Origin of the sequence: Stutzerimonas sp. S1, from assembly GCF_025966695.1 — a bacterium.
Classification (GTDB): domain Bacteria; phylum Pseudomonadota; class Gammaproteobacteria; order Pseudomonadales; family Pseudomonadaceae; genus Stutzerimonas.
The window spans coordinates 287443-345113 of record NZ_JAOEIY010000002.1 but is presented as its reverse complement, the minus strand read 5'-3'; the positions used below and the strand labels follow the sequence as shown (position 1 = coordinate 345113).

At 60.7% G+C, this 57671-nt stretch carries 54 protein-coding genes (2 of these 54 only partly in view); 31 read left to right on the top strand and 23 right to left on the bottom strand.

Annotated elements, in window-relative coordinates; genetic code table 11:
• The 5 genes from N8H22_RS05545 to N8H22_RS05525 all read right to left on the bottom strand — a co-directional run.
• On the bottom strand, nt 1-92 hold the 5' portion of the coding sequence (locus N8H22_RS05545; RefSeq protein ID WP_264589616.1) for a chemotaxis protein CheA. It extends 1849 nt beyond the left edge of the window; only the first 92 of its 1941 coding nucleotides appear in the window; it begins with the start codon at nt 90-92; its stop codon lies off the left edge, out of view.
• Nucleotides 93-101: 9 nt separating this feature from the next.
• Complete coding sequence (locus N8H22_RS05540) at nt 102-377, bottom strand: STAS domain-containing protein (RefSeq protein ID WP_264589615.1); 276 nt, start codon at nt 375-377, stop codon at nt 102-104.
• Between the two features lie 3 nt (nt 378-380).
• Nucleotides 381-746, bottom strand: a complete 366-nt coding sequence (locus N8H22_RS05535) for a response regulator (RefSeq protein ID WP_264589614.1) — start codon at nt 744-746, stop codon at nt 381-383.
• A gap of 12 nt (nt 747-758) precedes the next feature.
• Nucleotides 759-1874, bottom strand: a complete 1116-nt coding sequence (locus N8H22_RS05530; RefSeq protein ID WP_264589613.1) for a methyl-accepting chemotaxis protein — start codon at nt 1872-1874, stop codon at nt 759-761.
• 111 nt (nt 1875-1985) lie between these two features.
• Nucleotides 1986-2591 carry a response regulator gene (locus N8H22_RS05525; RefSeq protein WP_264589612.1) on the bottom strand — a complete coding sequence of 202 codons (606 nt, stop codon included), beginning with the start codon at nt 2589-2591 and terminating at the stop codon, nt 1986-1988.
• 491 nt (nt 2592-3082) lie between these two features.
• Between N8H22_RS05525 and N8H22_RS05520 the strand changes: the two genes are divergently transcribed.
• On the top strand, nt 3083-4672 hold the full coding sequence (locus N8H22_RS05520; RefSeq protein WP_264589611.1) for an ABC-F family ATPase: 1590 nt from the start codon (nt 3083-3085) through the stop codon (nt 4670-4672).
• Nucleotides 4673-4738: 66 nt separating this feature from the next.
• Here N8H22_RS05520 and N8H22_RS05515 read toward each other — a convergent pair whose 3' ends face one another.
• Nucleotides 4739-5569 carry an undecaprenyl-diphosphate phosphatase gene (locus N8H22_RS05515; protein WP_264589610.1) on the bottom strand — a complete coding sequence of 277 codons (831 nt, stop codon included), beginning with the start codon at nt 5567-5569 and terminating at the stop codon, nt 4739-4741.
• 272 nt (nt 5570-5841) lie between these two features.
• On the opposite strand from N8H22_RS05515, the gene N8H22_RS05510 reads away from it, so the two are divergent.
• From N8H22_RS05510 to N8H22_RS05475, 8 genes are all read left to right on the top strand, one after another.
• Nucleotides 5842-7476, top strand: a complete 1635-nt coding sequence (locus tag N8H22_RS05510) for a methyl-accepting chemotaxis protein (protein ID WP_264589609.1) — start codon at nt 5842-5844, stop codon at nt 7474-7476.
• Between the two features lie 353 nt (nt 7477-7829).
• Nucleotides 7830-8099, top strand: coding sequence for a hypothetical protein (locus tag N8H22_RS05505; protein ID WP_264589608.1), 270 nt, complete (start codon nt 7830-7832; stop codon nt 8097-8099).
• Nucleotides 8100-8266: 167 nt separating this feature from the next.
• Complete coding sequence (locus N8H22_RS05500) at nt 8267-8554, top strand: hypothetical protein (RefSeq protein ID WP_264589607.1); 288 nt, start codon at nt 8267-8269, stop codon at nt 8552-8554.
• 44 nt (nt 8555-8598) lie between these two features.
• Complete coding sequence (locus N8H22_RS05495; protein WP_264589606.1) at nt 8599-9291, top strand: DUF421 domain-containing protein; 693 nt, start codon at nt 8599-8601, stop codon at nt 9289-9291.
• Between the two features lie 100 nt (nt 9292-9391).
• Complete coding sequence (locus N8H22_RS05490) at nt 9392-9556, top strand: hypothetical protein (RefSeq protein WP_264589605.1); 165 nt, start codon at nt 9392-9394, stop codon at nt 9554-9556.
• A 45-nt stretch (nt 9557-9601) separates the two neighbouring features.
• Nucleotides 9602-10717, top strand: coding sequence for a DNA topoisomerase IB (locus N8H22_RS05485; protein ID WP_264589604.1), 1116 nt, complete (start codon nt 9602-9604; stop codon nt 10715-10717).
• Nucleotides 10718-10792: 75 nt separating this feature from the next.
• A complete protein-coding gene (locus tag N8H22_RS05480) occupies nt 10793-11785 on the top strand; it encodes a helix-turn-helix domain-containing protein (protein WP_264589603.1) in 993 nt (330 codons plus the stop codon).
• A 121-nt stretch (nt 11786-11906) separates the two neighbouring features.
• Nucleotides 11907-13082, top strand: coding sequence for an MFS transporter (locus N8H22_RS05475; RefSeq protein ID WP_264589837.1), 1176 nt, complete (start codon nt 11907-11909; stop codon nt 13080-13082).
• Here the strand turns inward: N8H22_RS05475 and N8H22_RS05470 are convergent.
• The 4 genes from N8H22_RS05470 to N8H22_RS05455 form a co-directional block, all read right to left on the bottom strand.
• On the bottom strand, nt 13079-14050 hold the full coding sequence (locus N8H22_RS05470; RefSeq protein ID WP_264589602.1) for a diguanylate cyclase: 972 nt from the start codon (nt 14048-14050) through the stop codon (nt 13079-13081). The two genes, N8H22_RS05475 and N8H22_RS05470, sit on opposite strands and share 4 nt — an antisense overlap.
• Before the next feature lie 2 nt (nt 14051-14052).
• Nucleotides 14053-15036, bottom strand: a complete 984-nt coding sequence (locus N8H22_RS05465; RefSeq protein WP_264589601.1) for a response regulator — start codon at nt 15034-15036, stop codon at nt 14053-14055.
• 150 nt (nt 15037-15186) lie between these two features.
• Nucleotides 15187-15771 carry a Fe-S biogenesis protein NfuA gene (gene nfuA / locus N8H22_RS05460; protein ID WP_264589600.1) on the bottom strand — a complete coding sequence of 195 codons (585 nt, stop codon included), beginning with the start codon at nt 15769-15771 and terminating at the stop codon, nt 15187-15189.
• A 110-nt stretch (nt 15772-15881) separates the two neighbouring features.
• Nucleotides 15882-18158, bottom strand: a complete 2277-nt coding sequence (locus N8H22_RS05455) for a fatty acid cis/trans isomerase (protein WP_264589599.1) — start codon at nt 18156-18158, stop codon at nt 15882-15884.
• Between the two features lie 162 nt (nt 18159-18320).
• Here N8H22_RS05455 and metH point away from each other — a divergent pair, with 162 nt between their 5' ends.
• Together metH and N8H22_RS05445 are read left to right on the top strand one after the other, a co-directional pair.
• On the top strand, nt 18321-22013 hold the full coding sequence (gene metH / locus N8H22_RS05450; protein ID WP_264589598.1) for a methionine synthase: 3693 nt from the start codon (nt 18321-18323) through the stop codon (nt 22011-22013).
• A 54-nt stretch (nt 22014-22067) separates the two neighbouring features.
• Entirely contained in the window at nt 22068-22394 is a 327-nt protein-coding gene (locus N8H22_RS05445; protein WP_264589597.1) for a DUF5629 family protein, read from the top strand.
• A gap of 313 nt (nt 22395-22707) precedes the next feature.
• On the opposite strand, the gene N8H22_RS05440 is transcribed toward N8H22_RS05445, so the two are convergent.
• Together N8H22_RS05440 and N8H22_RS05435 are read right to left on the bottom strand one after the other, a co-directional pair.
• On the bottom strand, nt 22708-23619 hold the full coding sequence (locus tag N8H22_RS05440) for a DMT family transporter (RefSeq protein ID WP_264589836.1): 912 nt from the start codon (nt 23617-23619) through the stop codon (nt 22708-22710).
• Between the two features lie 211 nt (nt 23620-23830).
• Entirely contained in the window at nt 23831-24127 is a 297-nt protein-coding gene (locus N8H22_RS05435) for a DUF1883 domain-containing protein (RefSeq protein WP_264589596.1), read from the bottom strand.
• Between the two features lie 116 nt (nt 24128-24243).
• Here N8H22_RS05435 and N8H22_RS05430 point away from each other — a divergent pair, with 116 nt between their 5' ends.
• From N8H22_RS05430 to N8H22_RS05395, 8 genes are all read left to right on the top strand, one after another.
• On the top strand, nt 24244-25392 hold the full coding sequence (locus N8H22_RS05430) for an MFS transporter (protein WP_264589595.1): 1149 nt from the start codon (nt 24244-24246) through the stop codon (nt 25390-25392).
• 43 nt (nt 25393-25435) lie between these two features.
• On the top strand, nt 25436-26470 hold the full coding sequence (locus N8H22_RS05425) for an RNA methyltransferase (protein WP_264589594.1): 1035 nt from the start codon (nt 25436-25438) through the stop codon (nt 26468-26470).
• Nucleotides 26471-26583: 113 nt separating this feature from the next.
• Nucleotides 26584-27894 carry a leucine-rich repeat-containing protein kinase family protein gene (locus tag N8H22_RS05420; protein WP_264589593.1) on the top strand — a complete coding sequence of 437 codons (1311 nt, stop codon included), beginning with the start codon at nt 26584-26586 and terminating at the stop codon, nt 27892-27894.
• Nucleotides 27895-27966: 72 nt separating this feature from the next.
• Nucleotides 27967-28422: a 3-phosphoshikimate 1-carboxyvinyltransferase gene (locus N8H22_RS05415; RefSeq protein WP_264589592.1), complete on the top strand. Its 456-nt coding sequence runs from the start codon at nt 27967-27969 to the stop codon at nt 28420-28422.
• A gap of 121 nt (nt 28423-28543) precedes the next feature.
• Complete coding sequence (locus N8H22_RS05410) at nt 28544-29077, top strand: Hsp20/alpha crystallin family protein (protein ID WP_264589591.1); 534 nt, start codon at nt 28544-28546, stop codon at nt 29075-29077.
• Nucleotides 29078-29206: 129 nt separating this feature from the next.
• A complete protein-coding gene (locus tag N8H22_RS05405; protein WP_264589590.1) occupies nt 29207-29425 on the top strand; it encodes a DUF2970 domain-containing protein in 219 nt (72 codons plus the stop codon).
• A 359-nt stretch (nt 29426-29784) separates the two neighbouring features.
• Nucleotides 29785-31443 (top strand): nitrite/sulfite reductase, encoded by a 1659-nt coding sequence (locus tag N8H22_RS05400; RefSeq protein ID WP_264589589.1) that lies wholly within the window; start codon nt 29785-29787, stop codon nt 31441-31443.
• Nucleotides 31427-31927, top strand: a complete 501-nt coding sequence (locus N8H22_RS05395; RefSeq protein WP_264589588.1) for a DUF934 domain-containing protein — start codon at nt 31427-31429, stop codon at nt 31925-31927. The genes N8H22_RS05400 and N8H22_RS05395 overlap by 17 nt, the downstream gene beginning before the upstream one ends.
• Nucleotides 31928-32185: 258 nt before the next feature.
• Here the strand turns inward: N8H22_RS05395 and N8H22_RS05390 are convergent, their stop codons facing one another.
• The gene (locus N8H22_RS05390) at nt 32186-33178 is read right to left on the bottom strand and encodes a YhdH/YhfP family quinone oxidoreductase (protein ID WP_264589587.1); all 993 of its coding nucleotides are present in this window, start codon (nt 33176-33178) and stop codon (nt 32186-32188) included.
• 9 nt (nt 33179-33187) lie between these two features.
• Entirely contained in the window at nt 33188-34210 is a 1023-nt protein-coding gene (gene sohB, locus N8H22_RS05385) for a protease SohB (RefSeq protein ID WP_264589835.1), read from the bottom strand.
• Nucleotides 34211-34396: 186 nt separating this feature from the next.
• Between sohB and N8H22_RS05380 the strand changes: the two genes are divergently transcribed.
• From N8H22_RS05380 to N8H22_RS05365, 4 genes are all read left to right on the top strand, one after another.
• Nucleotides 34397-35107: a histidine phosphatase family protein gene (locus N8H22_RS05380; RefSeq protein WP_264589586.1), complete on the top strand. Its 711-nt coding sequence runs from the start codon at nt 34397-34399 to the stop codon at nt 35105-35107.
• Between the two features lie 61 nt (nt 35108-35168).
• Nucleotides 35169-35483 (top strand): SCP2 sterol-binding domain-containing protein, encoded by a 315-nt coding sequence (locus tag N8H22_RS05375; protein ID WP_264589585.1) that lies wholly within the window; start codon nt 35169-35171, stop codon nt 35481-35483.
• A gap of 205 nt (nt 35484-35688) precedes the next feature.
• Nucleotides 35689-36756 (top strand): phosphotransferase family protein, encoded by a 1068-nt coding sequence (locus tag N8H22_RS05370; RefSeq protein ID WP_264589584.1) that lies wholly within the window; start codon nt 35689-35691, stop codon nt 36754-36756.
• 56 nt (nt 36757-36812) lie between these two features.
• Nucleotides 36813-37580, top strand: coding sequence for an SDR family oxidoreductase (locus tag N8H22_RS05365; RefSeq protein WP_264589583.1), 768 nt, complete (start codon nt 36813-36815; stop codon nt 37578-37580).
• Nucleotides 37581-37642: 62 nt separating this feature from the next.
• On the opposite strand, the gene N8H22_RS05360 is transcribed toward N8H22_RS05365, so the two are convergent.
• A complete protein-coding gene (locus tag N8H22_RS05360) occupies nt 37643-38293 on the bottom strand; it encodes a hypothetical protein (RefSeq protein WP_264589582.1) in 651 nt (216 codons plus the stop codon).
• A 239-nt stretch (nt 38294-38532) separates the two neighbouring features.
• Between N8H22_RS05360 and N8H22_RS05355 the strand changes: the two genes are divergently transcribed.
• Nucleotides 38533-39321, top strand: a complete 789-nt coding sequence (locus tag N8H22_RS05355) for a TSUP family transporter (protein WP_264589581.1) — start codon at nt 38533-38535, stop codon at nt 39319-39321.
• On the opposite strand, the gene nudC is transcribed toward N8H22_RS05355, so the two are convergent.
• The 7 genes from nudC to N8H22_RS05320 all read right to left on the bottom strand — a co-directional run bounded on the left by nudC (nt 39289) and on the right by N8H22_RS05320 (nt 47149).
• Complete coding sequence (gene nudC, locus N8H22_RS05350) at nt 39289-40122, bottom strand: NAD(+) diphosphatase (RefSeq protein ID WP_264589580.1); 834 nt, start codon at nt 40120-40122, stop codon at nt 39289-39291. The genes N8H22_RS05355 and nudC overlap by 33 nt on opposite strands.
• A complete protein-coding gene (locus N8H22_RS05345; RefSeq protein ID WP_264589579.1) occupies nt 40122-41804 on the bottom strand; it encodes a ferrous iron transporter B in 1683 nt (560 codons plus the stop codon). Before N8H22_RS05345 ends, nudC begins: the two co-directional genes overlap by 1 nt.
• A gap of 37 nt (nt 41805-41841) precedes the next feature.
• Entirely contained in the window at nt 41842-42654 is an 813-nt protein-coding gene (locus tag N8H22_RS05340; RefSeq protein ID WP_264589578.1) for a crotonase/enoyl-CoA hydratase family protein, read from the bottom strand.
• Between the two features lie 204 nt (nt 42655-42858).
• Nucleotides 42859-45111 carry an Orn/Lys/Arg decarboxylase N-terminal domain-containing protein gene (locus N8H22_RS05335; RefSeq protein WP_264589577.1) on the bottom strand — a complete coding sequence of 751 codons (2253 nt, stop codon included), beginning with the start codon at nt 45109-45111 and terminating at the stop codon, nt 42859-42861.
• A gap of 66 nt (nt 45112-45177) precedes the next feature.
• On the bottom strand, nt 45178-45906 hold the full coding sequence (gene dnaQ / locus N8H22_RS05330) for a DNA polymerase III subunit epsilon (RefSeq protein ID WP_264589576.1): 729 nt from the start codon (nt 45904-45906) through the stop codon (nt 45178-45180).
• A gap of 14 nt (nt 45907-45920) precedes the next feature.
• Nucleotides 45921-46376, bottom strand: coding sequence for a ribonuclease HI (gene rnhA, locus N8H22_RS05325; RefSeq protein ID WP_264589575.1), 456 nt, complete (start codon nt 46374-46376; stop codon nt 45921-45923).
• A gap of 62 nt (nt 46377-46438) precedes the next feature.
• On the bottom strand, nt 46439-47149 hold the full coding sequence (locus N8H22_RS05320; RefSeq protein ID WP_264589834.1) for a class I SAM-dependent methyltransferase: 711 nt from the start codon (nt 47147-47149) through the stop codon (nt 46439-46441).
• A 155-nt stretch (nt 47150-47304) separates the two neighbouring features.
• On the opposite strand from N8H22_RS05320, the gene gloB reads away from it, so the two are divergent.
• Nucleotides 47305-48084 (top strand): hydroxyacylglutathione hydrolase, encoded by a 780-nt coding sequence (gloB, locus tag N8H22_RS05315; protein WP_264589574.1) that lies wholly within the window; start codon nt 47305-47307, stop codon nt 48082-48084.
• A gap of 100 nt (nt 48085-48184) precedes the next feature.
• Nucleotides 48185-49732 carry a LysM peptidoglycan-binding domain-containing protein gene (locus N8H22_RS05310; RefSeq protein WP_264589573.1) on the top strand — a complete coding sequence of 516 codons (1548 nt, stop codon included), beginning with the start codon at nt 48185-48187 and terminating at the stop codon, nt 49730-49732.
• An 11-nt stretch (nt 49733-49743) separates the two neighbouring features.
• Here the strand turns inward: N8H22_RS05310 and N8H22_RS05305 are convergent, their stop codons facing one another.
• Complete coding sequence (locus tag N8H22_RS05305; protein ID WP_264589572.1) at nt 49744-51189, bottom strand: HDOD domain-containing protein; 1446 nt, start codon at nt 51187-51189, stop codon at nt 49744-49746.
• A gap of 142 nt (nt 51190-51331) precedes the next feature.
• Here N8H22_RS05305 and N8H22_RS05300 point away from each other — a divergent pair, with 142 nt between their 5' ends.
• The 5 genes in view from N8H22_RS05300 to N8H22_RS05280 are tightly spaced (at most 2 nt apart) and all read left to right on the top strand, a layout consistent with a single transcriptional unit that may run on beyond the window.
• Complete coding sequence (locus N8H22_RS05300; protein ID WP_264589833.1) at nt 51332-53158, top strand: extracellular solute-binding protein; 1827 nt, start codon at nt 51332-51334, stop codon at nt 53156-53158.
• Nucleotides 53155-55038, top strand: a complete 1884-nt coding sequence (locus N8H22_RS05295) for an extracellular solute-binding protein (protein WP_264589571.1) — start codon at nt 53155-53157, stop codon at nt 55036-55038. The genes N8H22_RS05300 and N8H22_RS05295 overlap by 4 nt, the downstream gene beginning before the upstream one ends.
• Nucleotides 55039-55040: 2 nt before the next feature.
• Complete coding sequence (locus N8H22_RS05290) at nt 55041-56114, top strand: microcin C ABC transporter permease YejB (protein WP_264589570.1); 1074 nt, start codon at nt 55041-55043, stop codon at nt 56112-56114.
• A gap of 1 nt (nt 56115) precedes the next feature.
• Nucleotides 56116-57135 carry an ABC transporter permease gene (locus tag N8H22_RS05285; RefSeq protein WP_264589569.1) on the top strand — a complete coding sequence of 340 codons (1020 nt, stop codon included), beginning with the start codon at nt 56116-56118 and terminating at the stop codon, nt 57133-57135.
• Between the two features lies 1 nt (nt 57136).
• On the top strand, nt 57137-57671 hold the 5' portion of the coding sequence (locus tag N8H22_RS05280; protein WP_264589568.1) for an ABC transporter ATP-binding protein. The gene runs 1112 nt beyond the window's last position; the window shows 535 of its 1647 coding nt (coding positions 1-535); the start codon lies at nt 57137-57139; its stop codon lies off the right edge, out of view.

The following is a 57671-nucleotide window of genomic DNA, read 5'->3' as shown; positions in this document are numbered from 1 at the left end:
TGCGTCTCGATGGCGAGCAACGCCTGCTCCATCTCGGCCAGCAGCTCGCGTGCTTCGTCCAGCAGCACGCTGCGAACGGCTTGCATATCCATGAGACTTCCTCAGTTATCCAGCAGCGACGTGAGTCGTACCCGGGCGAACAGTTGTTCGACGGCCGGGCTAGGTGCGGTCAGCGGAACGGATGGCAGCTGGCGACGGAGCGCCAGCAGCAGCTGCAGGCCCGCGCAATCGATTTCGCAGATGCCTTCCAGACTGACGGCAGATGGCGCCCCTTGCTCGATCTCAGCAAGCAGCAGCGCCTTCAATTCGGCAGCGCGTTCGATGGTGAAGGCACCACCCAGGCGCAGCAGCGGGGCCTGGTTGTCCGTTGCGATCATGCGTCAGATCACCAGCTTGGAAACGGCGTCGAGCAATACCGGGGGCTGGAACGGCTTGGTGATCCACGCCCGCACGCCGGCTGCCTTGCCCTGCTGCTTCTTGTCGTCGCTGCCTTCGGTGGTGAGCATGATGACCGGGGTGAACTTGTAGGCCGGCAGCTGCTTGGCCGCCTTGACGAAGCTGATACCGTCCATGTTGGGCATGTTCACATCGGACACGATGAGGTTGTATTTGCGGCCGTCCAGCTTGCTCAGCGCATCCTTGCCGTCCTGCGCCTCTACCACGGTGTAGCCGCCGCCGCGCAGGGTCAGACTGACCATCTGACGCATGCTTGCCGAGTCGTCGATCACCAGAATCGTTTTGCTCATGCTCGTTTCAACTCAAAAGAAAGTGATGGAGGAAGAAGAAGCGTTGGTAGCTTCGGCGCTGCGCCCCTCGTGCAACGCGCGCTGCTCCAACGTGGTGTAGGTGCTGCCAAGGCGTTCGAGCCACTCGCGCGCCTCCGGCAGCTCGCCGTTACCGGCATGCCGGGCCGCAAGCGCCTGTTCGAGACGCTGCATGTCGTCGCCGACATGCCCCATGATCTGGTCGACGCGATCCTGAAACTGCAGGTGCACCACCAGCTGGTTAAGCTCGCTTTCCAGTACCGTGCGCTCCTGCTGCAGCTGCTCGAGCGAGCCCTGCAATATCGCGGCGGTGTCGTTGAAGTCATGCACGATGTGCTCGACCAGCTGCTGCGACTCCTGCACGACGCCCTGCTCGCGCGCGGCGAACGAAGCCGAAAGGTCTTGCGCCTTCTCGATGACAGCGGTGACGGTCGCCACCGTCTCGCGGATCAGCTTGCCGGTCTCGCCAGACTCACTGGAAAGCTTGCGCACCTCGTCCGCAACCACGGAGAACCCGCGCCCTGCTTCGCCCGCCCGCGCGGCCTCGATGGCGGCATTCAGTGCGAGCAGGTTGGTCTGATCGGCAATCTTTCCCACCTGATCTGCCATGCGGCTGAGCTCATGGGTATGGCTGGCGATGCTGTCGATTTCGGCCAGCAGCAACGCGCGGTACTGCTGGGTCTGCAGCAATGCGTCGGTGATCTGGTGCAGGCCAAGCTCGGCCTTCTGTATGGTTTCGATGGCACGGCCACTCTGGCCGCTTTGCGGCGCGTCTGTGACCAGACGCTGACTCAACTCGGCAAAGCCCGATGACAGGCCGTTGATCGCCTCGCCAACCTGGCCACGCGCCAGCAACAGATGGCGCCCCCACAGCGGAAGCACGCCGGCGACGAGGGACTGCAGCTGTTCGTCCGTTTCGGCCTGCGGCCCGAGCGCTTCGGTTTGAGGTGACAGGGATTGATGAGCCTGATCGCGACGGCCGATGGCTGCACCCAGCAGCAACAACGCCACGGTGCCCCAGGCCACACCGAGCCACCAGGGCTCAGCCAGTATTCCGCAGAGGATCACATTGGCCAGAGCCAGGCCCCGTACCGCTTTCGGATGTCGCATGCCCGCTCAACTCCCCACCAATCAACAGGCGGGGATTGTGGTCGGCCAGCGGCAAACTGCCATGAGTAGAACTACTCAACGGATCAAGGGGAAATTACCCATGCAGGCGGCTCAGAGCAGCAGACGGACCAGCTCCACCACCGACGACACGTGCAGTTTGTCCATGATGCGCGCGCGATGGTTTTCGACCGTGCGTACGCTCAGACTCGCCAACCCGGCGATCTCGCGACTGGAGAGGCCTTGCACCACCCATTGCGCGATCCTGCGTTCCTGCCCGGTCAACAGGGCGAGACGCGCTTCGCGGGCCTCACGCTGCAAGCGCTCCCGGTGTCGTTCCTGGCTGACCGCAAGCGCCGCGTTTACGCGATCCAGCAACTGCTGGCCATGCACCGGCTTCTCGACATAGTCGAACGCCCCCCGCCGCATTGCTTCGACCGCGGTTCCCACATCGGCATGGCCGGTGATGAAGATGATCGGCGTATCCACGCCACGCTCAAGCAACTCTGCCTGTAACTGCAAACCGCCCATGGTCGGCATGCGCAGGTCCGAGAGGATGCACTCGCACGCCAGCGGCGCATACGTCTCCAGAAACGTCATCGACGAAGTAAAGCAGTGCACATTCAAACCTATGGAACGGAGCAGCGTCGCGTGCACCTGGAGGATGAACGCGTCATCGTCGATGAGGTACACACTGCCTTGCAACGCACGATTGTTCATAGGCGGCCGGGGGTGATTCCAGGTACAAGCGGGAGCGCGGCATTCTACGGCCGCTGCCTGGAGCATGCCAGACAGCGCAGCCAAAGCACGCCCGCCGTTAGCGGAAGACCTTGACATTCATGCCAACCAGACCGGCGCTGTACACATGAGAAGCCGGGGAATTCGGCTGTTCCGGTACTGCCGTTGCCCGGCTTGTGCAGCTTGGCACTCATCTCAGCCGCAGCACCCGCGTGGACCGTTTGCGGGTGTTCGAGACTGAAGGCGCTGGGTATTCGCCTTCGTCCTCCGTACAATGCGCGCCTTTCGTACACGACCATGCGCAAAGCGACACGTCCTGTACGTCCATTCCCAGCCACCCGATACACGAACCGGTATCGCCGTAGGCCGCTGGAACATTGTGAAGGGACATTTGGCGGCGATGGGCAAGCTACGCATGCCCGAAAGGCCCCAAGACTCACGACAACCCTCTGAAACCCGCGAGATAGAGCCTCTTGATTTCCACCGCTAATATCACCATGCAGTTCGGTGCCAAGCCGCTGTTTGAAAATGTTTCCGTCAAATTCGGCGGTGGCAACCGCTACGGTCTGATTGGCGCCAATGGCTGCGGCAAGTCGACCTTCATGAAGATCCTCGGCGGCGAGCTGGAGCCGTCTGGCGGGCAAGTGATGCTGGAGCCCAACGTGCGTCTGGGCAAACTGCGCCAGGATCAGTTCGCTTATGAAGACTTCAGCGTGATCGACACGGTGATCATGGGTCACACCGAGCTGTGGAGGATCAAGGCTGAGCGTGACCGCATCTATTCCTTGCCGGAAATGACGGAAGAAGACGGCATGGCCGTGGCCGAGCTGGAAGTGCAGTTCGCCGAATTCGACGGCTACACCGCCGAATCACGCGCCGGTGAGCTGCTGCTCGGTCTGGGCATCCCGCTCGACCAGCACTTCGGCCCGATGAGTGCCGTCGCGCCCGGCTGGAAGCTGCGCGTGCTGTTGGCTCAGGCGCTGTTCTCCGACCCGGAAGTACTGCTGCTGGACGAACCGACCAACCACCTGGACATCAACACCATCCGCTGGCTGGAATCGGTGCTCACGGCGCGCAACAGCACCATGATCATCATTTCCCACGACCGCCACTTCCTGAACGCGGTCTGCACCCACATGGCCGACCTGGATTACGGCGAACTGCGCCTGTTCCCGGGCAACTACGACGAATACATGACCGCCGCGACCCAGGCCCGCGAGCGCCTGCTGTCGGACAACGCCAAGAAGAAGGCGCAGATCGCCGAGCTGCAGACTTTCGTCAGCCGCTTCTCGGCCAACGCCTCGAAGGCCAAGCAGGCCACCAGTCGCGCCAAGCTGATCGACAAGATCCAGCTCGAGGAGGTCAAACCGTCCAGCCGCGTCAGCCCGTTCATCCGCTTCGAGCAGTACAAGAAGCTGCACCGCCAGGCGGTCACGCTGGAACGCGTCAGCCAGGGTTATGACGGTACTGCGCTGTTCAAGAACCTGAATCTGCAGGTCGAGGCCGGTGAGCGTGTGGCCATCATCGGCCCGAACGGGATCGGCAAGACTACCCTGCTGCGCACGCTGGTGGGCGAGATGCCACCGATGTCCGGCGAAGTGAAATGGACCGAAAGCGCCGACGTCGGCTATTTCGCCCAGGACCACGCCGAGGACTTTGAAGACGACGTGACACTGTTCGACTGGATGAGCCAATGGACCCAAGGCGGCGAACAGTTGGTGCGCGGCACCCTTGGGCGCATGCTGTTTTCCAACGACGAGATCAAGAAGTCGGTGAAGGTGATTTCCGGTGGTGAGCAGGGCCGTATGTTGTTCGGCAAGCTGATCCTGAAGAAGCCCAACGTGCTGGTGATGGACGAACCGACCAACCACCTGGATATGGAATCCATCGAGGCGCTCAACCTGGCGCTGGAGAACTACCCGGGCACGCTGATCTTTGTCAGCCATGACCGTGAGTTCGTCAGCTCGCTGGCCACCCGCATCATCGAACTGTCGGAAACCGGCGTGACCGACTTCAGCGGCAGCTACGACGATTACCTGCGCAGCCAGGGCGTGCTGGTCTGATCGTTCATCAAGTCACATGAAAAAGCCCCGCTTTCGCGGGGCTTTTTCGTTTCCAGGCTCAGCGCCCTAGCCCACCGCTGTGCTCCAGTCGATCAGGCCGAACTGCCAGGTCGCGAGGATCACCACGCCAAACACGATGCGATACCAGGCGAATGCCGCATAGCTGTGGTTGCCGATGAACTTCAGCAAGGCACGTACCGCCAGCATCGCGAAGATGAACGAGGTAACGAAGCCGATGGCGAACACCGGGAAGTCGCCGGGCTGGAACAGGTCGCGATACTTGTAGCCCGAGTACACGGCTGCGCCCACCATCGTCGGCATCGCCAGGAAGAAGGAGAATTCCGTCGCTGCCTTGCGCGACAGGCCGAACAGCAGGCCGCCGATGATCGTCGAGCCGGAGCGTGACGTACCCGGCACCAGCGCCAGGCACTGGGCAAAACCGACCTTGAGCGCGTGCGTCCAGTGCATGTCATCCACCGTTTCGGCTTCGATGCGATGGTCGCGGTTCTCTGCCCAGAGCATGACGACACCACCGATCACCAAGGCGGTGGCAACGGTGATCGGATTGAACAGGTAATGGTGGATCAGATCGGCGAACAGTACGCCCAGCACCACCGCCGGCATGAAGGCGATCAACAGGTTCAGCGTGAACTTCTGCGCCTGGCGCTCTTTCGGCAGCCCCACCACCACGCCGAGAATCCTACGGCGGTACTCCCAGACCACCGCAAGGATGGCACCCAGCTGAATGATGATGTTGAACGCCAGAGCGCGTTCGCCGCCGAAGCCGATCAGATCCGCCACGATGATCTGGTGACCGGTACTGGATACCGGCAGAAACTCCGTCAGGCCCTCAACCACACCCAGAATCAAAGCCTGTACGGCAATCCAAAGATCCATCTATTCCCCATCAGCGATGCAGACCATCGCGCTTGAAAATACAACAAAGGTATATGCCAGAGCGGCGTCTGGCCGCTGTTCTGACTCGCCACAGCCAAGTAAATTCCGCCGCGAGTAAAGAGGGGCTCATTTTTAGCCACACGCTGCCGAAAAGCTATTACGGGGAGCATTGGCACGGTGGCGAGCAACTACCGCTGGACTCCCCAAACACAGGTCGGGCCGTTGCCGACTCGCATAACAAGCAAAAAAGGCTCATCAGGAGTTCTAGCAAAATGAATCTGCTGCGAAAGTTTCCTATCAGCAAGCGTCTCTGGCTGATTCCTGTGGTTGCCATCGTCATGCTGTTCACACTCGGCATGCTGATGATCCAGCAGGTTCGTACCGACCTGTACAAAGGCAAGCAGGAGATGACCCAGCACGTGGTCGAAACCGCCGCCGGCATCTTCGATCATTACCGCAAGCTGGAAACCGCTGGCGCGATGACCACAGCGCAAGCCCAGCAGGCTGCCATCGAGCAGATCCGGGCACTGCGCTATGACGGCCAGGACTACTTCTGGGTCAACGATCTGGGTCCGACCATGATCATGCACCCGATGCAGCCCAAGCTCGAAGGTCAGGATCTGTCCAAGGTCAAGGACCCGACCGGCAAGGCACTGTTCAACGAAATGGTCACCATTGCCCGGCGCGATGGTGCCGGCGCCGTCGACTACATGTGGGCCAAGCCGGGCGAAGCCGATCCGGTGCCGAAGATTTCCTACGTACAGCTGTTCCAGCCGTGGGGCTGGATCATCGGCTCGGGCATCTATGTCGATGACGTGGAGGCCGAATTCAAGAACTACCTGGTGCGCTTCTCCATCATCGGCCTGTTCATTGCTGCAATCATGGCCGTGCTGGTCGCCATCCTGATTCGCAGCATCATCCGTCCGCTGCGCAATTCGATGTCGGCGATGGCCAACATCGCCAGTGGCGAGGCCGACCTGACGCGTGATCTCGATGTATCGGGCAACGACGAGCTGACGACTCTGGGCCGTGACTTCAACCGTTTCACCGGCAAACTGCGCACCGTGATTCGCCAGCTGCTCGATACGGCAGAATCGCTGGCGCAATCGTCCCGGACGCTCGGTCAGGTATCGGGCGATGCTTTCCAGCAGAGTCAGCAGCAGCTACAGCAGATGGAATTGGTCGCCACCGCAGTCAACGAGGTGACCTACGCCGTTCAGGAAGTAGCGAAGAATGCCGAGCACGCGGCCAACGAGGTCGGCGATGCCGAAACTCAGGCCGGCCAGGGTCAGATGAACATCGAGACGAGCCTGCAGCAGATCGATCAGCTGTCGTCGACCATCAGTCAGGCTGTCGGCGTTATCCAGTCGCTGGCCGACGAAACCACCAAGATCGGCAGTGTTCTGGAAGTCATCGGCTCTATCGCCGACCAGACCAACCTGCTCGCGCTCAACGCTGCCATCGAGGCCGCTCGGGCTGGCGAGCAAGGCCGCGGCTTCGCGGTAGTCGCCGATGAAGTACGCCTGCTGGCGCAGCGTACGCAGCAATCGACTGCCGAGATCCAGACCATGATCGAGCGCCTGCAGAAGAATTCCGGGGCCGCGGTTAACGTCATCATGGAAAGCAACCGGGCCTCGCAACTCACGGTCGAACAGGCCAGCCAGGCCGGCGAGAGTCTCGGGCAGATTGCCCAGGCACTGCGCAACCTGTCCGGTTTGAACGCCTCCATCGCCAGCGCCACCCTGCAACAGTCGCATGTGGTCGAGGACATCAACCAGAACGTCACCCAGGCTGCCGGCCTGGCTCAAGACAGCACCGACGCCGCCGAGCAGTCGCGCGAAGCCGGCAAGCATCTGGGCGAGCTGGCCGAGCAGCTGAACGGACTGCTGCGTCAGTTCCGCGTCTGAGCCGCCGCATCGGACGTCCCGGCTACTGCCGGGGCGTCCGATGCGAGGTCACCGATCAGCGTGATGCCAGGTGTTTTTCTCGAGCGGCAAGTTGCCGCAGTCTCAACAACCAGCCATTGGCGCTCGAACAACCTTTTCGGGTGCATAAAATCAATTAAATCATCTACTTAACGAACAAGATCGACTCCTGACCTCACAGCGCCAATCGTTATACTTTTGGCTAATTGCAAAAAAAGTCACGAATTCAGAATTTCGAGTGTGACTCGCAAGTCCTCTGCGTACATCAATGGAATGTACGGCCCACGCCAGGCTCCTGGCGGCGGCCCATTCAATCGCACAGAGAGACATGCCCAATGAACGCACCGCTCCGCATTAACGACGCCCTCCTGATCACCGATCGCGCTTTCAAACCATTCCAGTGCGTAGCCTGGACCCTGCCGGAAGGTAACGGCGAAGTCAGCATCACCGTTGTCGACCGCACTCAGGCCCGCCCGCTGGGCCGCTGCAAGATGTCCAGCAGCGTCTTTACCGATCCGGTCAAACTGGGCGAGGCGCTGGAGCAGACCCGCGAGCAGATGACCCGCGACGGTATCCACTTCTCTCCTTGGCACATGCCTGAATAAATCCGGCGCGTGTCTCCAGAAGGCCCGGCAGCTCTGCTCCGGGCCTTTTGCATTTCTGCTCCCCCACTCTTCGGCTCAGGGCACGCCGTGACTGCACTTCCAGCACGCGAATGACCGATTCGCCTGTTTCACGGTCAGTACTTACATCACCGGAACAGGAGAATCTCATGAAAGGTGCGCAAGCCTACGTCAACGACCAATGGCATAGCAGCGGCTTGGCCGACCTACCGCAGGGCCCCGAAGGTCACGAGATAACTTTGCATTTCGTCATTGCCCGCGACACCCAGTCCACCGGACTTATCAACCATATCTGCGAGGTCGCGCTGCAGCACCTGCGCGAGGCCTACCCTGGCCGCGACATCACTCACACGCCGGTGGTTGGCTCCGTAGTCGGTGACGGCAGCGGAGATGGAGTGAAGCTCGTCTATCACGTCGCGGCTGCTGAAAACCGCTAGGCGCCAGCGCCTGTAGAACGGCGCAAGAACGAGGACAAATTCCGATGACGCCCTTCGACTGGCAGCGCATCCTCCTCGACCAGTTTCCGCTGCTGTTCCTCTTGGAGGCGGCGATGCGTGCGCTGTTTGCGTTCGTTGCCGTCTTCGCATTCCTCAAGGTCAGCGGGCGCCGCGGCATTCGCCAGCTGTCGGTGTTTGAACTCGTCATCATCCTGACCCTCGGTTCCGCGGCGGGCGATGTGTCGTTTTATGAAGACGTCCCCTTATTGCCCGTCGCCGCGGTGTTCGCCACCCTGCTGGGGTTGTATCGCCTCACCGTGCTGTTGATGACTCGCAACCCGCGCTTTGGCGCCTGGCTGGAAGGAAAGCCGGTCACCATCATCCGTGACGGTATCTATGACCTGCACAGCCTCGACAGCCACGACATCTCCGCCGACGAATTTTTCATGGAGCTGCGCCAGCAAGGCGTGGAGCATCTTGGCCAGGTCAGGCTCGGCATCCTCGAAACCGATGGCGAAGTAAGCCTGTATTTCCACGACACGGCGGAAGTACGGCCTGGGCTACCGGTGCTCCCGCCGGAGTACCGGCCGGAGTTCCGCCAGGCCCCGGCCAGCGACATGTACGCCTGCAGCCGCTGCGGCTTCCCGCAGGCGTTGGAAAGCCAACAGAAAACGCCCTGTCCACGCTGCGGCAACTTGGGTTGGTGCAAGGCGCTGACTACTTCGCGCTTGCGCTGATACTGCAGCGCGAACCACATCGACAAGCCAGGGTCAGTTGAAGGGACCGGGCGCACGTTGGCGCCCCCCTTTCTTTCCGAGCAAAACGAGGAGCAGACCAATGCTAGGCGATTACTCCGCGATCAACGACCACCTCGATACTGCACGCAAGCATGCCGACCAAGCCGAAACCGAGGGCAAGCCGGCCCTCTATCGGGAAGCCATAGACGAGCTGGTCGCCGCCATCCGGCTGCTGATGCGCAACAGCTCCGAGCGCGACGCCTGACCGCGCAGGCTTGAGCCAAACCGTCCGGTAAGCGTGGGGCGTTCTATGCGAATCGATTCCGACCGCTCTGCACTTCCGCCCCTGGCGCAGGGTATACGCCCGGTACCCAGCGACGAAACCGGCGACAGCGGAACGTCGCTGTGCCCCGCCCTCCCCCCGGACCTGCGTTACGTCGACGACAGCCAACCAGGGATCCGGCGCAAACGGCAGCGTGGCAAGTTCGCCTATTACACGCCGCAGGGTGAGCGCATCACCGACGAGATACAGATCCGTCGTATCAACCAGCTCGCCATTCCCCCTGCATACCGCGACGTCTGGATCTGCCCGGACCCGCGGGGCCACCTTCAGGCCACCGGCCGTGACGCCCGCGGTCGCAAGCAGTATCGCTACCACGCGCGTTGGCGCGAAATACGCGACAGCAACAAGTACGAACGCATGCTTGAGTTCGGTGAGATCTTGCCGAAACTGCGCGCTCGACTGCAGCTCGATCTGGCGCGCGAGGGTCTGCCACGAGAAAAGGTGATGGCGCTAGTGGTGACGTTGCTCGAATCCACGCTGATCCGCATCGGCAACTCGCGCTACGCTCGCGACAACCGGTCCTACGGACTGACCACGCTGCGCACACGGCACGTGGATGTATGCGGAACGTCAATTCGCTTCCACTTTCGTGGAAAGAGCGGTGTGGAACACCGGGTAACGCTGCGCGACCGGAGGCTGGCGCGGCTGATGCGCAGATGCCTGGAGCTGCCTGGCCAGCAACTGTTTCAATATCTGGACGACGACGGCCAGCGGCATGCCGTCAGCTCGGGAGACGTCAACCAGTATCTGCGTGACCTCACCGGTCGCGACTTCACCGCCAAAGACTATCGCACCTGGGCAGGCAGCGCGCTCGCGTTGGAGCGCCTGCGGGCGTTGAAGTGGAACACCCAGGCCCAGGCACGCCAGCATCTGCTGGAGACGGTTAAGCAGGTTGCTCGCCAGCTGGGCAATACACCGGCGGTGTGCCGCCAATGTTATGTCCACCCGGCGATCCTGCAGGCCTTCAGCGATGGCGAGCTCACCGGGCTCAAGGCGGCGCGGCGGCGTAAATGGCTGAGCCGTGAAGAGGTGGCTTTGCTGACATTCCTCCGCAGCCGCTCGACAGACTCGCCACTGGCATGATCTGTGTGGTGACTGACATTGTCGCCAAAGCAATCGGCGGCCACACTGCGCACATCTCTTCTCGCGAGGTGCGCCATGTCAGCTCGACGGACCATTGCCACGCTGGTTTTCCCCGACGTGATGAGCCTGGATGTCACCGGGCCCATGCAGGTGTTCGCCTCCGCCAACGTGGAGCGCGCCCGTCACGGGCTGCCGCCCTACTATGGGCTTCTCCTGCTCGGTGACGCGGTCGCTCCGGTGGCGACCTCCTGTGGCATCCGTCTATGCGTCGATGCCCGCTGGGATGACACCGATCCCCGTACGCTCGACACCCTGCTGGTGCCCGGCGGCGCCGGCGTCGATGCGCGGTGCGCCAATCGGCCCCTGCTCGATTGGCTCAGAGGTGCCGAGCCGGAAGTTCGCCGGCTCGGATCGGTGTGCTCGGGAGCCTTGCTGCTGGCTGCCACCGGCCTGCTGGACCAACACACGGCGACCACGCACTGGGCCGATGTCGAAAGGCTACAGCGCGAACACCCGGCAATCCGGGTAGAAGCTGATCGCCTGCATACCTACGATCCGCACGATCGCGCAACCGCCCACCTGTTCACCTCGGCAGGCGTGACCGCCGGTATCGATCTCGCCCTGGCCCTGGTGGAAGCTGACCTTGGCAGACCCATGGCACTGGCCGTCGCACGACGGCTGGTGATGTTCCTGCGCCGCCCGGGTGGCCAGGCACAGTTCAGCACCCTGCTGCCGGCTCACGGAAACGTGCTTTCGCGCCTGGCTGTGTTGCTGGAGTGGATTCCCGCACATCTGGGCGAAGATCTCTCCATTGAGGCGCTGGCACGACAAGCGCACGTCTCGCCCCGGACTCTGTGCCGGCTGTTCAATCACGAGCTCGGCGTCGGCCCGGGACGCTACATCGAACAGGTACGGCTGGAAACCGCTCGCAGCCTGTTGCTGGACGGCCAGGCGTCGATCACCACCGTAGCCCGCCTCACGGGCTACGGGCATCCGGAAAACATGCGCCGAACATTCCAGAAACACCTGGCGGTCAGTCCGCAGGAATACGCCGCGCGCTTCGCCTGATCGCACCAAACCTGGCGCTGCATCCGCCACCACCACAGAACACCACGGACGCATCCATCCGCCTGGTCCGTGCGGCTGCGCTCGCCCGGACGTTAGCCATCAAAGAAGGAGCCTTGCCATGCTGCTATTTCGCAACCCCTCGATCTTCCGCCTCTTCCTTGCCCAGGCGCTGTTCTGGACCTGTTCCATGATCGGCATCGCCCTGACGGCCCTGATCGGCTTGCAGCTGGCGCCGAGCAACGGGCTGGCTACGCTGCCCCTGACGCTGCTGGTACTCGGCAACCTGCTCGCTGTGCAGCCCCTGTCACAACGGATGCAGCTGCACGGCCGGCGCCACGGCTTCGTGCTCGGGGCATTGGCCGGCGTGCTCGGCGGCCTCCTGAGTGGCACGGGCGTATGGCAAGGCAGCTTCCTTCTGCTGTGTCTGGGGGCGTTGCCGCTGGGTATTTACCAGGCATCGGCGATGTTCTACCGGTTCGCCGCCATCGAGGCGGTTGGCGAACACGAGAAAGGCCGGGCGACTGCCTGCGTGATCGGCGGCGGCGTCTGCGCGGCGTTGCTGGCTCCCGGCCTGAGCGGCCTGGCTCGCGATGCGCTGGCAGTGCCCATCGTCGGCGCGTACCTGCTGATGGCAGCAGTTGCAGCGGCCGGACTGCTGGTGGTCGCCACACTACCGCCCGAGCGTAGCGTACCGATGGCTACGACGGCGCTGCGAATCAGTGTCCGCAGCCTGCTGACGCGGCCTGTGGTCCGCACCGCAATCATCACCACAGCCGTGGGTCACGGCCTGATGATCCTAGTGATGAACGCGGCACCGTTGGCGATGAGCTTCTGCGGACTCAGCCTGGATGACAGCGCGACGGTGATCCAGTGGCACCTGCTGGGGATGTTTCTGCCGGCGTTCGTTGCCGGACCGCTGGTGGATCGGTTCGGCAGCACACGCGTGGCGCTGGCGGGCGCGACGATCCTGGGTGTCAGCGCCATCATCGCCATGACCGGCGAGACGTTGCGCTTCTTCCTGATGAGCTCGTGCCTGCTGGGTATCGGCTGGAACCTCATGCTGGTCGCGGGCACCACCCTGCTCGGCAGCGGCCACCGTCCGCAGGAGCGCGCCGCCGCCCAGGGCCTGATGGAGTTGGCCAATGGCAGCACTGCGGCTGTCATGTCGTTCGCCTGCGGCCCGCTGATCAGCGGGCTGGGCTGGGCGCCGGTCAACGCCGGCATGCTGCTGGTGATACTGGTGAGTGTGGGCGTGCTGCTCGTCGGTCGGCGGCGTATTGCCGCGGCGGCGGCCTAGAGCCGCGACAACGGCGGACTGTGCAGCGTGACGCGATTGCGTCCGGAGGACTTCGATGCGTACAGCGCGTTGTCCGCCCACTCGATGAGCTGCGCATGGCTTGTACTGGGCTGGCTCAGATCAGCGATACCCAGGCTGATGGTGAAACGAATCGACCGCCCTTCGTACATCACTTCCTGCGCCTCGACGATCCGGCGCAGACGTTCGGCAAAGATCAGCGCACCCTGCTTGTCGGTATCGGGCAACAGCACGACGAATTCCTCGCCGCCGTAGCGGCCCGGCACATCGGAGTCGCGCATGGTTTCACGGATAAGCTCGGCGACCTGCTGGATGACGGCATCGCCCGCCTGATGGCCGTAGGTATCGTTGATCGCCTTGAAATGGTCGATGTCAAACATGACCAGCGCGGCCTGGCTGTCGTAGCGCCGATGTCGCGCATAGTCCTGGCGGAGAATCTCTTCCCAGTGGCCACGGTTATAGAGGCCGGTCAGGCGATCGGTACTCGACAGTCGCTGCAGTTCACGATTGGCTGCCTGCAACTGCAGGCGGTTAACCGCAACGTCGGTCACGTCGTAGATGATCAGGCAAACCTGTTCGATCGCGCCGCCGGTGCCCTTGAGCGGCAACAGCGTGGTGTTCTGGTACATGAAATCTTCCAGCCCGGTGATCGGCTGGTAGTTCTTGAAGCGCAACAGATACGGTCGCTGCTCCCAGATGGTGAACGACGGCGTGCCAAGTGTCGTCACGCTCTCTACCTTGCGCCGGAACCACTCCTCGTCGAGTTCGGGGAACAGCGCGAAGAACGACTGATGGCGCGCCGTTTCGGGAAGCACGCCGGAGCGGTTTTCCATGAAGGTATTCCACACCTCCACGCAGTAGTCGCGATCCAGCACGACGACGCCCACGTCGATACTCTGGACAATCGCCAGCAGCCAGTGGAATTCGCTCAGTTCGCTCGCGTCGGACATGCTCAGTTCATCAGGTAGGCAAGTTTGCGGGACAGCAGATCGAGCGAGTCCTCGGTAAACAGCAGCAGCAGATCGAAATGGATGTCGTGACCTTCCAGGCTGTAGCTGATCTCCACGGCCAGGGTTCGCTTCCAGCGCGGCTGGTTGAGGCGAATCAGCTCGTCGATCGAGGCATGCTGGCCGAGCACCTGTGGATGACCCTGGGAAAAGGTGACGCCGATCTGGTCGGCAATGCCGCTGAGGCAGGCGCTGATCAACAGGCTCGACAGGTCCAGCAGCATTTCCATCTCTCGGTAGTCCTGCCGACGCATCAAGCGCGCCATCTCGCTCACTTCCGAGTCATGAAACAACAGCAGCGCCTCGCCGGCTATGCCACCGCCGATATAGCCCTGGCAGACCGCCGTGAGCTTGTCGCCACGGGCAGCATCGGCCAGCGCCATGTGCAGTTCGCCCACTTCGAGAATGTTCACGTTGGGGATCGGCAGCTGAATGAATACGCCCAGCACCCGCGCCAACAGGGCCGCGGCACGCCCCATGGCAATGTTGACGACCTCGCGAAAGGCATCGCGAAAGCCGATGGTTTCCCCGCTGCCGCGCGTGACCAACGCGATCTGATCGTTCACCAGACCGAGGCTGGCGAGCGTCTGATACAGGTGCACGGGATCGGCAGGTTTGCGGATGAAGGCCAGCGCACCAAGCTCCAGCACTCGCCGTACGGCTTCGTCCTGAACGTCCGCCGAGACCACGATGGCTTTGCACGGCAGCTGTTCGCGACGCAAGGCGGCCAGCACCTGATAGCCATCCATTCCGGGCATGGTCAGATCCAGCACCAGCAGATCAACGCCACCTGCCCGGATCAGCTCCAGTGCCTCGGCGCCGGTTTCCACCTGAGTCACAGCGACGGGCCAGCCAGCCGGAAGCGCACGCAGCAACTGCTTGCGCGCCAGGTTGGAATCGTCGCAGATCAACAGGGAAATCGCGGACATGCGCGCGTGCGCTCCAAACCGACCAGTCGGGAAAACCGGGAGCTTATCTCAGTGCGAGCACGCTGTGGTGGCCATTTGCCAATATGTCGATGAAATGGCTTCTTTCGGACGACAGCCGTGGCGCGAAAACCGCACCACGGCGAGCTGAACTCAGTAGTAGGCGTTGTCGCGGTTGGTATGGTCGGTGACGTCGCGAACGCCCTTCAACTCAGGAATCCGCGCCAGCAGCGTCTTCTCGATGCCCTCCTTGAGCGTGACGTCCGCCTGGCCACAGCCCTGGCAACCGCCGCCGAATTGCAGCACCGCGATGCCCTCGTCGACCACGTCGATCAACGTCACCTGGCCGCCGTGGCTGGCCAACCCCGGGTTAATCTCGGTCTGCAGGTAATAGTTGATGCGCTCGTTCAGCGGGCTGTCCTCGTTGACCATCGGCACCTTGGCGTTCGGCGCCTTGATGGTCAGCTGACCGCCCATGCGATCGGTAGCGTAGTCAACCAACGCATCTTCGAGGAAAGGCTCGCTGGTGCCATCGATCCAGGCCGTGAAGCTCTTGAGCGCCAGCGCGATGTCGTCCGGCTTCTCCTCGCCCGGCTTGCAGTAGGCGATACAGGTTTCAGCATACGGGGTGCCCGGCTGGGTAATGAAGATGCGAATGCCGATGCCGGTGGTGTTCTGCTTCTCGAGCAGGTCGGCCAGATAATCGTGTGCAGCTTCGGTAATGGTGATCGCGCTCATGAGGACTCCTCGCAGATATGCGCGGCAGTGTACGCCAACCCTGGCTGCGGATAAAGTCCTAGTATTTTAGTAGGACTAATTTCGAGCGCCCCTGTTCACTTAGGCGCCCCTTACAGATTCTGGTAGCGATTCATGTCCAGAACCCCCGCCTCAATGGGCTCGGTTTCGCCAAGATAGCGTGTCAGGTCGTTGAAATAGAACCAGAACTGCGGATGGCTGCGACGCACGCCCCAGCGTTCGACCACCCGTTCGAAATCGTCACTGCTGCGCACCTGCTCCAGCGCAGTAACGAACGCCGGAGCCTCGCCGGCACCGAGGTTGAAGAGGAAGTTCGGATAGCTGCTGAGCACCCCCGGATACACCGTCAGCGTGTCCTGCCGCGGCTGGAAGCGCCAGTCTTCACCGAACATGAAGGCCACGTTGCTGTGCGCACGGTTGCGCAGCAGGCTGTACAGCTCACGGCGCCCATCAGCCAACTGAACGCGCAGCAAGGTCGCTTCCGGCAGATGTTCGATGACCGGCAAGCCAGCAGCCATCCGATTAGTGAGTCGGCTAAGCGCCTGTTCCGCCTGCTGCAACGGCACCGGCTGATCGGCGCGATAGCAATGCGTGCCCTGACAACGGTTAATCGGATCGGGCGCAGCATTGATGGGCGCAAAGCGCGTCAGCAGTTGTCGAGCCAGCGTCTGTTTGGGATTGACCCGCGGCAGGTCGAGCTTCGATGGCGTCTGCGTATCGATCGAGGTATAGGCCAGCAGCAGCTTCAACTGGCCGCCCTGCTCATACCAGCTGTCCAGAATCACCTGACGCGAAGCCGCCGGCAGCAGGCGCAGGAAATTCAGCTCGGCGCCGTTGCGGATCAGGTCGAAGTACAGACGCGTCTGCCCCTGGTGGGAAACATTACCGTAGACATCGAAGTTCACCACCAGCTGGTAATAGGTGCGCTCCAGCAACGGGTAGTCCATCCACCAGAGCGTTTGCGGCACTTCACCAATCAGGCCTTTACGTACCGAAGCGCTGTCGTGCTGGCGGAAGATGGATAGCAATGCATTGTCATTGCCGCTCCAGACGTGCGCCCACTCCGCCGGAGTCTCAGCGTAGGCCTGCATGCGCAGCTTTTCGTACTGGTTGCGCTTGCCGCGATAGATGTTCCAGAAACTCAGCAGCTCGCCGAGTTCGTCGAACTGCCCGGGCATCGCCAGCAGCGGTGTGGTCTTGGCCCGGTAGTCGGCATCGGTGAGATACCGGTCGTGCCGTGGATCCTGAAACAGCACCCAGAAGTTGTCGCGAATCACGTCGGTGGCGATCTGACCCCGACATACCGGCCCGCGGATGAAGGTGCGTACGAAGTACTCGGCGTTATCCAGCATGAACTGGTAACGCGCCTGCGGCGGAATCGCCTGGAAGGTCAGAAAGGGATTCGCCCGGTGCGCAGCACCGTATCCGGGCACCGCGTCGGCACGCCAGTCGCCGCTGAAGAACAGCTGCCTGACCCGCTCCAGGCGCGCCGCGCTGAGCGGATAGGTGATGTGCGTCTTGTGCACGATCACATCGCTGATCGGCCGCAGCCGGTAATGGAAATGCGTACCCGGATCCTCGTTGGGACGCCGCGTCGCGATTGGGTCGACCGGTTCGCCGCTCGGCGTGCGCGAGCGCACCAGCTGAAAGAAATGCCCACCGCCCTCACCCTCGAAATACAGATGGGCAAGGAACAGGTGCTCGTAGAGCCAGCGACTGACCAGCGCTTCGCGGGCACCGGGGGCATTCAGCAGGCGCTCCCACTGTTCGATCTGTTGCCGCTCGGAGGCAGAAGGCTGAATGCGTGACAGCTCCACTGGCGCACCCTGTTCTAGCCAGCGTTGCAGGGTCGAATACTCAGTGTCGGTCAAGCCAGTGACGGCGAACGGCATGCCGCCGTGTGGCCCCTTGGCTGCGTAGGCGGCGAACTCGTTCGGTAGCGGGCAGCTATTGTCCCGGCCGATGCCGATGTCCAGCTCTGCCGGCAGCTTGACGTGCGGTGGCAGCGGTTGGCTACGGCCCAGTTCCAGCATCCGCGCCATCAGCGCTGCCTGGCCGACCTGCGCGTCGAGCACCGAATGGAAGTCCTTGCGTCGCCAGCCGGCCTCATCAAGCGCGTCTAGAAAAAGCCGCGTCGTTTGCTGGGCCTTGACCCGCGTTCCGTCGTAGACCGGCAGCTTGGTGGAACCACGCTGCGCACCGTCGCCACTGCCGAGATTGAGCTGGCAAGGTGAGTCGTAACAGGCATGGCAGGCCACGCACTTGGCGGTGAAGATCGGCTGGATGTCGCGCGGATAGGAAAGCGTCTGCGCCTGCGCGCCCCCGCCCGACAGAAAGAGCAAGCAGCCGAGCCAGAAGCGGAAAGACATGATGAGTCACCTGGAAGAGAGCGAGCATTCTAAACAGGCAATCGGCAGACGGCTAACCCATCTGCAACATGAACAATATTCATGTAAAACTCCGAGAGCTGAAAAAGCGTGCAGCTTTGCTATCATTCGCGCTCTCTCGTTCCCGCTTCTCAGGTAGTCCCCATGTCCACTCGCAACGCCCGCCTGCAGGCCCTCCAGCAAGCCCTCAAGGAGCGCATTCTGATTCTCGACGGCGGCATGGGAACCATGATCCAGAGCTACAAGCTGCAGGAAGCGGACTACCGCGGCGCGCGCTTCGCCGACTGGCCGCAGGACGTCAAAGGCAACAATGACCTGCTGCTGCTCTCCCGTCCGGACGTGATCCAGGCCATCGAGAAGGCCTATCTGGACGCCGGCGCCGACATTCTCGAGACCAACACCTTCAACGCCACGCGTGTCTCCCAGGCCGACTACGGCATGGAAGAGCTGGTGTACGAGCTGAACGTCGAAGGCGCACGTCTGGCCCGTGAAGTGGCGGACGCCAAGACCGCCGAAACGCCGGATCGTCCGCGCTTCGTCGCTGGCGTACTCGGCCCGACCAGCCGCACCTGCTCCATTTCCCCGGACGTCAATAACCCTGGCTATCGCAACGTCACCTTCGACCTGCTGGTAGAGAACTACGTCGAGGCCACACGCGGCCTGATCGAGGGCGGCGCCGACCTGATCCTCATCGAAACAATCTTCGACACGCTCAATGCCAAGGCGGCCATCTTCGCCGTGCAGCAGGTGTTCGAGGACGAAGGCGTCGAACTGCCAATCATGATCTCCGGCACCATCACCGATGCCTCCGGCCGTACCCTGTCCGGGCAGACCACCGAAGCGTTCTGGAACTCGGTGCGCCACGCCAGGCCGATTTCCGTGGGCCTCAACTGCGCCCTCGGCGCCAAGGACCTGCGCCCGTATCTGGAAGAGCTGGCCAACAAGGCCGATACGCATGTCTCCGCCCACCCCAACGCCGGCCTGCCCAATGCCTTCGGCGAGTACGACGAAAGCCCGGCAGAAATGGCGGCGGTGGTCGAGGAGTTCGCTGCCTCTGGCTTTCTCAACATAATTGGCGGCTGCTGCGGCACCACGCCGGCGCATATCCAGGCGATCGCCGAAGCGGTGGCCAAGTACCCGCCGCGCGTCATTCCGGAGATTCCCAAGGCCTGCCGACTGTCCGGCCTGGAGCCCTTCACCATCGACCGCAGCTCGCTGTTCGTCAACGTCGGTGAACGCACCAACATCACCGGTTCCGCCAAGTTCGCCCGTCTGATCCGCGAGGAGAACTACACCGAGGCTTTGGAAGTCGCCCTGCAGCAGGTCGAAGCCGGCGCCCAGGTGATCGACATCAACATGGACGAGGGCATGCTCGACTCCAAGGCGGCCATGGTCACCTTCCTCAACCTGATCGCCGGCGAGCCGGATATCTCCCGCGTGCCGATCATGATCGACTCTTCCAAGTGGGAAGTGATCGAGGCGGGCCTCAAGTGCATCCAGGGCAAGGGCATCGTCAACTCGATCTCCATGAAGGAAGGCGTCGAGCAGTTCAAGCATCACGCCCATCTGTGCAAGCGCTACGGCGCTGCCGTGGTGGTCATGGCCTTCGACGAAGCCGGCCAGGCCGATACCGCCGCGCGCAAGCGCGAGATCTGTCAGCGCAGCTACGACATCCTGGTCAACGAAGTGGGCTTCCCGCCGGAAGACATCATCTTCGACCCGAACATCTTCGCCATCGCCACCGGTATCGAGGAGCACAACAACTACGCGGTCGACTTCATCGAGGCCTGTGCCTTCATTCGCGACAACCTGCCCTATGCGTTGACCTCGGGCGGCGTCTCCAACGTGTCGTTCTCCTTCCGTGGCAACAACCCGGTGCGCGAAGCGATCCACTCGGTGTTCCTGTTCCATGCGATCAAGGCGGGCCTGACCATGGGCATCGTCAACGCCGGCCAGCTGGAAATCTACGACGAGATCCCGAAGGAGCTGCGTGACGCGGTGGAGGACGTAGTGCTCAACCGCAGCGCAGGCGGCACTGAAGCGCTGCTGGAGATCGCCGACAAGTACAAGGGCGACGGCGCCGTCAAGGAAGCCGAGACCGAGGAATGGCGCAACCTGCCGGTGGACAAGCGCCTGGAGCACGCGCTGGTCAAGGGCATCACCGCCTTCATCGTTGAGGACACCGAAGAGTGCCGCCAGCAGTGCGCGCGGCCGATCGAGGTCATCGAAGGTCCGTTGATGAGCGGCATGAACGTGGTCGGCGACCTGTTCGGCGCCGGCAAGATGTTCCTGCCGCAGGTGGTGAAATCCGCCCGCGTGATGAAGCAGGCCGTGGCGCACCTGATTCCCTTCATCGAAGCGGAGAAAGGCGACAAGCCGGAAGCCAAGGGCAAAATCCTGATGGCGACCGTCAAAGGCGATGTGCACGACATCGGCAAGAACATCGTCGGCGTGGTGCTCGGCTGCAACGGCTACGACGTGGTCGACATGGGCGTGATGGTGCCGGCGGAGAAGATCCTGCAGACCGCCATCGCCGAGAAGTGCGACATCATTGGCCTATCTGGTCTGATCACCCCGTCGCTGGACGAGATGGTCCACGTCGCCCGCGAGATGCAGCGCCAAGGGTTCAGCCTGCCCTTGATGATCGGCGGCGCCACGACCTCCAAAGCGCACACCGCGGTGAAGATCGACCCGCACTACAAGAATGACGCGGTGGTCTACGTCACCGACGCCTCGCGCGCGGTCGGCGTCGCCACCACGCTGCTGTCCAAGGAACTCAAGCCGACCTTCGCCGAGAAAACCCGCGAAGAGTACGCCATGATCCGCGAGCGCACCGCCAACCGCAGCGCGCGCACCGAGCGCCTGAGCTATGCCCAGGCCGTCGCCAACAAGCCGCAGTTCGACTGGGCCGGCTATACGCCAGTCAAGCCGACATTCACTGGCCGCCAGGTGCTGGAAGATATCGACCTGCGCACCCTCGCCGAGTACATCGACTGGACGCCGTTCTTCATCGCCTGGGACCTCGCCGGCAAGTACCCGCGCATTCTCGAGGACGAAGTGGTCGGCGAAGCGGCCACCGCACTGTTCAGCGATGCCCAGGCCATGCTGAACAAGCTGATCGACGAGAAGTTGATCCGCGCCCGCGCGGTGTTTGGCTTCTGGCCGGCCAACCAGGTGCAGGACGATGACCTGGAAGTGTACGGCGACAATGGCGAGAAGCTGGCCACTTTGCATCATCTGCGCCAGCAGATCATCAAGCCGGACGCCAAGCCGAACCTGTCGCTGGCCGACTTCGTCGCGCCGAAGGATAGCGGCATCACCGACTATGTAGGCGGCTTCATCTGTACCGCCGGCATCGGCGCCGAGGAGCTGGCCAAGTCCTATCAGGACAAGGGCGACGACTACAACTCGATCATGGTCAAGGCGCTCGCCGACCGCCTCGCCGAGGCCTGCGCCGAATGGCTGCACGAGCAGGTGCGCAAGCAGTACTGGGGCTACGCCAAGGACGAGCAGCTGAGCAACGAGGAGCTGATCCGCGAGCAGTACAAGGGCATCCGCCCTGCCCCCGGCTATCCGGCCTGCCCGGACCATACCGAGAAAGGCACGCTGTTCCAGCTGCTGGATGCCGACGGCATCAGCCAGGTAACGCTCACCGAGCACTACGCCATGCTGCCAACCGCGGCCGTCAGCGGCTGGTATTTCGCCCATCCCGAGGCGCAGTATTTCGCCGTCGGCAAGATCGACAAGGATCAGGTGGAAAGCTACAGCCAGCGCAAGGGTCAGGAGCTGGCCGTCAGCGAGCGCTGGCTGATGCCGAACCTGGGCTACGACAACTGATCTCGACGCGGGCGTTTCCCGGCGCCCGCGTTCGTTCCACGGAGCAAGTGCACCATGTCATCCGAAACACCGCTGCTGATCGACGAACTCGAAGATGCCGACATGCTGATCGTCGACGGCCTGCATGCCTGGCAGTTCACACTCGACGAAGCCGTGCTGGACCAGGCCGACGCGGCTGCCGAAGCCGACCAGCCGTTCGCCAGCGAAGCCACCTTGCTGACCATCGACCTGGTGGATGGCCGCAGCCGCCGCCAGTGGCAATTCAGCTACAACCAGATCATGGAAGCCCAGCGCGACGCCGACGGCGAAAGCTGGCTGCTGGAAGGCCCGCACCGCCTGCAATGCCTTGCCGCCATCGGCGGTGAAGATGAGGCCGAGTAAGCATCTTCCAGGCCCCGGCTAGGCGCCCCGACTGTCCGCAGTTGCGCGAGTACCCGCCTCGCCGACCAGCATCAGCTACGCATGCGCAAGCAACACCAGAATAAGCGCCAATCCACGAAGAAACTGAATATTGCGGTTCCTGCCATGCTGGGTTGCGGTATCGCTCATAAGAAAAACGACCTGTTTCCCATGAGCCGGTGACGGCGTATCGGCCACGCCGTCCAGGACCCTCCTTCAGTCCAGGGCTCACTGCCAACCTCGTCGCCTCCCTTTCGACCATTGCCTGCTCCAGACCTGTGTCCGGCGCTGATGTTCAACGGGACAGACGGTCGGCACCCTCAACGACGCGCCGGGTCGCCAGTGGTTCCTTCTCGCCACGCAGCAGCAGAGCGATGGCGAGCAGCACCAAGACGCTACCAGGCAACCAATGCCAGCCGATACGCGCCGGCTGTCCTAGGAAGAGCAGGAGCATCGACACGAACGGCACCAGGTAGCTGTAGGCGGTTACCGCCCCGGGCGTCAGCAGCGCAGTAGCGCGCTGCTGCAGGAAGAAGGTCATGGCACTGGAGAACACGCCCAGATAGGCCACCAGAAGGAAGTCGAACCCACGCATGCGCAGCAGGCTCGCCGGCGTCTCCAGGCTAAGCCCCAGCAGGCCGATGAGCAACGCCCCGGTTGCCAGACTCCAGAACGTGCGCAGCCCGGCCTCGCGTGGCAGCGTTCCACGTGCCAGGCCCCATTTGCTCAGCACGGGATACAAGGCCGACGCGATGCAACCAATAAAGAACCACAGCTCGCCAGTGCCCAGTTGCAGGCCGTCGAAATGACCACCGTTTTCCGCCCAGGCCAGCCCCAGCGCCCCGGTGGCGCCGAGCGCGAGGATCGCCAGCAGGCGCCCGGCTGGCTGCTCCACCCCCAGGCCACGGCCCAGCCCGTAAGCCAGCAGCGGCACGCTGACGAACAGTGTCGCCATCGACAATGCCGTCACCCGATGGGCAACCCAGAACATCGCGCCGAAGAAGCCTGCGAGGCAGAGGCCCATCAGCGCATAGAGCAGCATGGTCGTGAGACGTGGCAGCCCGACACTCTGCCGCCAGGCGAGCGGCGCCAGCACCAGCGCCGCGATACTGAAACGCAGCGCAGTCAGCAGCAGCGGCGGCAAGCCTTCACTGAGCAGACCCACCGCTGGAAACGAAAGCCCGACGAACAGCGACCAGAGCAGCATCCCGAGGTGCGCACGTGTTGTTCCGCGACTGATCTCAGACACGCTCTCCGCCCTTGGCCATCACTACGTGGCGCACCGCACCCACGCGGCATAGGGTAACCACAGCGCCAGCAACCACGTGCGCAACGCGCAGCAGACCTGCGGCATGATTCGTTCGGGTTGTCTGCGCTGTCTCCACAAGTACTCCCTCCTTTCCGTGCCCCAACAGTTGCTAACGTGAGGTGGACCGACGAATGACCTTGATCGAGTACTTGAGGTTCGGTTTGCGCGTCACGCTGATCGGCCGGCGTGTCACGGTATCGATCGTGATGTTCCAGAACCCCGAGCTGGGCACGACGATCTTCGCCGGAAACCGATCGAAGGCGCCGCCGTGGTAGGTATGGCGTCCACCATTCTTGAAGCTGCGGAAGTTCGCATCGTTCATCAGGCGGATGTTGCAGGTCTGCGAGCACTCGATGACGACGATGTCGTCCTCATTGAGCTGCTCGCGCTGGTGTATGAACTTCATCGACTAACTCCGCAGGTTCCTGCCGGCAAAGCGAGACGATAGCATGAGCCCCCTTTGGCGGTTGCCGCACCAGCGCGGAAATACCCCATCCACTCCTTATGCAAGGACCGTCGCGCATGCCTGCGCCGTCGTCAGCCACCGACCTCACCTCGCCACTCGTGCGACGCGCTACCCGCTGCGGCTTCTTCATGGCCGGCTTCGGCCTGTCGGTCTGGGCGCCGCTGGTGCCCTATGTACGCCAGCGGATCGAGATGAGTGACGCGCTGTTCGGCCTGTTGCTGCTGTGCATCGGCATCGGCTCGCTGAGCTGGATGCCGGTGTCGGGACTGCTGGTGGCGCGCTGGGGCATTCGACCGGTGATCCTGGGTTGCGTCGCCCTGCTGGCCCTGGCATTGACGGGCATGGCGCTGAGCAGCTCAGTCTGGCTGTTGGCGCTCGCGCTGTTCTGTTTCGGTGGCAGCCTCGGCGTGCTGGATATCGTGCTCAACATCCAGTCTCTGCTGGTGGAGGGCGCGCTGGGGCGCCGCATGATGTCGAACTTTCACGGCATGTTCAGCCTCGGCTCGATCAGCGGTGCACTGGCGTTGACCGCCCTGCTCACGCTCGGCGTCTCCGCCGAAGCAGGCAGCCTGCTGATGATCGCGCTGATCGTGGCGACCAATCTGGCGGTGATGCGCGGTTTCGTTCGCAATCGCGCACCTGGCGGAGGCGTGGCCTTCGTACGTCCCAGCGGCCTGGTACTGCTGGTGGGGCTCTTGTGCTTCGTGGTCTATCTGGCCGAGGGCGCCGTGCTCGACTGGAGCGCGCTGTTTCTGACCGCCGACAAGAATCTTGAGACGGCCAAGGGTGGCCTTGGCTACGCCAGCTTCGCACTGATGGTGACTGTCGGCCGGTTCGCCGGTGGGCCAATCGTCAACAGCCTCGGCACAGCGCGAGTTATCGCCTTTGGCGGAGTGCTCGCCGCCGCCGGTATTGCGCTGAGCATCCTCGCCGACCACTGGGCACTCGCGCTACTCGGCTACGGCCTATGCGGGCTGGGCTGCGCCAACGTCTCGCCGGTGCTGATCTCTGCGCTCAGTCGGCAGGACGCCATGCCCGTACATCTGGCTGTTACTGCCGCGACGACCGTCGGCTTTGCCGGAGTGCTAGCCGGCCCCGCGCTGATCGGCATGATCGCCCATTACAGTTCCCTCGCCGTGGCTTTCGGCGTGCTGGCGGCGATGCTGTTGAGCATCGCTCTGGGCAGTCGTCGTTTCGCCGATTAGCCAACTGCCCTTTCTCCCTGAGCCCCGCTAGAATGCGCGCCCTATGCGTATCCTCGACGTCCAGCAGCGCTTCGCCGAACTCGGCGCCAAACCCCGGCATATCGGGCGGATGACCCGCGCCTGGTTGCAAGGTCAGCCGCTGGAGGTGGGTCGTCGCCAACAGCAGGCGCAGGACTTCCTGCCTCTGAGCGTACGTGAGGGCCTGCCGCAGTTGGGCCTTGAACTGGACAGGCTGGCGCGCCTGCGCTCCGAGCATCCGGCGGCGGATGGCTCGGCCCGCCTGCTGGTGGAACTGGCCGACGGGCAGATGGTGGAAAGCGTGCTGCTGCCACGCGACGGCCTGTGCGTGTCCAGCCAGGTCGGTTGCGCGGTGGGCTGTGTGTTCTGCATGACCGGCAAGAGCGGCCTGCTGCGCCAGCTGGGCAGCGCCGAGATCGTCGCGCAGGTTGCTCTCGCTCGCCGCTTTCGACCGGTGAAGAAGGTCGTATTCATGGGCATGGGCGAGCCGGCGCACAACCTCGACAACGTGCTCGAAGCCATCGATCTGCTGGGCACCGATGGCGGCATCGGTCACAAGAATCTGGTGTTCTCCAGCGTCGGCGATCTACGCGTGTTTGAACGGCTGCCGCAGCAGCAGGTCAAGCCGGCCCTTGCCCTCTCCCTCCACACGACCGACGCCGAACTGCGTCAGGCATTGCTACCTCGGGCGCCACGCCTCGATCCACAAGAACTGGTCGAACTGGGCGAAGCCTATGCGCGCCAGACCGGCTTCCCCATTCAGTATCAGTGGACGCTGCTCAAGGGCATCAACGACAACCAGGAGGAGATGGACGGTATCCTGCGCCTGCTCAAGGGCAAGTACGCGGTGATGAACCTGATCCCCTACAACAGCCTGGAAGATGACGAGTACCAGCGCCCTGACGGGGAGCGCATCGTGCAGATCGTGCGCTACCTGCACAGCCGCGGCGTACTGACCAAGGTACGCAATTCCGCCGGACAGGACATCGACGGCGGCTGCGGCCAGTTACGCGCCCGCGCCGAACAAGTGCTCGTCCGCCGCGCGCCACGGGTGAGCTGAGCCAGCGCACTACTGTGCGCCGGAACGCCTGGCATCGCTCACTGTCCCAGCCAGGCACCTTTACCGCGCCGGCTTTGTGCATCGGCCCCCGCCAGCAAGGAAGCCACCACCGTATGCATACCTTGGAGCAACTCAAGCGCGGCGAACTGACCGGCATCACTCGCCTGGATTTGGCGGCCGGTCTGCGGGAGTTTCCGGAGGAGATTTTTGCGCTGGCGGATACCCTGGAAGTACTCAATCTGTCCGGCAATCAACTGAGCCAGCTGCCGGCCGACCTGTCGCGGCTGCGTCGCCTGCGCATCCTGTTCTGCTCCGACAATGCCTTTACCCGTGTGCCGGAATGCCTCGGCGATTGCTCCCAGCTGGAAATGGTCGGTTTCAAGGCCAATCGCATCGCACATCTGCCCGCCGCCGCGCTGCCGCCCGCATTGCGCTGGCTGATCTTGACCGACAACCTGTTACCCAGCATCCCGGCCGAACTCGGTGAGTGCACCCGCTTGCAGAAGCTGATGCTGGCCGGCAACAAGTTGCGATCGCTGCCCGAGCAGCTCGCGGCCTGCCGTGCACTCGAACTGCTGCGCATCGCCGCCAACCATTTCGAGGCGCTTCCCGAATGGTTGCTGCGCATGCCACGACTTGCCTGGCTGGCATTCGCCGGCAACCCGTTCAGCGACGCGCAGCAAGTCCGCGCGCTGGGCGAACATCCGTTACCAGCGGTGGCTCGCGAGCGGCTCGAGCTGCACGAGGTACTCGGCCAGGGTGCATCCGGGGTCATCCATCGGGCCAGCTGGAACGCCCCGCACGGAGCGCAGCCGATGGCCGTCAAATTGTTCAAGGGCAACCTCACCAGCGATGGCCTGCCGCAGAGCGAAATGGCTGCCTGCGTCGCGGCCGGCACGCATCCCAATCTGATCGAGGTCATCGGCCCGCTGACCGTGCAATATGGGAGCGCCAACGGGCTCCTTATGGAACTGGTCCCGCCGACCTTCCAACCATTGGCCGGACCGCCCTCACTGGCCAGCTGCACGCGCGACTGCTATGCCCCCGAGCGCCAGTTCAGTATCGACCAGTTATTACGGATCGCGCGTGGCGCCGCCTCGGCGGTCACGCATCTGCACGCGCGCGGCATTCTGCATGGCGATTTCTACGCTCACAATTTGCTGGTCGAAGCGAGCGGCGAATGCCTGCTCAGTGATTTCGGCGCTGCCTCGTTCTTCCAGGCAGGCAGTCCTACCGGGCATGCACTGCAACGCATCGAAGTACGCGCCTTTGGACATCTGATCGAGGAGCTGCTGCAGCGCTGCGCAACAGAGCAAGATCCCCGACTTGGACCGCTCATCCGCCTGCAGCAGGAATGCGTGCTCGAAGACAGCTCAGCACGCCCCAGCTTCGCCGCGCTGGCCGCCCGCCTCGCGGATATCTGACCAGCTGCCTGCTCGAAGCCGGTAGCAGGCCCGTACACTGCAGAACGCCAGTCAATCGAAACGGATGCTTCCATGCAGTCACCCGAATCTCCGCGCGGCGAACCCCGCCCCCCTTACCCTGCCCCTTTCGCAACGCCCGCATTGGATGACGACCCATTCGTCAAAGGACTCAAGCGCCGTCTGCCAGAGAACCTGCGCGAATCGTTCAGTGACGAGCAGCTCGAGGCGTTGCGCGGGGTATTCGGCGCTCGTTCGTGGGTCAAGCACAAGATCGACCTGCGCGGCACGCTGCGACTGCTCGGCGATCAGTACTATTTCGCCATCCTCGCCGGTCGCAACAAGCGCAACCATTCACGTCCCGGCCAGCATCTCTCGCTGACCGCCAAGGCGGCGCTGGCGACACTTTTTCTGCTGTTCAGCACCCTGGTCGGTCTGGTGATTCTCTATCTGCTCAAGTCGGCGCTGGGCATCAATCTGCTGCCCAACTTCTCGCTCGGCCTGTGGGACTGGTTCCGGGCGACGTTCTGATCCGCTCGGCGGCGCTCATTGCATGGTCATGCCGGCGGATTGATCGGGATCAAACTCTGATTCGGAGCGGCGACCACAATGATTTTGCTTTACGCATCCAAGCGCTTATGGAGGTTACGAAATGACTGATACGTCGAATAAGCCTGCAGCGAGTGAAGGAAAAGAGGCCGGGGCTCAGCCTCCAGCCACTCACGAAACGTGGCGCCCCTTCGAAACCCTGCGGCACCAGATCGACCGTCTATTCGACGATTTCGATCGTTCCTGGCACCGCCCCGCCCGCCAAGGGCTGGAAACCACGCCGTTCTGGCAGGGCGGACTCTCCCGCATGCCCGCGGTTGATGTAGTGGAGAAGGACAATGCCTTCGAGATCACCGCCGAAGTACCCGGCATGGATCAGAAGGACATCGAGGTCAAGCTAGTCGGGGACACGCTGGTGATCAAGGGCGAGAAACGTCAGGAACGTAAGGAGGATAAACAGGGCTACCACCTCTCCGAGCGCTCGTATGGCAGCTTCCAAAGGAGTTTTGCCCTGCCCGATGGCGTCGACCGTGACCAGATCGACGCCAAGTTCGGCAAGGGTGTGCTCTCGCTAACGCTGCCGAAGAAGCCCGGCACTTCCGCGAACGAAAAGAACATCTCGATCAAGACTGATTGACAAGAAACCCTTGGCGGATCGGTTCGACCGATGCGTCAAGGGTGCACGCTGTCGGAGCATTCCGGCGCCAATCCCGCAATCCGCTCGCTCGACTAGACTTCAGCAAAAGCCACAGCGCGAGCGAGCACAATGAACGAAGATAATCAGGACAAGCCTCTAACCTTGCGCCAGATGCTGCAAAGCGTGCTTGCCGCAGCACTGGGCGTACAGAGTGGCAAGAATCGCGCCCGCGATTTCGCCCAGGGCAAACCCGGTCAGTTCATTCTGCTGGGTGTCGGCTTCACCGTTCTATTCGTGCTCATCCTCCTTGCCCTGGTCAAACTGGTGCTCTTTCTGGCGGGGCTATAGCAGCTTCCGCACGTTACTGATGCCCGACCCAGAAGATGGCTGTAGCCACCGCCAGGACGATCAGGCTGAGAATGGCCGCCGCATCCACCAGGCTGTCACGATGGGAAGACCCAGAACGATCATTCATGTTGTTCTCCTTTTTATAGAACAAGGCGTTTTTGCACTAAGCAGTAAAGACCACGTGATAACCCCGCACCAATCAATTATCCGGCAGTGTCAGGGTCGGGGGTTTCGTTCTAAACATATTCCCAAACATCACTTTTGCGCATAACCACGAGCTGGTATCTTGCCGCCCTCCCGCTAAGGGTGCGCGGCCGTGCGCGCGACAAGCTGTAGCCAGCCTGAGAACAGGACACTTCATGTACGTTTACGACCAGTACGATCAACACATCATCGAGGATCGCGTTCGTCAGTTCCGCGATCAGACTCGCCGCTTCCTGGCGGGCGAGCTCGGTGGTGAGGAATTCCGCCCGCTGCGTCTGCAGAATGGCCTTTATATTCAGCGTTTCGCGCCAATGCTGCGTATCGCTGTGCCGTACGGTCTGCTGTCGTCAACCCAGCTGCGCAAGCTGGCGCATATCGCCCGTCGTTACGACAAGGGCTATGCCCACATCAGCACCCGGACCAACGTGCAATTCAACTGGCCGGAGCTCGAGGAGGTACCAGAGATCCTCGCTGAACTGGCCACCGTGCAGATGCATGCGATCCAGACCAGCGGCAACTGCATCCGCAACACCACGACCGATCAGTTCGCCGGGGTTGCCAAGGATGAGCTGATCGATCCTCGGCCTTGGTGTGAAATCATCCGTCAGTGGTCGACGTTCCATCCCGAGTTCGCCTTCCTGCCACGCAAGTTCAAGATCGCCGTCAACGGCGCCGCCAGTGATCGTGCGGCCATCGAGGTGCATGACATTGGCCTGGAGGCCGTCCGCAATGATGCCGGCGAGCTGGGCTTTCGCGTGTCGGTCGGCGGCGGCCTGGGCCGTACGCCGATCGTCGGCAGCTTCATCAACGAATTCCTGCCGTGGCAGCACTTGCTGAGCTATCTTGATGCGATCCTGCGGGTATACAACCGCTATGGTCGTCGGGATAACAAGTTCAAGGCGCGCATCAAGATTCTGGTCAAGGCGCTGACGCCGGAAGTCTTTGCCGAGCGCGTCGCGGCTGAATGGGCGCATCTGAAGGATGGCCCGACCACCCTGACCAACGCAGAAGTCGAGCGTGTCAGCCGGTTCTTCGTCGATCCCGCCTACAAGGTGCTGGACGATCAGGACGAAGCCCTGGCGGCACTGGATGCGCAGCACCCGGGCTTCGCCCGTTGGCGCCAGCGCAATGTGGTCGCACACAAACAGCCAGGTTACGCAGCGGTGACGCTTTCGCTGAAGAGCACCGGTACCGCACCCGGCGATGTCACCGACAAACAGCTTGAAGCAATTGCCGACCTGGCCGATCGCTACAGCTTCGGCGAAGTGCGCAACTCTCATGAACAGAACATGATCCTCGCCGACGTAGAGCAATCCAAGCTGTTCGAGCTTTGGCATGAGCTGCGCGAACTGGGTGTAGCAACGCCGAACATCGGGCTGCTGACCGATATCATCTGCTGCCCGGGCGGTGACTTCTGTTCGCTGGCCAATGCCAAGTCGATTCCGATCGCCGAAGCCATCCAGCGTCGTTTCGACGACATGGACTACCTGTTCGACATCGGCAACATCGACCTGAATATCTCCGGATGCATGAATGCCTGCGGTCATCACCACATCGGCCACATCGGGATTCTTGGTGTCGACAAGAAAGGCGCGGAGTTCTATCAAGTCTCCCTGGGTGGCAGCTCCGGCCGCAATGCCAGTCTCGGTCAAATCCTCGGTCCGTCCTTTGCCCAGGATGCGATGCCCGACGTGATCGAAAAGCTCATCAGCGTCTACGTGGAGCGTCGCACCGAAGATGAACAGTTTATCGACACCTTCCGCCGCATCGGCATCGACCCCTTCAAGGAGCGTGTATATGCAGCGAATCATTAAGAACGGCCAGATCATCGACGAAACCTGGCATCTGCTGCCCAAGGAAGAAACCTTGGACGGATTGTCCAACTGCGATGACCTGATCGTGCCACTGCACCTGTGGGTCGATCATGCCCATGCACTCAAAGTGCGTGATGGCGGCCTCGGCGTCTGGCTGGATGCCGACGAAGCTGTGGAAGAAATTGCCGACGATTTACAGTATTTTCAGGTCATTGCGCTCAATTTCCCGGCATTCACCGATGGACGCCACTACTCCAGCGCGCGCCTGCTACGCGAACGCTATGGCTACAAGGGGGAAATTCGCGCGATCGGCGATGTACTGCGCGACCAGTTGTTTTTCATGCGTCGCTGCGGCTTCGATGCCTTCGCAATCCGTCCCGACCGTGACCCGGAAGACGCCCTGCAGGGGCTGAAGGACTTTTCGGTGACCTATCAGGCGGCGGCCGACGATGCGCTACCGTTGTTTCGTCGACGCCAAGGTTGAGCATTCGCTAGCATGAAAAAACCCGCCATCCGGCGGGTTTCCTTTTACTGATACATCCAGAAATTCGGATGTTCGACTGTAGCGGCGACGGGGGCCGGCTTCTTGCCAAGGGTCGCCTGCTTGATCTTTTCAGCCAATTTTTTCATGAGTCATTTCCTCGGGTGCTCGATCAGGTGAAGTAAGTCTCCTCCAATCGATCGGAGCACAGAAATTCACTCTCGCTATTGGTCTGATTAGCAGAGCTTCTTCAAACGAGGATCAGTCCAACCGCACCAGAAGCCGACCCACCTGACGCCCGTCCAACATGCGTTCGATTGCTTCCGGCAACTGGGCCAGACCAAGCTCCTCCACAAGTTCCTCTAGGTTGGACATGCGCCACTGCAACGACAGTTTGTCCCACATCGAAGCCTTGACTACCAGCGGGATCTCAACCGAGTCGACCCCGAGCAGGTTGACCCCTCGCAGGATAAAGGGCAGTACGCTCGCTTGAAAATGGGTGCCAGCGGTCAAGCCACAGCATGCCACGCTAGCGCCTCGCCTCAACGACTTCACTACATTGAAAAGGATGTCACCACCAACGGTGTCGACCGCACCAGTCCACTGCTCTTTCAGCAGCGCCTTGTCCGCCCCCGCCTGAAGGGCACTGCGCTCAACGATCTGACTGGCACCCAGGCGACGCAACAAATTCGCCTGATTCTCCTTACCCGTCATGGCAGCGACGCTGTAGCCGAGACTCGCAAGCAATGCGACGGCAATGCTGCCCACCCCCCCCGTAGCACCAGTGACGAGCACCGGTTCGGAACCAGGCTCAAGCCCCGCCTGCTCGAGCTTGTCGACACAGAGTGCCGCCGTCAGGCCAGCTGTTCCGAGAATCATCGCATCACGTAGCGACAGCCCGTGCGGGCGCTTGATCACCCACGCCGCGGGAACACGAATGTACTGGCCGAAACCGCCAGGCGTGTTCATGCCGAGGTCATACCCGGTCACAATCACCTCGTCACCCTCGCCGAACTCCGCCACAGAGGATGCCTCCACCACCCCCGCGGCATCAATACCGGGAGTGTGCGGGTACTGTCGGGTTACTCCGCGATTGCCAGTCGCCGACAGGGCGTCCTTGTAATTCAGCGAGGAATAGCGCACCCGAATGAGCACCTCGCCGGCAGGCAATTCATCGATCTCACGCTCGACGATTCGGGACTCGAATAGCCCCTCTGCATTCTCGCTGACTTGCAATGCCTTGAAGCTGCTCATGACGCTCTCCTATTGCCAGAACTTCTGTTCGTTGATCCGTTTCCAGCCCTTCGACAACCCATGTTCGACCACAGCACCGGCCGCCATACCGAAACGTTCAGGAAGACTTTTCTTTTCCGCGTAGTGCAGATGGAAGAGCTCCGCCTCATGCGCGCGCTCAGCCAAGTACTGATCGCTGGTCTTGATCTCGTCGGCCAGATGCTTACCCAATGCAGCGATGCCTAGCCAAACCTCGCCGGTAGCAACATCATCGATGGAGACTTGCTGGCGGTAACGCGCGACGAAGTTCTTAAACAGCTCGTGGGTGGTCTCCAGATCTTCCTGAAATTTTTCCCGCCCCTTCTCGGTGTTTTCACCGAAGACCGTCAACGTCCGCTTGTACTCCCCTGCGGTCAGCACTTCGAAATCGACGTCATGTTTCTTCAGCAGACGATGCAGATTGGGCAGCTGCGCCACCACACCGATGGAACCGAGAATGGCGAATGGCGCAGTGAGAATCTTGTCGCCGATGCACGCCATCATATAACCACCGCTTGCCGCAACCTTGTCGACACAGACCGTCAGCGGCACACCGGCATCACGAATACGCACCAACTGCGACGCAGCCAGGCCATAGCCATGCACCATGCCGCCACCACTTTCCAACCGTAGCACCACTTCATCCTGGGGCGTGGCTAGCGTCAGCAAGGCAGTGATCTCATGGCGCAGGTTGTCGACAGCTGAGGCCCTAAGATCGCCATCGAAATCCAATACGAATACACGCGAAGGGGTTTCGGTTTTCTTCGCTTGCTTGGCCGCCTTGGCTTCGCGCTTGCGCAGCGCCTTCAGCTGATCCTTTTCCAGCACCGACTGCTCGAGCCGTTCACGCATCGTCTTGTAGAAATCGTTTAGCTTGTGCACCTGCAGATTGCCGCTGCCCTGTTTGCCGCGACCACGTCGCAGTGACGCCAGCACGATGAGTACGACCACGATGGCCAACACTAATGTCACCGTCTTGGCCAAAAAGCTTGCGTAATCGGCAAGAAATTCCACGATCTCTCCTTGGGTTTCATAAGCAGCTGCCAACAGCTTTTTGCCTGGCGCCGAGCGGCCAAGCATACCGGGGCGCTCCACGCTGAACCAGCGCAGCGGCATTTCAAACAAACGTATGATTTATCGTTGACACTCCCAGTCGATCCTCCTACCCTCGCGAAAACGAGCGCTAGCCGGAGTAGCAGAATGGGAAGTATCTACCTGATCAGACATGGTCAGGCGTCTTTCGGTGCCGAAAACTACGACGTGCTCTCCCCGCTAGGTTATCGTCAGGCTGAAGCGCTGGGTAACTATCTAGCTGAACTCGGGATCAACTTCGATCGCTGCGTAAGTGGCGAGCTACAGCGTCAACAGGATACCGCCCGGACAACATTGGCGACGCTGGGCAAGGCTGGAAAAGGTCAACCCGCTATCGAGACTGATGCGGCGTTCAACGAATTTCACGCAGACGCGGTCATTCGCGCACACCTACCCGAACTGCTAGAGGTTGAACCGAACGCCTTGCATATTCTGCGTAACGCCGCCAGCCACCGCGCGGAATTCCAGCACCTGTTTACCTTCGCCGTACACCGCTGGATTTCAGGTGAACACGAAAGGGATGAAGTAGAGAGCTGGCGGAGTTTTCTCGATCGAGTCACCGCGGGCCTGGAGCGTTTGCTCAGTCAGGCGAAGAAGAAGGACAACATCGCCATTTTCACTTCCGGCGGCACTATTACCGCACTGCTGCAGCAGATCATCGGTGTGCCGGCGATCAAAGCATTTGAAATGAACTGGCAGATCGTCAACACCTCGCTCAGCCAGTTGAAGTTTCGTGACCGCGAGGTCGCACTGGCTTCCTTCAACAGTCACGCACATCTGCAATTGTTGAAGAATCCGGAGCTTGTCACCCATCGATAAGCTCAGCCTCACAGCGGCTTAAGGTCGCTTGTTCCAACAAATATCCAAAAAGGAAAACTCCATGAGCAACGTCGCCGAAACCTTCAAAGGCATGCAGTCGAAGTTCAACCCCAGCGCCGCCGCCGGCCTGGATCTGGTCTTCCAGTTCAACATCACCGATGCTGAGAACTACTACCTTGTAGTCAAAGACGGCACCTGCGATCTGCAGCAGGGCGACTCCAGCGATTCCAACGTCACGCTGATCATGGATAGCGAAACCATGCAGGGTATCGTCAGCGGCGAAACCGACGGCATGCAGGCTTTCATGGGCGGAAAGCTGCGCGCCGAAGGCGACATGATGCTGGCCCTGAAGCTCAGCGAACTGTTCCCTGCGTAAGGCGAGCAGCTTGCGCGCAACACCGGACCGAAGCCGATTTGGCTTCGGTTTTTTTATGCCTACAGCCTGCGCAACAAAGGATCAGGCCGTTTGATCAGGCGGCAACACTGGCACCAATAACAGTGGGCTTCGCTTGGTTCGCACAACCCACAGCATTAGATTACTGAATCATCTTGGGCACCAAACATAAGCAGAAGGGATAAACATGGCGCTTACAGATCAAACCGCTCGCGTGCGCGTAGGCGAGGAGCTCCCTGGTGAGGTAATCGATCAGTACCTCAAAGCGCACATTCCGGGCCTGGAGGGAACCCCACGCATTTCCCAGTTTCCCGGTGGCGCGTCGAACCTGACCTATCTGCTCGAGTACGCGAATCGAGAGCTGGTGCTGCGCCGCCCACCGTTCGGCCGCAAGGCCAAGTCAGCTCACGACATGGGGCGCGAGTACCGGATCCTCAATCAGCTGAACACCGGTTTCCCCTACTGTCCCAAAGCGTATGTCTACTGCACCGACGAATCGGTAATCGGTGCCGAGTTTTATGTGATGGAACGGGTCAACGGCATCATTCTGCGTTCTGACCTGCCACCCGAATTGAACTTCGACGTAGCGCAGACACGCGCATTATGTGAAAGCTTTATCGACAAATTGGTCGAGCTACATAACGTCGACTATCAAGCCTGCGGACTGGGCGATCTGGGCAAGCCGGAAGGTTATGTGAAACGCCAGATCGAAGGCTGGACCGAACGCTACGAGCGTGCGATGACACCTGATGCGCCGACATGGGAGCCCGTCAAGCGGTGGCTGCGGGAGAAGATGCCTGCAGATCATCCCAAGCCTGGGATAATCCACAACGACTATCGCTTCGACAATGTCATTTTGAATCCGGATAACCCGATGCAGATCATCGGAGTGCTGGACTGGGAGATGACCACCATCGGCGACCCTCTGATGGATCTGGGCAACACGCTGGCTTACTGGATCGAAGCGACCGATCCGCAACCGATGCAGGCGATGCGCAAACAGCCCAGCCACCTGCCTGGTATGTACACGCGCCAAGGCTTCGCCGACTACTACGCCAAGCGCGCCGGCATCACCATCCCCTGTATCGACTTCTATTACACCTACGGATTGTTCCGGCTCGCCGGAATCATCCAGCAGATCTACTACCGCTTCTATCACGGCCAGACTCAGGACCAACGCTTCGCCCAGTTCATCGTCATGAACAGACTACTGGAGCAGAAGGCGCTGGAAGTGATCGGGCAGTCGCAACTCTGATTCCACCCAACCGCTCCGAACGTAGCGACGGGGCCGAATAACAAGAGGAACCACCGATGTCAAAGACCACCCTGTTCGACCTCGACGGTAAGATTGCCTTCGTTTCCGGTGCCAGCCGCGGCATAGGCGAAGCCATCGCAAAACTGCTCGCTCAGCAAGGCGCCCACGTAATCGTCTCCAGCCGCAAGATCGAGGGTTGCCAGGCCGTCGCGGACGCGATTGTCGCTGCAGGCGGCAAGGCCACGCCGGTGGCGTGCCACATCGGCGAGCTGGAGCAAATCCAGGCAGTGTTTGCACGGATTAGCGAAGAGTTCGGACGCCTGGACATTCTGGTGAACAATGCGGCCACCAACCCGCAGTTCTGCCATATCCTCGATACCGACGTGTCAGCGTTTCAGAAAACCGTCGATGTGAACATTCGCGGCTACTTTTATATGTCGGTCGAGGCCGGCAAACTGATGCGCGAGCATGGAGGAGGCAGCATCATCAATGTCGCCTCCATCAACGGCGTTTCGCCGGGAAACTTTCAGGGGATCTACTCGATCACCAAAGGCGCGGTGATCAACATGACCAAGGCCTTTGCAAAGGAGTGCGCGCAGTTCGGCATCCGTTGCAACGCCTTGCTGCCGGGGCTGACCGACACCAAGTTCGCTTCGGCGTTAGTCAAGAACGACGCGATTCGCGAAGCGGCACTTCAGCATATTCCATTGCATCGCGTGGCTGCCCCGAGCGAAATGGCCGGCGCCGTGCTTTACCTAGCAAGCGATGCGTCCAGCTACACCACCGGCGTATCGCTCAATGTAGATGGCGGCTACCTGGCCTGAAGCCTGAACAGAGTAAGCAAAAAAAGGGCGCCTCAGGCGCCTTTTTTTTGCCCATCGCCGACCTACCAGTCCTTCAACGCCCGGCTCGCCTCGGCATTCACCGGCTTCGCCAGCAACCCGGTTGGCGACAGCTCAATCTCGTAGACCGCGCCATCTGCTATCGGCATGAAGCTCACGCGTTGCGCCTGCGACTCGAAGAATGGAATGTCGTGCTCAGCTACGCGCAGCCAATGCCCGAGATCGACCGGTAACGACTTGTTTTCAGCAAGCGACGCCTGAAGATGACGTGCTTGTTCCTGCTGTTCCACGGACAGATAACGACCGGAAATTCTCTCCAACCGATAGCCAGACTCAAGACCGATGAGCGCTGCCAGTCCATTCCAGTGCAGAACATGTACGTCGAGCTGCCACAGATCACCCTCGAGAACTACTGAACGCTGATGGCGCCCCTGTTTAATAGCAACCTCATAGCGCTGATTGCCCTGCCCCTGAAAACTCACCGTTGCCAATGGCTTGTCGCTTGGGACTGGCTGGTAGCCGCTAACTTCAAAGGCCACAGAACCAACCACACCAGCCAGCGCGAGCAGCAGAAAACCACAGGTGCCGCGCAGCCAGCCCAGCAACCAGTTGCCGCCGAGCAACATGCGCAAAGCCACCAGCAAAACGATCAGGGCAAGTAACGCAACCACCACTGCGAGCCCGAGATACTGCATATACACTGTCCTCCCCCAACGAGTGCGGCATTATCCGCAGCGCTTCAGTGCGCATCCAGCGTGGCCGTGGGATATCCATCACGCCCCTGCACATCCGATCGTTACTACCGTCGCACGGCCTGGATTCGCTATGTGAAAAAGCACCTCAGAAGAGTCCGTTTCTTACAGAGAACAATTACGCACAGCCCGTCATCGCCTTATGCTCGTGAACACTCACCGCTACCAACCAAGAACATTCAATGCCTTTCATGTTTGAGCTCGCAGTTGATCCCCTTTCCCTGATCGTTCTGATCGCCGTGGCTTTCACTGCGGGCTTCATCGACGCGATTGCCGGAGGCGGAGGTTTGCTGACCATTCCAGCCCTCCTCACCGTAGGGCTTCCACCGCATCTGGTGCTCGGAACCAACAAGCTCTGTGCAACCTTTGGGTCGGCAACCGCGAGCTACACCTTCTACCGGCGGCGACTATTTGAACCCAGGCTCTGGCGTCGCGCACTAATCGGCACGGCAATCGGGGCAACGCTCGGTGCTGGTATCGCCCATCGTCTACCAGCAAGCTGGTTAAACCAAATGCTCCCTTTGGTGGTTTGTGCGTGCGGACTCTATCTGCTTTTCAGTCGTATACCGACGGACACACCGATGGCAAAGGAGCAGCCCATTGCACAGCATCGGCAATGGCCACAGGGCCTGGGGCTCGGCTTCTACGATGGAGTGGCCGGGCCGGGAACCGGAGCTTTCTGGACCGTCAGCAGCTTGTTGATATACCCACTCGATCTGTTACGCGCCAGTGGCGTGGCACGAACCATGAACTTCGTCAGCAATTCCGCCGCCTTGGTCGTATTTATCATCGGCGGACAAGTCGCGTGGATGCTCGGTATCGGCATGGGCCTTGCGCTGATGGCGGGTTCCTTCTTTGGCGCACGCACGGCGATTCACGGTGGTGCTAAGTTCATCCGCCCAGTGTTCATTCTGGTGGTATTGGCCCTCAGCCTGCGTTTAGCTTGGCAGCACTGGATCGTCGCGCCCTAGCCGGCGCGCCAGATAGAGCTCGATCAGATAACGAGCAATGGACTGCCGAGCAGGCAATCCAGGCAGCCGGTGGATGGAGAACCACCGAGCATCTTCGATCTCTTCCGGCTGCGGCACGATTTCCCCACCCGCATATTCCGCATGAAAGCCCAGCATCAGCGAATGCGGAAAAGGCCAGCCCTGACTCGCTATATAGCGCGGCGGATGGATCGACACGCCGACCTCTTCCCGAACTTCGCGCTCGACGCATTGCTCAACCGACTCGCCGGGTTCGACGTAACCCGCCAGCGTACTGTACACGCCAGGCGCGAAACGCGGCGAACGCGCCAGCAGAAGTTCGTCTCCACGAGTAACCAGCACAATCATGCTGGGGGAAAGACGCGGGTACTGGTGAATGCCGCACGCAGGACAATGCATCGCTCGCTCAAGTGGATGCTGCTGCATGCGCGCACCGCAGCTTCCGCAGAATCGATGTTGGCTCGCCCAGGTTCCGATCTGCGCCGCATAGCCCAGCATTCGGAAGAGCTCATGATCGCCATTCTGCAGCATGAACTGGCGCAACCCTTGCCAGCTCGCGCCAGGGACCTCCGCGGGCTGATCGAGCTCGAAGAGAAACACCGCATCGCCATCGAAGTAACCCAACCCCTGCTCGCTCAACAGCGGCAGCCCAAGGCGCTTTAGCCAATCACGGGGAAACAGCACGCCGCTGCTGTCAAAGAGAAACTGCTGCTGGAAATGCACCACTGCCCAACCGCCAGGTACGGCGGGATCAAGCAAGGCAGCCTGCCAGCGCAGACTCATCAGGCAGCAACCGGCATACCAAGGGCCCGTACACTTTCGCTTGCCAGGTCGAGAACACTGGCGCGGGAGTCATCGCGCCTTAGGATGGCGCCACCCTCAAGGTAATACTCAAGACTAGTGAGCGCATCAGCCAATGTTTCGAGCATCTGCTCCGCAGGCATCTGGGTGGACTCGAGCATCTGCTTCTGGATGAAATCCGCGCACGCACCAATCAGCTCGGCTGCACGCTCCTGCTCGAGGAAACGTAGTCCACCTCGCACCGCCTGGAGACTGAACGGCACATTGGCCAAGTGCAACTTCTCACCGTTGGATTCCAGATAGGCGGTGATGGCCCGTTTCGCCAGCGCTAGCCCGGCAGTGGCCTCATCGATGACCACAATATAGGCCTCGGTCAATTGGTGATTGGCGAAGGCTTCGGCTTCGAGCCCAGGTTGAGCGGGCTGCGGCCGCCCTTCGCGACGCTCGCCCTTCTCCAAGCTCGCGACCATGCTTTCCACATACAGAACGGCATCGGCCAGACGGAGCAAAGCATTCGCGTCCGGGGGGCACTCCTGGGCCCATCCGGATACCGTCGCCAGCTGCGTATGCAGGGTACTGGCGGCAGATGACAAGCCAACCATGCCAAGCGTCTTGGCGAGTTTCCCGAGTAACGTGTGCAGATTGGCGAATGCCTCGGCCGGTGCAGTCCCCCGCTCAATCAAGTCCAGCAGATCCTTGAGGCTGGCCAGCTCCTCACGGATAGCGGAGGAAAGCGAGCGCATCACCGCCTGCCCAGGCCCAGCGAGGCGCTGGGATTCTTCTTCCAGCATATGATCGGTGAACGGCAGGGAACTCAGCGCGAACACCTCACGCACCTGTTTTGCCAGTGGACCGGCACTGTCAGCCAGCGCAACGAGATACAACAACTCCTTCAATAAACTGCGGGGAGTCTCGTACGCCTGATTGCCAATCAATTGCTTCAGCTCACGATCCAGACGGGAAAATAGCTGCTTGCGCGATTTGCGTGGCAGCAGTTGACCGTCAAGCTGGCTTTCCAGCGCAGCACCGCCTATCCAGCACAGCCGGCCAGCCGGCAGATGGGCATAAAGCTGATCCAGCCGCCCCAAAGCACGCGCCATCAGCCGCAGGCTGGCGGCCAAATTGTCTTCGCGAATGAACCCGAGCAAGCCGACTTGATACATATGCCGGAGGCGCCGCGTCTCGCTCTGCAGATTCGCCACGGAAGGAGCTGGCACAGCGGCGCCCGGTCGACCGTGATCAAGACGCGAGCTAAAAAAGAAGCTTTCCGGTAAAGGCGATTGCGAGCCGGCCAAACGCAGGGCATTAATTGCCGGCAGTAACAGCTCGGGAATTTCCTGCCGACTTGCATCGACGCTCTCCAGATAGCGTCGTAATACATAAAGGCCATTGCTCAGAGCCGCCAGCTGACTGTCGCGCTCCTCGCCGGCGCCAACCGGGATATCCATCGCCAGCTGAAGTACCTCTTGCGCCAGCAACTCTGCTCCGGTCAGCTCGATGAGATTTAGCGTTCCACGAACCTGCTTCAGGTTCTCCACCGCCTGTTGCAGCAGCCCGCCATTATTGCGATCGATGATGAAATGCTCGAGACTCTGCTCCGCCTCTTCCATCGTGGCGAACAGCTCGTCGCGGACCAAACTGAGCGATGTGGCTCCAGTAACCATGCCTAGTGCGCCTCCCGCGCAGCGTTGAAGTGACGCATCAGTCGGCAAAGCCCGGCTTCTGTTTACTCATATGCGCCGTAACCGCAACCCGAAGATCCGCCGACTGCAACATTGCAGCGTTCCAGGTGGCGATATATTCCAGACCATCGTCAACCCGATGATCTCGCATATAGCGAATCATCTCCTTGGTTCCACGTACGGCCAGCGGAGACTTCTCGGCGATCTGACGCGCCAACTCGAGGACTCCGGACTGCAACGCTTGCTGATCGGCATAGATACGGTTGACCAAGCCGATGGCAAGCGCTTCCTCGCCATTGATCGTGCGACCGGTAAAGGCCAACTCACGCATCATGCCGTCACCAATGATTCGCGGCAGCCGCTGTAGGGTACCGACATCGGCTGCCATGCCCATGTCGATTTCCTTGATTGAAAACTGTGCATCAACCGTGCTGTAACGCATGTCACACGCGGAGATCAGGTCAATCGCGCCGCCCAGGCAATAGCCCTGAATCGCCGCAATGACCGGTTTGCGACAGCTGTCGACGGCATTGAACGAGGCCTGGAGCGCGAGAATCTTGCGCCGTAATTTTTCCGCGTTACGCCCAACATCGTTGCCTAGTTCACTGCCGACTTGGGCCAGCAATTGCAGATCGATACCAGACGAGAAATGTTCACCCGCTCCACTGAGCACTACGACACGCACATCGTCCGTTTCGTCGATCCATTGGAAGATATCGATGATCTCGGTCCAGAACGCCGCATTCATCGCATTGATCTTCTCGGGTCGATTGATGACGACCTGGGCAACTTTATCGGCCAACTCTACACGGAAGGCTTGGTATTCGTTCACGCTATCATCCTCGACAGCTGGCACGTTAAGCGTCAGACGACATTGAGCTAACTGCCTGACGGCCCGTTTAGCCGCGCAACTATAACAAGCAGTGCACGGCCGGGTGAATGTCGATGTGGATGATGTGAAACAGACCACGCATCCTCACGTATCGGTTAGACGTCCGCGTTAAGCCGCTGAGCTGCCAGTAAAAATAAGCGCAGCTCAATCCTCGCGAACGCAATCTACCGTATACGCAATGCCTGTTGATAAGGGTTCCTTCTGCAAGCCATGGACGTCGGCATCGAAACCCGGAAAACGCTCGGCGAAAGCGCGGGCGAAGCGAAGATAATCCACGATCGAACGTGTCTGCTGGGTGAAACGCTCGCCCGGCATGATCAGCGGTATACCCGGCGGATACGGGACCAGCATGACTGCAGCAACGCGCCCGTCCAGATCATCGATAGGCACAGACTCGACGTCCCCACGCACGAGCTTGTCATACGCATCGGCAGGCTTCATCGCCAGTTCAGGCAATGCGGTGTACATGTGCCGCATCGCCCGCGCCGTGGCATTCTCGCGATAGCAACCGTGGAGCTCGTTGCAAAGATCGCGCAGCCCCATGCCTGCATAAGCGTCTGCTCCCGCACGAGCTATCGATGGCAAGGCTTCGGATAGCGGGCGGTTGGCGTCGTAGTAGCGTTTGAATTCCAGTAACTCCGTCAGCAGGGTGCTCCACTTGCCCTTGGTGATGCCCATGGAAAACAGCACCAGCATCGAATACAGCCCGGTTTTTTCCACGACCAGACCACGCTCCCAAAGGAACTTGCTGACGACCGCGGCAGGAATCCCTCGCTCACTCAACGTACCTGCAGCGGTAAGTCCTGGGGTTACCAAGGTTACCTTGATCGGATCGAGCAGCACATAATCCTCGGCAACGTCGCCGAAACCATGCCAGTCAACCTCAGGCTCGAGCAGCCAGTCTGCCGTTATCAGCGACTCGGAGCCGTCGACCTGAGCCGGCTGCCATATGCTGAACCACCAGTCGTCGGCGGCGATGTGTTGTCGCAGATTGGCCAGCGCCCGGCGAAAACTCAGTGCCTCGTCGAAGGTTTCCTGAATCAGCGAGCGCCCTGCCGGCCCTTCCATCATGGCCGACGCAACATCGAGCGACGCAAGGATGCCGTACTGCGGCGAAGTGGAGATGTGCATCATGAAAGCTTCATTGAAGCGATCACGATCCAACTGCCGTGTGCGGCTGTCGAGCACATGGATCATCGATGCCTGACTGAAGGCAGCGAGCAACTTGTGCGTGGAGTGAGTGGTGAATACCAGCGGCCCCTGTTCGCGCGTGTCCATGCCGTAGCGACCATCGTAGAACTCGTGGAATGCCGCGTAAGCGAACCACGCCTCATCGAAATGCAGCACGTCGACACTATCGCCCAACGCCCGCTTGATGAGATTGGCGTTGTAGCACAACCCGTCGTAAGTCGAGTTAGTGACCACTGCCAGCCTTACCTTCGGCGGACGCCCGCGCGCAAGCGGATTAGCATCGATCTTCGCCTGAATCGACTCGCGGCTGAACTCCGTCAACGGAATGGGGCCGATGATCCCCAGTTCATTGCGCGCCGGACTCAGATAGAGCGGAATAGCGCCAGTCATGATGATCGAATGCAGGATCGATTTGTGGCAGTTGCGATCGACCAATACCAGATCATCGCGAGCAACCATCGAGTGCCAGACGATCTTGTTCGCCGTCGAGGTGCCGTTGATGACGAAAAAAGTATGGTCGGCACCGAAATTGCGAGCAGCCCTCGCCTCTGCCGCCGCCAGCGGGCCGGTGTGATCAAGCAGTGAGCCGAGCTCAGGCACCGACACTGAGAGATCCGAACGCAGCGTATTCTCGCCGAAAAACTGATGAAACGCCTGACCAACCGGACTCTTGCGATAGGCCACGCCCCCACCGTGCCCCGGTGTATGCCAGGAATAATTGGAGTCGTGGGTGTGCTGCACCAGCGCACGGAAGAACGGCGGCAACAGATCGTCGAGGTAGTTACGCGCCGCTCGAGCGACCTGCCGCGCGAGAAACGGCATGGTGTCCTCATACAGATACAGCAGGCCGCGCAGCTCGTTGAGATCAGCCATCGCCTCGGCCGGTGCATTCTCGATGGTGACCTGTTCGCCCAGCGCGAAGATCGGTAGTTTCGGCGCCCGGCGCCGCGCCACACGAATAAGCTCGACCACATCGTGCAACAGACGTTGATTCTCGCCAGCACCTTCCGCCGCCACCAGGATGCAGGCAAGGCCGTGGTGGGTAGACGCCACGATGCGCCCTTCAGCCGAACTCGCGGTTGGCAGAATTGTGAAGCCGTCCTGTTCAAGTTCAGCCGCGATGCCGCGCACCCGCTCGCCGGCAACAGTATCGGCCTTGATGTCCCGATGGACGATGAGAATGGGAAACTTCAGGTCTTTGTACATGAGCGCTTTCCGAAGAAGATCAACCTCAGGGTAGAAGCGCCGCGGTGAAAACGATAGCGAAAGCTGTCAGCCGTCCAGTTGTGTCCAGACCGGAGTCGCCCCGCTGGCTTTCTCGATCGCCGCCAGGCGAGCGACATGCGCGGCCAACTCCTCCTCGCTGGCACGCAGTACCGCCGTGCGCACCCGCTCGGCTGGCAGCCGGCGGATCGGACTCGGCTGCTGGCGGCCACCGTTTCCTGCATCCGCTCCGTCGCCGGCCAGAGACAAGTTGGTCTGGCCGCCAGTCATGGTCAGCCAGACATCGGCGAGAATCTCCGCATCGAGCAAGGCGCCGTGCAGGTCGCGGCCTGAGTTGTCCACGCCATAACGCTTGCACAGCGCGTCCAGGCTATTGCGCTGCCCAGGATGGCGCTCACGGGCCATCAGCAGGGTATCGAGCACCGAGCAGTGATCGGTGATCTCGGCGCGCTCCTGCTGGCCAAGCAAGGCAAACTCGTTATTGATGAAGCCAATATCGAACGCCGCATTGTGGATGACCAGTTGAGCGTCGCGAATGAACTCGAAGAATTCGTCAGCAACATCGCGGAATCTTGGTTTGTCCGCGAGGAACTCGTTGGTAATGCCGTGAACGGCGATCGCGCCCTCGTCTACTTCACGGTCCGGCTGCAAGTAGACGTGATAGTGCCTACCAGTCAGGCGCCGACCAATGACTTCGACACAACCGATTTCGATGATCCGGTGGCCATCGGTCACCGGCATGCCGGTGGTTTCGGTATCCAGCACTACGCTACGCATGTCTTCTCGCTCGATTACACATTCGGTTGTCGTTTGGCCTGCACTACGCCGCGGTTGGCCAGCAGATCAGCCTGTTCATTACCCGGATGGCCGGTATGGCCGCGCACCCACTGCCAAGTAACCTGATGGCGACCAACCTGCTCGTCGAGCTGCTGCCAGAGATCGGCGTTCTTTACCGGCTGCTTGCTCGCCGTCTTCCAGCCACGCTTCTTCCAGTTCGGCAGCCAGTCATTGATGCCCTGCATCACGTACTGTGAGTCGGTTACCAGGCGCACTTGGCAAGGTCTCTTGAGTTCGGCCAGCGCTCGTATTGCAGCCATCAGCTCCATGCGGTTATTGGTAGTTTCAGCTTCGCCGCCCCAAAGTTCGCGCTTGACGCCTTTATAAACTAGCAGGGCCCCCCAGCCGCCTGGGCCCGGATTGCCTTTGCAGGCGCCGTCTGTATAGATTTCGACCAGCTCGTCGCTCATGAGGAAGTGTTTTTACCTGTCGGTCGGCAAGGGCACGGTTCGACACGAATGCCAGAGTCAGTCTATTCGGCATCCCGGCGACTGAGTTTCGCCACCGGCATCGGCAGCAATTTGCCCATGCGCTCGCGACGCTGCTGACGTAGCGGCCGCAGGCCGATCATCAGCTTGCGCGCGACCAGCACATAGAACCCACCGGTAGGCGCCTGCAGACGTTGTCCGAACGGCTCCAGGCGAGCCAGACGCGACTGCCATTCGCTCGAAGAAAGCGGCGGACAATAGCATCCGAAGCGGCGATTCTCCAGTGCGAACCCCAGTAGATTGAGCCAGTCTGCTACACGCGTTGGGCGAATGCAGCGAGCCTGTCGAAGAGGTCCGCGTGACAATAGATGACGCGCCCCCCAGAGACTCCAAGGATTGATACCGACGATCAGCAGATGCCCGCCCGGGCGAACGCTGCGGGCAGCCTCTCGCAGCAATCCGTGTGGAGACAGGCTGAAATCCAGCCCATGCTGCAGCAGGACCACATCAGCCGCATGCTCGCCGAGAGGCCACGCCTGCTCTTCGCAGACGATTTCCACACCGCCCAGGGCGGCACCAAGGCGCACGCTGCGCTTGATCTTCGGCGGCACAACTGAGGCCCCGGAAAATGGCCCGTAATGCACCAGATAACTACCGAAGCAGCGGTTCAGTTCATCGTCGAGCACCTGTTGCTCCTGCTCGAGCAGCTGCCGCCCCAACGCGCCATCGAACCACGCATTCGCGTCACCGATCATTCTTTGCCACTGATCGCTCGGATGGACAGGTGATTGCGGCTTCATCGCTCGACTCCATTTGATCGGTCACGCCGTCGATGCTGAGTTTCGCTCGGGTTAAATTTTGCCGGCTGCCTGCTAGGATGCACCTTTGTCACTGAATTGGCGATCCGACCATGCTGAAGATCGAGGCGCTGCCAGCCTTCACAGATAATTACATCTGGCTCCTGCAGGATAGCGCGCAACGACACTGCGTTGCGGTCGACCCTGGCGACGCCGAGCCGGTGCTAGCATGGCTGGCTGCCCATCCCGATTGGCAGCTGACCGACATCCTGATCACCCACCACCATCACGACCACGTAGGCGGAGTGCTGCACCTCAAGGAACGCACCAGTGCGCGCGTGTACGGCCCCGCCGACGAGAAGATTCCAGGGCGAGATTATGCGCTGCAGGACAACCAGCGCATCCGCGTACTCGACCACGAACTGCTCATTCTTGCGGTTCCCGGCCATACACTGGGCCATATTGCCTACTACCATCCCGATGAACGGCAGCCTTGGTTGTTGAGTGGCGATACGCTGTTTGCGGCTGGCTGCGGGCGCCTGTTCGAGGGTACGCCACAGCAGATGTACGCATCACTGCTGCGCCTAGCCGCCCTGCCCGACCAAACGCTAATCTATTGCACCCATGAGTACACCCTGAGCAACCTGCTCTTTGCCAAGGCGGTCGAACCCGACAATGCCGAGGTAGCCAAACGCTTGCAGGATGTTACCGAACTGCGTGCTGCCAATCGCTGCAGCCTGCCCTCTCGGCTCGCACTCGAACATGCCACCAACCCGTTCCTGCGCAGCAGCGAAGCGACAGTCTGCAGGGCTGCGCGCATGCGTAGTGGGACTATCCTGGAACAGCCTGCCGACGTTTTCGCAGCTCTTCGCGCCTGGAAAGACCATTTCTGAACAAGCTCGACGGGTTCCCGAAATCAAGCAGCAAACTTGACCCACCAAATCCCCGTTCCTAGAATCCTGCGAATTTTGTGTTCGGGGAAACCTCCAGCCAATGCCGCCAGCGCCCAGAAAACGCTGCGATCCAGACGCCTTGGCAGCCTCTGGTCGCGCCCTCGCCCTTGCACTATGTGTGGCCCTCGCCGGCTGCCAGAGCAATGCACCGCATGACTCGTCGCTCGGTCAAACTCCCATCTCGACTGACGCTAAGCAGGCTCCACTGTGGCTGACGGACAATACCGTCGCACCAGCACACGAGGACATCTGGGAACGTATCCGTGACGGCTTCATGCTTCAGGAGCACCTGGACAGCAACCCCCGCATCGAGCAACAGCGCCTGCTGTTCGCCAGCCGCCCCGCGTCGATCGAAGCAGCTACCGCACGTGGCGGCTTGTACATTCATTACATCGTCGAGCGATTGGAAGAGCGCGAGATGCCGTTGGAGCTTGCGTTACTGCCAGTAATCGAAAGCTCCTACGACCCCTTCGCCTATTCACCGGCGCATGCCGTCGGGCTCTGGCAGTTCATACCGTCCACCGGGCGCCACTTCAATCTACGCCAGACCAACTGGTATGACGGTCGACGCGACATCACAGCCTCGACCAATGCCGCGCTGCGTTACTTGAGCTACCTGCACAACCTGTTCAACGGTGACTGGCTACTGGCGCTGGCCGCCTACAACTCCGGCGAAGGCACCGTCAGCCGAGCAATAGAACGCAATCAGAGGCTGGGACTGCCGACCGACTATTGGAATCTGCCTCTGCCGCGTGAAACACGGGATTATGTTCCGAAGCTGCTTGCGCTTTCGCAGCTGATCAAGGCTCCGGAAGCATATGGCATCACACTCAGCCCGATCGCCAACGAACCCTACTTCGAAGTCGTGACGCTCAAACAACGCATGGACCTCGCACGGGTTGCCAAGCTGGCCGACCTCGATGAAGACGAGTTGTATCAGCTCAATCCGGCCTTTACTCGGCGCATCACGCTCGATGGCCCGCAACAGTTGCTGGTGCCGCAGGAAAAAGCGGAAATGCTGGCAGCCAACCTTGCGCTGATGAAACCGCAGGACTTGGTCGACTGGCATCAATACAGCGTAAGTCCTGGCGACACGCTCAGCAGCATCGCGAGCCGACACCAGGTCAGCGTCAGGACGCTCCGTGAGATCAATCGCCTTCCAGGCAACAGCCTGCGGATCGGACAGATACTCAGCATCCCGACGATCGCCAACGAACCCTCACGCGAACTGCTCCATACAGTCGCACGCAGCAGTGCTGCCGCGCCTCGCAGTTACCGGGTAAAGGCGGGTGACAATCTGTGGGATATTGCTAAAGCCCAACGGGTATCAGTGCGTGACCTGCAGCGGTGGAACAAGCTATCCGGCAGCAGTCTGAAGGTCGGCCAGGCACTGTTTCTGCAGGGCCCGACAGCAGGGAGCGCAGCAGTAGCAGCGGCCCCAACCTACTACAAGGTCCGCAAGGGCGATTCGCTGTACCAGATTGCTAAGCGCTTCAACGTGCACGTCAACAAGTTGAAGATCTGGAATCCCAAGGGCACCCAGATACTGCGGCCGGGGCAATTACTTACTCTTTATCTGCCAAATTAAATGAGTTCTGCTCAGTTACGTTTGGCCAACGCGTCGAGACAGCGCCCGGCAAGCTGAGTGAAACGCTGAAAGGCAACAAACTGCTCATGTTTCAAAGCGCGCCCCGATACACGACAGTCGGCGTATAGCACACCGATTTCGCGGCTTCCTGCCATTAGCGGTGCGATAAAGAACATCCCCTTGCCGAGCCAATGGCGTATGGGCTGTGTTACCAGATCTTCCAGATTGTAGCTAGCTGGAACCCCCATCCACAGTGACTGCCGCTGGCGCAACGCGTAGCTGAAAATATGCGGCTGCTCAGGTTGTTCGGCTGGCAGCACGAATGTCTCTAGCCAATCCTGCGTAGTTTCACCTATCGCGCTGCGTACACGAAAACGCGTTTGCTGATCAGCCAGTACCGCGACCATTACACGCTCCAGCCCGGCCCCATGATGAAGCCCCTTGAGTAGGGTTTCCAGAATCAAGCCGACTTCACCAGCTCGTGCTGCCATCAGGCCAAGATCCTGTAAGGCCTGTTGCATCATCAGCAAATCGGGCTGCAGCAGGCTTGCCTGACGCTGCGCTTGCTGCATACGGATCTGCTCTGGATCGGTATTGGGAATCAAGCGACACAGCTTATCCGCGCCGAATGTCGAAGCCACCTCTACCGCCTCGTCAGCACTGTTGAGAATCAGCTGCAGGGCATCCTCTTCGGTGACACCGGTGAGTCCGGCGTACTCCCTCACCAGCTCACCCATTTGCGGAGACCCCCAACCGTCCAGTGCCGCCTCGCTGATCCTCACTCCGAGCGACACCGAGCGTACGCCAGGGTCGCTGCTGCTGGCGGCACTGTGCGCCAATGTGACCAGCTCGCCGAGGTTCCAGCACTTAGCTAGCCCGAGTGTCAGTTGACGAAAACTGGTGCCGAGCATGTCTTGAATGATTTCTTCGGCCTTGGCGCCAGGCTGCGCCAAGGCCTCAGCCAGCTCATCGGCCTGCTCACCACCGCACCCCCAGAAGGCAAGTTCACCGACATTGAACAGCAACGCAGCGATGAACACCTCTTCCTCATGCCGCGACATCACATAACCTGCAATGTTGCGTGCCTGCACAGCGGCATGGAACGAACGAGCCAGCAGCTCCTGAAGCTGATGCCGAGGGGCACGGTCGAGCAGCCCATCTATCAGGCTCACGGAAAGGCTGATGAGGCGAACATTGTCGAAGCCAATCATCACGATGGCGCGGGTTATCGTTTTGATCGCTTCTTGCGACGGGTTGTAGTAGCTACTGTTCCCTATTCGCAGCACCTTGGACGTAAGCGCAGCGTCACGTAACAGTACATCCGCTAATTGCTGCACCGACGCGTGCTGTTCCTGCGTCAGGCGTTGTAGATCCTGCACAACGCCAGCAAGCGCCGGCAATTCGGATTGATTCAGCCGCTCGACCCAAGCCTGCAGACCCTGACTACGTATGCCCAAGGCAGGCCACCTTGCCGCTTTGACGGCGCATTGAAATGAATGGCAGTTTGCCCGAGTCGGTCAGCCTTTTTCCAGCGCAGACAAGCTGTTACTGTACCGGGCCGAGAAGCCCGAAAGCGCCATGGATCGGATTCCCAGCCTGATGCGACGCCTGTTTTTCTTACTCACCTGTCTGGCCTTGAGCTTTCCCGCCCTCGCAACCATCAGCGAAAGCCACGGTTATGCGCAGTTTGGCACACTCAAGTACCCGGCAACCTTTACCCACTTCGACTGGGTGAACCCCGATGCCCCCAAGGGCGGCCGGCTCAAGCTCATGGCGTTCGGCACCTTCGACACACTTAACCCATACACCTTTAAGGGCACCAGCCCAAGTGCCACTCCGGATTTCCTGGAATACGGCGTCAACGAACTGAACGAACCACTGATGGTGGGAAACGGTTTCTACGACCCATCTGGCGACGAACCGGCTTCGAGCTACGGCCTGATTGCCGAATCGCTCGAGTACAGTGAAGATCCCAGCTGGGTGGTGTTCAACCTGCGTAAGCAGGCACGCTTCCACGACGGCCAGCCAATCACGGCCTACGATGTCGCCTTCTCCTATCGACTGCTGACCAAGGATGGCCATCCACGCTATCGAACCAACCTACAGGGCATCAAACGGGTCGATATCCTCAACCGACATCGCATTCGCTTCGTTTTCGAGCAGCCGAACGCCCTGTTGATTCAGCGCCTCGGTGAACTGCCGGTACTACCGCAGCATTACTGGAAAGGCCGGGATTTCAAGGCGACCACCTTCGAGCCCCCTCTGGGCAGTGGCCCATACCGACTCACCCAAGTCCTGCCCGGACGGAAGCTGGTGTTCGAAAGGGTGAAGAACTGGTGGGGTAACGACCTGGCGGTCAATCGCGGCAAGTACAACTTCAATCGCGTGGAAGTCGAGTTCTATCGCGACAATACCGTGGCTTTCGAGGCATTCAAAGTTGGCGAGTTCGACTTCTTCATCGAACATCAGGCCAAGAACTGGGCCAACGGCTATCAGTTCCCAGCCCTTTCACGCGGCGACGTGATTCGCGCCGAAATACCCCATCAGATTCCTACCCAGACCCAGGCGCTGTTCATGAACAATCGGCGATCGGTTTTTGCCGATCAACGGGTTCGCCAAGCGCTCGGCATGATGTTCGACTTCGAGTGGACCAATCGCGCGCTGTTCTACGGCGCTTATCGTCGCAGCCAGAGCTATTACCCCAACAGCGATTTCTCCGCCACCGGAAAGCCGGAGGGCGGCGAATGGCTGCAACTGTCGGCGTTTCGCGAGCAGCTGCCGGCCGAACTGTTCTCGCAGCCCTTCCAACTGCCCAGCACGGACGGCCATGGCATCCCCCGCGATACCCTGCGCCGAGCCCTCGCGCTGCTGGCACAGGCAGGCTGGAAGCCCTCCGGTGAGTACTTGCTCAATCGCGCGGGACAGCCTTTGCGTTTCGAGATTCTGCTGGTCAACCCGCGCCTGGAGCGCATCCTTCAACCTTACGTGGCGAACCTTGCACGCATTGGCATTCAGGCGAATCTGCGCACGGTCGACAGTGCGCAGTACAAGCAGCGACTCGACCACTACGATTACGACATGATTCTGATGACCCTGGCACAGAGCCTCAGCCCAGGTATCGAACAATGGCAGTACTTTCACTCCAGCCAGATCAACGTAAAAGGCGGCCGCAATTACGCCGGCATCGCCAACCCTGTGGTCGACGTCCTACTGGACAAGCTGCTCGCAGCAAGAACTCGTGACGAGCAGGTCGCCATCAGCCGTGCCCTCGATCGCGTACTGCTCTGGAATCACTACACCATACCCAACTGGTTCATCAGTAATCACCGTCTGGCCTACCGCAACCGGTTCGCCCACGTCGCCACGCCGCCTTACACCCTGGGCCTGCGCGCCTGGTGGCTGAAGGACCTGGAGAAAGCCAAATGAACAACCGCAAGGGCCATTCGCTGCTTCACGCCGGCATCATCGGTCTGCTCTGCCTGATCGGCGTCGCCCAGGCGGCGCCGCGTCACGCACTGACGCTCTACGATGAGAAGCCCAAGTACCCGGCGAATTTCAGCCATTTCGACTACGTCAATCCGCAGGCTCCGAAGGGAGGTACATTGCGTCAGGCAGGATTCGGCAGCTTCGATTCGCTCAATCCCTTCATCAACAAAGGGGTAGCTGCCGATGACATCGGCCTGATCTACGACACGCTCACCACCAATAGCCTGGATGAGCCGTTCACCGTCTATGGGCTGCTCGCCGGAAAAATTGAAAAAGGCCCAAATAACAGTTGGGTACGCTTTTATCTACGCCCGGAAGCGCGTTTCCATGACGGAAAGCCCGTCACGGCCGAAGACGTCGTGTTCACCTTCGAAACGCTGATGAGTCAGGGCGCGCCTCATTACCGCGGCTACTACGCCGACGTGGCGAAAGTGACTGCCGAAAGCACGCGGCGTGTACGCTTCGATTTCAAGCATGCCGGCAATCGCGAACTGCCGATGATCCTCGGTCAGCTGCCGGTGCTACCGAAACACTGGTGGGACGGTCGCGACTTTACCTCCGGCAGCCTGGAAGCGCCGCTGGGCAGTGGGCCTTATCGCGTCGAGGAGGTCCAGGCCGGGCGCATGATTCGTTACGCACGGGTGGAGGACTACTGGGGCAAGGACCTGGCAGTGAACCGTGGTTTTTATAACTTCGATCGACTGGTCTTCGACTATTACCGCGACAACACCGTGGCGCTGCAGGCATTCAAGGCCGGGCATTTCGACTATTGGCTCGAAACCAGCGCCAAGAACTGGGCGACGGCCTACGACATTGCCGCAGTGCGCGATGGCCGGATCATCAAGGAAGAGATCGCGAACCACAACCCGACCGGAATGCAGGGCTTCATCTTCAACATCCGTCGCCCGCTACTACAGGATCGGAGGATTCGCGAAGCGCTGGGCCTGCTGTTCGATTTCGAATGGACCAACCGCCAGCTGTTCAACGGTGCCTATACGCGAACGCGCAGTTACTTCGACAACTCCGAACTGGCCTCCTCCGCCCTGCCGGACAAGCACGAACTGAAGATCCTCGAGCCGCTACGCGGCAAGATCCCCGAGGAGGTATTCGAGAAGCCCTACGCACTGCCAACGTCGGACGCCAACGGCATCATCCGCGAGCAACAGCGTCGTGCTTATCAATTGCTCACCGAAGCTGGGTGGAAAATCCAGAACGATCGCATGGTCGATGCCGAAGGCAAGCCAGTGAAGCTCGAGTTTCTGCTGGTACAGGCTGAGTTCGAGCGCGTCCTGCTGCCGTACAAGCGCAACCTGGCCGATCTGGGCATTGAACTCGAGATTCGTCGGGTCGACGTCTCCCAGTACATCAATCGGCTACGTTCGCGTGACTACGACATGATCGTCAGCGGTTTCGGCCAATCCAACTCACCGGGCAACGAGCAGCGTGAGTACTGGCATTCGGCAAGCGCGGATAACCCTGGGAGCCGCAATTTCATCGGCTTGAAGGACCCGGCTATCGATCGTCTGGTCGAGCAGCTGATCAGCGCCGACTCGCGCCAGGAGCTCGTGACACGCACCCGCGCCCTCGACCGCGTGCTGTTGTGGGGGCATTACGTGGTACCCAACTGGCACATCAAAACCTGGCGTGTTGCCTACTGGAATCACTTGGCCCACCCGCAGACGACGCCGCGCCAGGACATAGGTCTGATGACCTGGTGGCACAAACCTGATACGGCTGCCCCCGTTGCCGAACCGAAGGTGTCCGGGGCAGACGCGGGTGGTGCTGCAGGGGCCCCGACCACACCCGAGGCGGAGCGCTAAGCATGCTGGCCTATATCATTCGCCGCCTGCTGCTGATCATTCCGACACTGTTCGGTATTCTGCTGATCAACTTCGTCATCATTCAGGCTGCCCCGGGTGGTCCGGTGGAACAGGCGATCGCCAAGCTTGAAGGCTTCGAAGGTGCGACCAGTCGCATTGCTGGCGGTGGCTCGGAAGTTTCGGTGGCAGGCACCAGCTACCGCGGTGCGCAAGGACTCGACCCGGAGCTGGTAGCGGAAATCGAGCGCCTCTATGGTTTCGACAAGCCGCCCGCCGAGCGCTTCTGGATCATGCTCAGCAACTACCTGCGGCTTGATTTCGGCGAGAGCTTCTTTCGCGACGCAACAGTGACTGAGCTGATAGTCGAGAAGATGCCGGTGTCGATCTCGCTCGGGCTGTGGAGCACGCTGATCATGTACCTGGCGTCCATCCCGCTCGGCATCGCCAAGGCCACCCGTCACGGTAGCACCTTCGATGTCTGGACCAGCTCGGCGATCATTGTCGGTTATGCCATTCCGGCATTCCTTTTCGCCATTCTGCTCATCGTGCTGTTCGCGGGCGGTAGCTATTGGAACTGGTTTCCACTGCGCGGCCTGACGTCCGGTAACTTCGACGAATTGAGCATGGGCGGCAAGATCCTCGATTACTTCTGGCACCTGGCGTTGCCGGTGACCGCGCTGGTGATCGGCAACTTTGCCACGCTGACGCTGCTGACCAAAAACAGCTTCCTCGACGAGATCAACAAGCAGTACGTGATTACCGCGCGCGCCAAGGGCCTGAGCAAGAATCGCGTGCTCTATGGTCATGTCTTCCGCAACGCCATGCTGATCATCATCGCCGGCTTTCCGTCAGCATTCATCGGCATGTTCTTCACCGGCTCACTGCTGATCGAGGTGATCTTTTCGCTCGACGGGCTCGGCCTGCTGAGCTTCGAGGCAGCGATCAATCGCGACTATCCGGTGGTATTCGGCACCCTTTTCCTCTTCACCCTCCTCGGTCTGGTGGTGAAGCTCATCGGTGACCTGACCTACACACTGGTCGATCCTCGCATCGATTTCGAAAGCAGGGAGGGCTGACATGCGGCTATCGCCTCTCAACCAACGTCGTCTCGCCCTATTCAAGGCACACAAGCGCGGCTGGTGGTCGTTGTGGATCTTCCTGACGCTGTTCGTGCTGAGTCTCGGCGCAGAGCTGATCGCCAACGATAAGCCGATCGTTGTGCGCTACGACGGAGAATGGTTCTTTCCCGTTTTCAAACGCTACCCGGAAACCGCGTTCGGCGGCGAATTCCCGCTGCAGGCAAACTACAAGAGCCCATATATCCAGGAGCTGATTAGCGCGAAAGACGGCTGGATGATCTGGCCACCGATTCCCTTCGACTACTCCAGTATCAATTACGACTTGCAGGTCCCAGCCCCCGCTCCGCCATCCTTGGTCAACTGGCTCGGAACCGACGACCAGGGCCGCGATGTGTTGGCTCGGGTTATCTATGGCTTCCGCATTTCTGTCCTGTTCGCCCTGACGTTGACACTCATTAGTTCGGTCATCGGCGTGCTTGCCGGCGCGCTGCAGGGATTCTATGGCGGCTGGGTGGACCTGGTCGGCCAGCGGGTACTGGAGATCTGGTCGGGCCTGCCTGTACTTTACCTGCTGATCATCCTGGCCAGCTTCGTACAACCTAATTTCTGGTGGCTGCTGGGCATCATGCTGCTGTTCTCCTGGATGAGCCTGGTCGATGTGGTACGTGCCGAGTTTCTGCGCGGCCGAAATCTCGAGTATGTACGCGCGGCCCGCGCGCTGGGTATGCAGAACGGAGCGATCATGTTCCGGCATATCCTGCCGAACGCCATGGTTTCTACCATGACCTTCATGCCATTCATTCTCACCGGCGCCATCGGCACATTGACCGCGCTGGACTTCCTCGGCTTCGGCCTGCCGCCAGGTGCGCCGTCGCTCGGCGAGTTGGTCGCTCAGGGTAAATCCAATCTGCAGGCGCCATGGCTCGGTATCAGCGCCTTCTTGGTCCTTGCGCTGATGCTGACGCTGCTGGTGTTCATCGGCGAGGCAGCTCGCGATGCCTTCGACCCAAGGAAATAAGATGGCCGAGAATCTTGTTGAAGTACGCGACCTCGCCGTCGAGTTCACCAATGGCGCCCAGACACAGCGAGTAGTCGAGGGCGTCAGCTTCGATATCCGCAAGGGCGAAACGCTGGCGTTGGTCGGCGAGAGCGGCTCGGGAAAATCGGTCACGGCTCACTCGATTCTGCGGCTGCTGCCCTACCCGCTGGCGAGCCACCCGTCCGGACGGATCCTCTATGCGGGTGAAGATCTGCTCAAAGCCTCCGAAAAACACATGCGCGGCATCCGCGGCAACCGCATCGCCATGGTTTTCCAGGAACCGATGACCTCCTTGAATCCGCTGCACACCGTTGGCCAACAGATCAACGAAGTACTCGAAATCCATAAGGGCATGCGCGGCAAGGCTGCGACGGCGAGAACACTGGAACTACTTGAACTGGTCGGCATTCCCGATCCTCGCAAGCGAATCCGCGCCTATCCTCATGAGCTCTCCGGCGGGCAACGGCAACGAGTGGTCATTGCGATGGCCCTGGCCAACGAACCGGAACTGCTTA

Coding starts and splice junctions, on each gene's coding strand:
- N8H22_RS05435 (WP_264589596.1), bottom strand. CDS start 24,127: ATGAAGTTCATACACCAGCGCGAGCAGCTCAATGAGGACGACATCGTC.
- gloB (WP_264589574.1), top strand. CDS start 47,305: ATGCTGAAGATCGAGGCGCTGCCAGCCTTCACAGATAATTACATCTGG.
- N8H22_RS05470 (WP_264589602.1), bottom strand. CDS start 14,050: ATGTCCGACGCGAGCGAACTGAGCGAATTCCACTGGCTGCTGGCGATT.
- N8H22_RS05510 (WP_264589609.1), top strand. CDS start 5,842: ATGAATCTGCTGCGAAAGTTTCCTATCAGCAAGCGTCTCTGGCTGATT.
- N8H22_RS05455 (WP_264589599.1), bottom strand. CDS start 18,158: ATGTCTTTCCGCTTCTGGCTCGGCTGCTTGCTCTTTCTGTCGGGCGGG.
- N8H22_RS05400 (WP_264589589.1), top strand. CDS start 29,785: ATGTACGTTTACGACCAGTACGATCAACACATCATCGAGGATCGCGTT.
- N8H22_RS05495 (WP_264589606.1), top strand. CDS start 8,599: ATGACGCCCTTCGACTGGCAGCGCATCCTCCTCGACCAGTTTCCGCTG.
- N8H22_RS05390 (WP_264589587.1), bottom strand. CDS start 33,178: ATGAGCAGCTTCAAGGCATTGCAAGTCAGCGAGAATGCAGAGGGGCTA.
- N8H22_RS05425 (WP_264589594.1), top strand. CDS start 25,436: ATGCGTATCCTCGACGTCCAGCAGCGCTTCGCCGAACTCGGCGCCAAA.
- nudC (WP_264589580.1), bottom strand. CDS start 40,122: ATGAGTCTGCGCTGGCAGGCTGCCTTGCTTGATCCCGCCGTACCTGGC.
- N8H22_RS05540 (WP_264589615.1), bottom strand. CDS start 377: ATGATCGCAACGGACAACCAGGCCCCGCTGCTGCGCCTGGGTGGTGCC.
- N8H22_RS05285 (WP_264589569.1), top strand. CDS start 56,116: ATGCGGCTATCGCCTCTCAACCAACGTCGTCTCGCCCTATTCAAGGCA.
- N8H22_RS05445 (WP_264589597.1), top strand. CDS start 22,068: ATGTCATCCGAAACACCGCTGCTGATCGACGAACTCGAAGATGCCGAC.
- N8H22_RS05440 (WP_264589836.1), bottom strand. CDS start 23,619: ATGCTGCTCTGGTCGCTGTTCGTCGGGCTTTCGTTTCCAGCGGTGGGT.
- N8H22_RS05290 (WP_264589570.1), top strand. CDS start 55,041: ATGCTGGCCTATATCATTCGCCGCCTGCTGCTGATCATTCCGACACTG.
- metH (WP_264589598.1), top strand. CDS start 18,321: ATGTCCACTCGCAACGCCCGCCTGCAGGCCCTCCAGCAAGCCCTCAAG.
- rnhA (WP_264589575.1), bottom strand. CDS start 46,376: ATGAGCGACGAGCTGGTCGAAATCTATACAGACGGCGCCTGCAAAGGC.
- N8H22_RS05430 (WP_264589595.1), top strand. CDS start 24,244: ATGCCTGCGCCGTCGTCAGCCACCGACCTCACCTCGCCACTCGTGCGA.
- N8H22_RS05500 (WP_264589607.1), top strand. CDS start 8,267: ATGAAAGGTGCGCAAGCCTACGTCAACGACCAATGGCATAGCAGCGGC.
- N8H22_RS05515 (WP_264589610.1), bottom strand. CDS start 5,569: ATGGATCTTTGGATTGCCGTACAGGCTTTGATTCTGGGTGTGGTTGAG.
- N8H22_RS05345 (WP_264589579.1), bottom strand. CDS start 41,804: ATGGTTACTGGAGCCACATCGCTCAGTTTGGTCCGCGACGAGCTGTTC.
- N8H22_RS05365 (WP_264589583.1), top strand. CDS start 36,813: ATGTCAAAGACCACCCTGTTCGACCTCGACGGTAAGATTGCCTTCGTT.
- N8H22_RS05415 (WP_264589592.1), top strand. CDS start 27,967: ATGCAGTCACCCGAATCTCCGCGCGGCGAACCCCGCCCCCCTTACCCT.
- N8H22_RS05530 (WP_264589613.1), bottom strand. CDS start 1,874: ATGCGACATCCGAAAGCGGTACGGGGCCTGGCTCTGGCCAATGTGATC.
- nfuA (WP_264589600.1), bottom strand. CDS start 15,771: ATGAGCGCGATCACCATTACCGAAGCTGCACACGATTATCTGGCCGAC.
- N8H22_RS05360 (WP_264589582.1), bottom strand. CDS start 38,293: ATGCAGTATCTCGGGCTCGCAGTGGTGGTTGCGTTACTTGCCCTGATC.
- N8H22_RS05420 (WP_264589593.1), top strand. CDS start 26,584: ATGCATACCTTGGAGCAACTCAAGCGCGGCGAACTGACCGGCATCACT.
- N8H22_RS05405 (WP_264589590.1), top strand. CDS start 29,207: ATGAACGAAGATAATCAGGACAAGCCTCTAACCTTGCGCCAGATGCTG.
- N8H22_RS05300 (WP_264589833.1), top strand. CDS start 51,332: ATGCGACGCCTGTTTTTCTTACTCACCTGTCTGGCCTTGAGCTTTCCC.
- N8H22_RS05535 (WP_264589614.1), bottom strand. CDS start 746: ATGAGCAAAACGATTCTGGTGATCGACGACTCGGCAAGCATGCGTCAG.
- N8H22_RS05355 (WP_264589581.1), top strand. CDS start 38,533: ATGCCTTTCATGTTTGAGCTCGCAGTTGATCCCCTTTCCCTGATCGTT.
- N8H22_RS05395 (WP_264589588.1), top strand. CDS start 31,427: ATGCAGCGAATCATTAAGAACGGCCAGATCATCGACGAAACCTGGCAT.
- N8H22_RS05370 (WP_264589584.1), top strand. CDS start 35,689: ATGGCGCTTACAGATCAAACCGCTCGCGTGCGCGTAGGCGAGGAGCTC.
- N8H22_RS05380 (WP_264589586.1), top strand. CDS start 34,397: ATGGGAAGTATCTACCTGATCAGACATGGTCAGGCGTCTTTCGGTGCC.
- N8H22_RS05375 (WP_264589585.1), top strand. CDS start 35,169: ATGAGCAACGTCGCCGAAACCTTCAAAGGCATGCAGTCGAAGTTCAAC.
- N8H22_RS05310 (WP_264589573.1), top strand. CDS start 48,185: ATGCCGCCAGCGCCCAGAAAACGCTGCGATCCAGACGCCTTGGCAGCC.
- N8H22_RS05525 (WP_264589612.1), bottom strand. CDS start 2,591: ATGAACAATCGTGCGTTGCAAGGCAGTGTGTACCTCATCGACGATGAC.
- dnaQ (WP_264589576.1), bottom strand. CDS start 45,906: ATGCGTAGCGTAGTGCTGGATACCGAAACCACCGGCATGCCGGTGACC.
- N8H22_RS05505 (WP_264589608.1), top strand. CDS start 7,830: ATGAACGCACCGCTCCGCATTAACGACGCCCTCCTGATCACCGATCGC.
- N8H22_RS05480 (WP_264589603.1), top strand. CDS start 10,793: ATGTCAGCTCGACGGACCATTGCCACGCTGGTTTTCCCCGACGTGATG.
- N8H22_RS05485 (WP_264589604.1), top strand. CDS start 9,602: ATGCGAATCGATTCCGACCGCTCTGCACTTCCGCCCCTGGCGCAGGGT.
- N8H22_RS05465 (WP_264589601.1), bottom strand. CDS start 15,036: ATGTCCGCGATTTCCCTGTTGATCTGCGACGATTCCAACCTGGCGCGC.
- N8H22_RS05335 (WP_264589577.1), bottom strand. CDS start 45,111: ATGTACAAAGACCTGAAGTTTCCCATTCTCATCGTCCATCGGGACATC.
- N8H22_RS05295 (WP_264589571.1), top strand. CDS start 53,155: ATGAACAACCGCAAGGGCCATTCGCTGCTTCACGCCGGCATCATCGGT.
- N8H22_RS05320 (WP_264589834.1), bottom strand. CDS start 47,149: ATGATCGGTGACGCGAATGCGTGGTTCGATGGCGCGTTGGGGCGGCAG.
- N8H22_RS05410 (WP_264589591.1), top strand. CDS start 28,544: ATGACTGATACGTCGAATAAGCCTGCAGCGAGTGAAGGAAAAGAGGCC.
- N8H22_RS05490 (WP_264589605.1), top strand. CDS start 9,392: ATGCTAGGCGATTACTCCGCGATCAACGACCACCTCGATACTGCACGC.